The 57,671-nt window shown below is 69.6% G+C and carries 47 protein-coding genes and 1 pseudogene (1 of these 48 running past the window's edge); 15 read left to right on the forward strand and 33 right to left on the reverse strand.

Annotation, left to right across the window (positions count from 1 at the left end; all coding sequences use genetic code 11):
- From ACIOHP_RS34515 to ACIOHP_RS34525, 3 genes and pseudogenes are all read right to left on the reverse strand, one after another.
- Positions 1-128, reverse strand: a pseudogene (locus tag ACIOHP_RS34515) (serine hydroxymethyltransferase); the annotation flags it as partial.
- A 46-nt stretch (positions 129-174) separates the two neighbouring features.
- The gene (locus ACIOHP_RS34520; RefSeq protein ID WP_401893578.1) at positions 175-1,353 is read right to left on the reverse strand and encodes an NAD(P)/FAD-dependent oxidoreductase; all 1,179 of its coding nucleotides are present in this window, start codon (positions 1,351-1,353) and stop codon (positions 175-177) included.
- Between the two features lie 104 nt (positions 1,354-1,457).
- On the reverse strand, positions 1,458-2,591 hold the full coding sequence (locus ACIOHP_RS34525) for an aromatic ring-hydroxylating dioxygenase subunit alpha (protein WP_401893579.1): 1,134 nt from the start codon (positions 2,589-2,591) through the stop codon (positions 1,458-1,460).
- A gap of 249 nt (positions 2,592-2,840) precedes the next feature.
- Between ACIOHP_RS34525 and purU (ACIOHP_RS34530) the strand changes: the two genes are divergently transcribed.
- Together purU (ACIOHP_RS34530) and ACIOHP_RS34535 are read left to right on the forward strand one after the other, a co-directional pair.
- Positions 2,841-3,713: a formyltetrahydrofolate deformylase gene (purU, locus tag ACIOHP_RS34530; protein WP_401893581.1), complete on the forward strand. Its 873-nt coding sequence runs from the start codon at positions 2,841-2,843 to the stop codon at positions 3,711-3,713.
- Between the two features lie 121 nt (positions 3,714-3,834).
- Complete coding sequence (locus ACIOHP_RS34535) at positions 3,835-4,632, forward strand: IclR family transcriptional regulator (protein WP_401893583.1); 798 nt, start codon at positions 3,835-3,837, stop codon at positions 4,630-4,632.
- Positions 4,633-4,783: 151 nt separating this feature from the next.
- On the opposite strand, the gene ACIOHP_RS34540 is transcribed toward ACIOHP_RS34535, so the two are convergent.
- From ACIOHP_RS34540 to ACIOHP_RS34580, 9 genes are all read right to left on the reverse strand, one after another.
- Positions 4,784-5,386, reverse strand: a complete 603-nt coding sequence (locus ACIOHP_RS34540) for a sarcosine oxidase subunit gamma (protein ID WP_401893584.1) — start codon at positions 5,384-5,386, stop codon at positions 4,784-4,786.
- Positions 5,379-8,618, reverse strand: a complete 3,240-nt coding sequence (locus ACIOHP_RS34545; protein ID WP_401893586.1) for a sarcosine oxidase subunit delta — start codon at positions 8,616-8,618, stop codon at positions 5,379-5,381. The genes ACIOHP_RS34540 and ACIOHP_RS34545 overlap by 8 nt, the downstream gene beginning before the upstream one ends.
- Before the next feature lie 26 nt (positions 8,619-8,644).
- Positions 8,645-9,877, reverse strand: a complete 1,233-nt coding sequence (locus tag ACIOHP_RS34550) for a sarcosine oxidase subunit beta family protein (protein WP_266819105.1) — start codon at positions 9,875-9,877, stop codon at positions 8,645-8,647.
- Between the two features lie 31 nt (positions 9,878-9,908).
- Complete coding sequence (locus ACIOHP_RS34555; RefSeq protein WP_401893588.1) at positions 9,909-10,769, reverse strand: bifunctional methylenetetrahydrofolate dehydrogenase/methenyltetrahydrofolate cyclohydrolase; 861 nt, start codon at positions 10,767-10,769, stop codon at positions 9,909-9,911.
- Positions 10,770-10,805: 36 nt separating this feature from the next.
- Positions 10,806-13,244 (reverse strand): FAD-dependent oxidoreductase, encoded by a 2,439-nt coding sequence (locus tag ACIOHP_RS34560; RefSeq protein ID WP_401893590.1) that lies wholly within the window; start codon positions 13,242-13,244, stop codon positions 10,806-10,808.
- A gap of 225 nt (positions 13,245-13,469) precedes the next feature.
- Positions 13,470-14,429 (reverse strand): ABC transporter substrate-binding protein, encoded by a 960-nt coding sequence (locus ACIOHP_RS34565; protein ID WP_361555146.1) that lies wholly within the window; start codon positions 14,427-14,429, stop codon positions 13,470-13,472.
- Between the two features lie 13 nt (positions 14,430-14,442).
- Complete coding sequence (locus ACIOHP_RS34570; RefSeq protein ID WP_401893592.1) at positions 14,443-16,443, reverse strand: ABC transporter permease; 2,001 nt, start codon at positions 16,441-16,443, stop codon at positions 14,443-14,445.
- Positions 16,443-17,528, reverse strand: coding sequence for a glycine betaine/L-proline ABC transporter ATP-binding protein (locus ACIOHP_RS34575; RefSeq protein ID WP_361555152.1), 1,086 nt, complete (start codon positions 17,526-17,528; stop codon positions 16,443-16,445). Before ACIOHP_RS34575 ends, ACIOHP_RS34570 begins: the two co-directional genes overlap by 1 nt.
- A 20-nt stretch (positions 17,529-17,548) precedes the next feature.
- Positions 17,549-19,018 carry an aldehyde dehydrogenase family protein gene (locus ACIOHP_RS34580; RefSeq protein WP_361492658.1) on the reverse strand — a complete coding sequence of 490 codons (1,470 nt, stop codon included), beginning with the start codon at positions 19,016-19,018 and terminating at the stop codon, positions 17,549-17,551.
- A 218-nt stretch (positions 19,019-19,236) separates the two neighbouring features.
- On the opposite strand from ACIOHP_RS34580, the gene purU (ACIOHP_RS34585) reads away from it, so the two are divergent.
- On the forward strand, positions 19,237-20,109 hold the full coding sequence (gene purU / locus ACIOHP_RS34585; protein ID WP_307022340.1) for a formyltetrahydrofolate deformylase: 873 nt from the start codon (positions 19,237-19,239) through the stop codon (positions 20,107-20,109).
- A 60-nt stretch (positions 20,110-20,169) separates the two neighbouring features.
- Here the strand turns inward: purU (ACIOHP_RS34585) and ACIOHP_RS34590 are convergent, their stop codons facing one another.
- On the reverse strand, positions 20,170-21,006 hold the full coding sequence (locus ACIOHP_RS34590; protein ID WP_401893595.1) for a 5,10-methylenetetrahydrofolate reductase: 837 nt from the start codon (positions 21,004-21,006) through the stop codon (positions 20,170-20,172).
- Positions 21,007-21,009: 3 nt separating this feature from the next.
- The gene (gene betA, locus ACIOHP_RS34595; protein WP_401893596.1) at positions 21,010-22,680 is read right to left on the reverse strand and encodes a choline dehydrogenase; all 1,671 of its coding nucleotides are present in this window, start codon (positions 22,678-22,680) and stop codon (positions 21,010-21,012) included.
- A gap of 200 nt (positions 22,681-22,880) precedes the next feature.
- Between betA and ACIOHP_RS34600 the strand changes: the two genes are divergently transcribed.
- Positions 22,881-23,627: an IclR family transcriptional regulator gene (locus ACIOHP_RS34600; RefSeq protein WP_401893598.1), complete on the forward strand. Its 747-nt coding sequence runs from the start codon at positions 22,881-22,883 to the stop codon at positions 23,625-23,627.
- Here ACIOHP_RS34600 and ACIOHP_RS34605 read toward each other — a convergent pair.
- The 7 genes from ACIOHP_RS34605 to ACIOHP_RS34635 form a co-directional block, all read right to left on the reverse strand.
- Entirely contained in the window at positions 23,615-24,757 is a 1,143-nt protein-coding gene (locus ACIOHP_RS34605) for an aromatic ring-hydroxylating dioxygenase subunit alpha (RefSeq protein ID WP_401893600.1), read from the reverse strand. The two genes, ACIOHP_RS34600 and ACIOHP_RS34605, sit on opposite strands and share 13 nt — an antisense overlap.
- A 130-nt stretch (positions 24,758-24,887) precedes the next feature.
- Positions 24,888-26,051 (reverse strand): NAD(P)/FAD-dependent oxidoreductase, encoded by a 1,164-nt coding sequence (locus ACIOHP_RS34610; RefSeq protein WP_401893601.1) that lies wholly within the window; start codon positions 26,049-26,051, stop codon positions 24,888-24,890.
- A complete protein-coding gene (locus ACIOHP_RS34615; RefSeq protein WP_307022349.1) occupies positions 26,048-26,410 on the reverse strand; it encodes a bifunctional 3-phenylpropionate/cinnamic acid dioxygenase ferredoxin subunit in 363 nt (120 codons plus the stop codon). Before ACIOHP_RS34615 ends, ACIOHP_RS34610 begins: the two co-directional genes overlap by 4 nt.
- A 226-nt stretch (positions 26,411-26,636) precedes the next feature.
- Positions 26,637-27,266, reverse strand: a complete 630-nt coding sequence (locus tag ACIOHP_RS34620; protein ID WP_401893603.1) for an MBL fold metallo-hydrolase — start codon at positions 27,264-27,266, stop codon at positions 26,637-26,639.
- Positions 27,266-28,351, reverse strand: a complete 1,086-nt coding sequence (locus ACIOHP_RS34625; protein ID WP_361492672.1) for an S-(hydroxymethyl)mycothiol dehydrogenase — start codon at positions 28,349-28,351, stop codon at positions 27,266-27,268. The genes ACIOHP_RS34620 and ACIOHP_RS34625 overlap by 1 nt, the downstream gene beginning before the upstream one ends.
- A gap of 325 nt (positions 28,352-28,676) precedes the next feature.
- Positions 28,677-29,477: a CAP domain-containing protein gene (locus ACIOHP_RS34630; protein WP_401893606.1), complete on the reverse strand. Its 801-nt coding sequence runs from the start codon at positions 29,475-29,477 to the stop codon at positions 28,677-28,679.
- 454 nt (positions 29,478-29,931) lie between these two features.
- A complete protein-coding gene (locus ACIOHP_RS34635) occupies positions 29,932-30,369 on the reverse strand; it encodes a VOC family protein (RefSeq protein ID WP_361555391.1) in 438 nt (145 codons plus the stop codon).
- Between the two features lie 233 nt (positions 30,370-30,602).
- On the opposite strand from ACIOHP_RS34635, the gene ACIOHP_RS34640 reads away from it, so the two are divergent.
- Both ACIOHP_RS34640 and ACIOHP_RS34645 read left to right on the forward strand, forming a co-directional pair.
- Entirely contained in the window at positions 30,603-31,025 is a 423-nt protein-coding gene (locus ACIOHP_RS34640) for a hypothetical protein (protein ID WP_401893607.1), read from the forward strand.
- A gap of 61 nt (positions 31,026-31,086) precedes the next feature.
- On the forward strand, positions 31,087-31,461 hold the full coding sequence (locus ACIOHP_RS34645) for a hypothetical protein (protein ID WP_361492678.1): 375 nt from the start codon (positions 31,087-31,089) through the stop codon (positions 31,459-31,461).
- A gap of 45 nt (positions 31,462-31,506) precedes the next feature.
- Here ACIOHP_RS34645 and ACIOHP_RS34650 read toward each other — a convergent pair whose 3' ends face one another.
- Entirely contained in the window at positions 31,507-32,490 is a 984-nt protein-coding gene (locus tag ACIOHP_RS34650; RefSeq protein ID WP_401893608.1) for a helix-turn-helix transcriptional regulator, read from the reverse strand.
- Between the two features lie 161 nt (positions 32,491-32,651).
- On the opposite strand from ACIOHP_RS34650, the gene ACIOHP_RS34655 reads away from it, so the two are divergent.
- Complete coding sequence (locus ACIOHP_RS34655) at positions 32,652-33,074, forward strand: VOC family protein (RefSeq protein WP_401893609.1); 423 nt, start codon at positions 32,652-32,654, stop codon at positions 33,072-33,074.
- A 51-nt stretch (positions 33,075-33,125) separates the two neighbouring features.
- On the opposite strand, the gene ACIOHP_RS34660 is transcribed toward ACIOHP_RS34655, so the two are convergent.
- A complete protein-coding gene (locus tag ACIOHP_RS34660) occupies positions 33,126-33,989 on the reverse strand; it encodes an endonuclease/exonuclease/phosphatase family protein (protein ID WP_401893887.1) in 864 nt (287 codons plus the stop codon).
- 153 nt (positions 33,990-34,142) lie between these two features.
- Here ACIOHP_RS34660 and ACIOHP_RS34665 point away from each other — a divergent pair, with 153 nt between their 5' ends.
- Positions 34,143-34,907, forward strand: coding sequence for a class I SAM-dependent methyltransferase (locus ACIOHP_RS34665; RefSeq protein ID WP_401893610.1), 765 nt, complete (start codon positions 34,143-34,145; stop codon positions 34,905-34,907).
- A 51-nt stretch (positions 34,908-34,958) separates the two neighbouring features.
- Here the strand turns inward: ACIOHP_RS34665 and ACIOHP_RS34670 are convergent, their stop codons facing one another.
- The 5 genes from ACIOHP_RS34670 to ACIOHP_RS34690 form a co-directional block, all read right to left on the reverse strand.
- On the reverse strand, positions 34,959-35,885 hold the full coding sequence (locus ACIOHP_RS34670) for a hypothetical protein (RefSeq protein WP_401893611.1): 927 nt from the start codon (positions 35,883-35,885) through the stop codon (positions 34,959-34,961).
- Between the two features lie 956 nt (positions 35,886-36,841).
- Positions 36,842-38,068: a glycoside hydrolase family 88 protein gene (locus tag ACIOHP_RS34675; RefSeq protein ID WP_401893612.1), complete on the reverse strand. Its 1,227-nt coding sequence runs from the start codon at positions 38,066-38,068 to the stop codon at positions 36,842-36,844.
- A gap of 28 nt (positions 38,069-38,096) precedes the next feature.
- On the reverse strand, positions 38,097-39,998 hold the full coding sequence (locus ACIOHP_RS34680) for a glycoside hydrolase family 97 catalytic domain-containing protein (protein ID WP_401893614.1): 1,902 nt from the start codon (positions 39,996-39,998) through the stop codon (positions 38,097-38,099).
- Positions 39,999-40,050: 52 nt separating this feature from the next.
- Complete coding sequence (locus tag ACIOHP_RS34685; RefSeq protein WP_401893616.1) at positions 40,051-42,396, reverse strand: glycosyl hydrolase family 95 catalytic domain-containing protein; 2,346 nt, start codon at positions 42,394-42,396, stop codon at positions 40,051-40,053.
- Between the two features lie 220 nt (positions 42,397-42,616).
- A complete protein-coding gene (locus tag ACIOHP_RS34690) occupies positions 42,617-43,231 on the reverse strand; it encodes a dihydrofolate reductase family protein (protein WP_401893618.1) in 615 nt (204 codons plus the stop codon).
- A gap of 143 nt (positions 43,232-43,374) precedes the next feature.
- Between ACIOHP_RS34690 and ACIOHP_RS34695 the strand changes: the two genes are divergently transcribed.
- The 3 genes from ACIOHP_RS34695 (at position 43,375) to ACIOHP_RS34705 (ending at position 45,484) form a co-directional block, all read left to right on the forward strand.
- The gene (locus ACIOHP_RS34695) at positions 43,375-43,890 is read left to right on the forward strand and encodes a GIY-YIG nuclease family protein (RefSeq protein ID WP_401893620.1); all 516 of its coding nucleotides are present in this window, start codon (positions 43,375-43,377) and stop codon (positions 43,888-43,890) included.
- Between the two features lie 72 nt (positions 43,891-43,962).
- On the forward strand, positions 43,963-44,565 hold the full coding sequence (locus tag ACIOHP_RS34700; RefSeq protein ID WP_401893621.1) for an isochorismatase family protein: 603 nt from the start codon (positions 43,963-43,965) through the stop codon (positions 44,563-44,565).
- A gap of 10 nt (positions 44,566-44,575) precedes the next feature.
- Entirely contained in the window at positions 44,576-45,484 is a 909-nt protein-coding gene (locus ACIOHP_RS34705; protein ID WP_401893623.1) for a GlxA family transcriptional regulator, read from the forward strand.
- Between the two features lie 42 nt (positions 45,485-45,526).
- Here the strand turns inward: ACIOHP_RS34705 and ACIOHP_RS34710 are convergent, their stop codons facing one another.
- Positions 45,527-46,732, reverse strand: coding sequence for an erythromycin esterase family protein (locus ACIOHP_RS34710; protein ID WP_401893625.1), 1,206 nt, complete (start codon positions 46,730-46,732; stop codon positions 45,527-45,529).
- Between the two features lie 58 nt (positions 46,733-46,790).
- On the opposite strand from ACIOHP_RS34710, the gene ACIOHP_RS34715 reads away from it, so the two are divergent.
- Together ACIOHP_RS34715 and ACIOHP_RS34720 are read left to right on the forward strand one after the other, a co-directional pair.
- On the forward strand, positions 46,791-47,516 hold the full coding sequence (locus tag ACIOHP_RS34715; protein ID WP_401893626.1) for a TioE family transcriptional regulator: 726 nt from the start codon (positions 46,791-46,793) through the stop codon (positions 47,514-47,516).
- Between the two features lie 87 nt (positions 47,517-47,603).
- Entirely contained in the window at positions 47,604-48,098 is a 495-nt protein-coding gene (locus ACIOHP_RS34720) for a PaaI family thioesterase (protein WP_401893627.1), read from the forward strand.
- On the opposite strand, the gene ACIOHP_RS34725 is transcribed toward ACIOHP_RS34720, so the two are convergent.
- The 4 genes from ACIOHP_RS34725 to ACIOHP_RS34740 form a co-directional block, all read right to left on the reverse strand.
- Positions 48,095-48,937: an alpha/beta fold hydrolase gene (locus ACIOHP_RS34725; RefSeq protein ID WP_401893629.1), complete on the reverse strand. Its 843-nt coding sequence runs from the start codon at positions 48,935-48,937 to the stop codon at positions 48,095-48,097. The two genes, ACIOHP_RS34720 and ACIOHP_RS34725, sit on opposite strands and share 4 nt — an antisense overlap.
- A gap of 214 nt (positions 48,938-49,151) precedes the next feature.
- Complete coding sequence (locus ACIOHP_RS34730; RefSeq protein WP_401893631.1) at positions 49,152-49,571, reverse strand: hypothetical protein; 420 nt, start codon at positions 49,569-49,571, stop codon at positions 49,152-49,154.
- Between the two features lie 26 nt (positions 49,572-49,597).
- On the reverse strand, positions 49,598-49,903 hold the full coding sequence (locus tag ACIOHP_RS34735; RefSeq protein ID WP_401893633.1) for a hypothetical protein: 306 nt from the start codon (positions 49,901-49,903) through the stop codon (positions 49,598-49,600).
- Positions 49,900-51,261, reverse strand: a complete 1,362-nt coding sequence (locus ACIOHP_RS34740) for a hypothetical protein (RefSeq protein WP_401893634.1) — start codon at positions 51,259-51,261, stop codon at positions 49,900-49,902. Before ACIOHP_RS34740 ends, ACIOHP_RS34735 begins: the two co-directional genes overlap by 4 nt.
- A 441-nt stretch (positions 51,262-51,702) precedes the next feature.
- Here ACIOHP_RS34740 and ACIOHP_RS34745 point away from each other — a divergent pair, with 441 nt between their 5' ends.
- On the forward strand, positions 51,703-53,904 hold the full coding sequence (locus ACIOHP_RS34745; protein ID WP_401893636.1) for a nitrate- and nitrite sensing domain-containing protein: 2,202 nt from the start codon (positions 51,703-51,705) through the stop codon (positions 53,902-53,904).
- A gap of 266 nt (positions 53,905-54,170) precedes the next feature.
- Positions 54,171-57,671, forward strand: the 5' portion of a protein-coding gene (locus tag ACIOHP_RS34750) for a family 43 glycosylhydrolase (RefSeq protein WP_401893638.1). Its footprint extends 1,710 nt past the window's final position; only the first 3,501 of its 5,211 coding nucleotides appear in the window; its start codon is at positions 54,171-54,173; its stop codon lies off the right edge, out of view.

Consider the following 57,671-nt stretch of genomic DNA (forward strand, 5'->3'; position numbering starts at 1 on the left):
ACCGCGACCGGCGCGAAGTTCTCGGAGGCGATCATCTCCAGGGTGGACTGCTGACGGTTCAGCTCGGCATCGACCGCCGCGGCGATCTCCGGGTCCACCTCGTGCAGGGGCTGGTTGAAGAGGGTCATGGACGTCTCCTTGAGTGTGGGCGCTGTGAGCGGCACAGGCGTCGGCTCAGAGCGCGACCGCGGCGGCGGGGACGAGAGTGCGGCGGAGCCGGTTGAAGAACTTGGGCTGGTTGAGGGAGAGCACCGCGACGGGGGTGCTCTCGCGCCGGTAGACGGCCGTGAAGGAACGGCTGTCGACATCGCCTTCGACGATTTCCGGCTCGGCTCCGGGGCCGACGTGTCCGGCGAGCTGGATACGCACCTGGTACTGGTCGGACCAGAAGTACGGCGCGGTGAGCGGCGCCGGGGCCGACTCCCCGCGGAGCAGTGTCCGAGCGGCGGTTCTCGCCTGCTCGGTGGCGTTGCTCCAGTGCTCGATGCGGGCGTGGCGCCCGGTGAACGGGCTGGGACAGCGGGCGACATCGCCCACGGCGACCACGCCCGGGACACTGGTCGCACAGCCGGCGTCGCACACCACACCGTCGTCCACCCGCACGCCGGATCCGGCGAGCCAGTCGGTGGCGGGCCTGACACCCACGCCCACCACGACGATGTCGGCGGGCAGCACTCGCCCGTCCGCCAGCCGCACGCCGGTCACCCGGTTCGCGCCGACGAGTCCCGCCACTCCGGTTCCCCTCAGCAGGCGGACCCCGTGATCGGTGTGGAGCGAGGAGCACACCAGCCCCATCTGACGCCCCAGTTGGCGTTCCAGCGGTACGTCGAGCGCCTCCACAACGGTGACGTCGAGCCCGAGTCCGCGGGCGGTGGAGGCCACCTCGGCGCCGATGAAGCCGGCGCCGATGACGACGAGCCGGGGCAGGCCGTCCAGCAGTTCGGCGCGCAGGGCCTGGGCGTCGTCCAGGGTGCGCAGGGTGTGGACACCGGCCAGGCCGTCCGTACCGGGGAGCATCCGGGCACTGGCGCCGGTCGCGACGACGACACCGCCGGTGCGTACGTGCCGTCCCCCGGTCAGGGTGACGGTCCTTGCCACCGGGTCCAGCCGCACCGCGCGCTCGCCGAGGAGCCACTGCACGTCCAACGCCTCGTACTCATCGGCGTCACCGAGCGCGAGGGCGTCGGCGTCGAGGTCCCCCTTGAGGAAGTCCTTCGACAGCGGCGGGCGGTCGTAGGGAGTGTGGCGCTCCTCCCCGACGACGACGATCTCACCGTCGTAGCCCTCCGCGCGCAGCGCACGGACCGTGCTCAGACCCGCCAGCGACGCTCCGACGACGGTGATGCTCCTCATGCGGGCTCCAGACGGAGAGTTGTCTCACATGGCACAACGATACTCGTTATGCGCAACATGGTTTCTGTGCGGAACGGGGATTGTCAAGGAAGGAGTCGCCCATATCAGTCGACGGGCGGCGCGTCGACCCGGTCCTGCACCCAGGCGTGGAACTCGCCGATGTGGTGCTCGCTGGGGACCAGGACGCCACCCTTCGCGTAGACCCGCGAGCTCATGCCCGGCTGGGTCCGTTCACAGGCCTCGAAGTCCTGCTGGTTCACGCGGTGGAACAACTCCACCGACCGCGCCACGTCCTTGCCGCTCTCGACGACGTGCGGGAGGTAGAGCCAGTCGCACTCGACGATCGTGCGATCGACGGACAGCGGGTACATCCGGTGGAAGATCACATGGTCGGGGACGAGGTTGATGAACACCTGCGGCCTGACGGTGATCGCGTAGTAGCGGCGGTCCTGCTCCTCGGCCACGCCGGGGATCCGGTCCAGGCCCTCGGAGCCGTCGACCGTGAAGCCCTGGACCTCCTCGCCGAACTCCGCGCCGTGGCCCACGTAGTACTGGGCGGCGTATCCGTCCGCGAACTCCGGGAGCACCTCGGTGAGTTCGGGGTGGATGGTCGCGCAGTGGTAGCACTCCATGAAGTTCTCGATGATGAGCTTCCAGTTGGCCTTCACGTCGTAGGTGATACGGCGGCCCAGTCGGAGGTTGTCGATGTCGTAGCGGTCGATCGACTCCACGTCGCCGAGGCGGGAGACGACCTCGCCGACGACGTCCTCCTCGAAGGACGGCGGGGTGTCGGCCAGGCACACCCACACATATCCGAGCCATTCCCGGACATGGATGTTGACCAGGCCGTACTCGGTCCGGTCGATGTCCGGCATCGAGGTCAGGTTCGGTGCGGCGATCAGCTTGCCGTCGAGGCCATACGTCCAGGCGTGGTACGGACATTGGAAGGCTCGCTTGACCTCGCCGGCCTCCTCCGTGCACAGCTTGGCTCCGCGGTGCCGGCAGACATTCAGGAAGGCCTTGACCGAGCCGTCCCGGGAACGCGTGATCAGCACGCTCTCCCGCCCGACCTGATAGGTGCGGAAGCTCCCGGGCTTGGCCAGTTCCGAGGCTCGGGTCACGCAGAACCACATGGCCTCGAAGATCCGCTCCTGCTCCAGGGCGAAGATCCCGGGGTCGGTGTAGTGCTCCCCCGACAGGGTGGCGATCAGGCTCAGGGGGAGGCCCTCTTGGGTCACTGCCGGTCTCCTCATCAAGGGGCGGCCGAGTCGAGGCCGAACGAGCTTCATGTTGCGTATAAAGCAACCACAACCGTCATATGAAACGGACGCCCAAACTGTCCCGCCGCCGACACCCACTGTCAAGAGGTCGGCGGTTCGGCCCCTCTCCCGCACGCCACCCCTTGACCGGCACGGCACCCGCGTTGGAGCATGTTGCGTATAGCTCTACTTGTTGCGTAATACGCAGCTAGACATTCGGAGGATGGCATGTCCCCTCGACCGCAGCCCGGCCGCGAGTTCGTCCTCACCCTGTCCTGTCCCGACCAGGCCGGACTCGTCCACGCCGTGACCACGTTCCTCGTGAGTCACTCCGGCAACATCCTGGAGAGCCAGCAGTTCGACGACCGGCTGCAGAACCGCTTCTTCATGCGGGTGCACTTCGATGTCTCGGATCCCGAGGTCTCGTTGGAGGAGCTGCGCACGGGGTTCGGTCCGGTGAGCCAGGCGTACGGGATCAGCTGGCGGCTGCAGGACGCCTCCACACCGACGCGCACCCTGATCATGGTGTCGAAGTTCGGCCACTGCCTCAACGACCTGCTCTTCCGCAGATCCACGGGCGCTCTCAACATCGAGATCCCGGCGATCGTCTCCAACCACCGCGAGTTCGAGCCGCTGGCGCGCACCTACGGCATCCCCTTCCACCACATCCCGGTGACGAAGGAGACCAAGGCGGAGGCCGAGGCGCGACTGCTGGGTCTCGTCGACGAACTGGACGTCGACCTCGTGGTCCTCGCCCGCTACATGCAGATCCTCTCCGACGACCTGTGCAAGCAGCTCGACGGACGGGCGATCAACATCCACCACTCGTTCCTGCCGAGCTTCAAGGGGGCCCGCCCGTACGTCCAGGCGCACCAGCGCGGCGTGAAGCTCGTCGGGGCGACGGCGCACTACGTCACGCCCGACCTGGACGAGGGCCCGATCATCGAGCAGGACGTCGTCCGCGTGGACCACTCGCGCACGCCCGACGAACTGGTCGCCATCGGCCGCGACGTCGAGGCCCAGGCGCTCTCCCGCGCGGTGAAGTGGCACAGCGAGAACCGTGTGCTGATCAACGGCCACTGCACGGTCGTCCTGCGCTGACGGGCGACGGACAGCACCGGGTCCGCAGCGCTCAACAGCCCGCTGACCGGCCGACATCGGGCGCACCGTCGAATTCCACGGCACCGGTCCGTCGACGGGAACCCATGATTATAGTTGCGCCATGAGCAACCAAACGGCAGACGGCGAGACAGCCGGGCCCGCGGTGAGCGGGGTGCAGTCCGTCGACCGTGCCATCAGCGTCCTGGAGATCCTCGCCCTGCGCGGCGAGGCGGGCGTCAGCGAGGTCGCCGCGCAGATCGACGTCCACAAGTCGACCGCCTTCCGCCTGCTCGGGGCGTTGGAGGCGCGCGGTCTGGTCGAGCAGACGGCCGAGCGGGGCAAGTACCGGCTCGGTTTCGGCATCGTGCGGCTGGCCGGCGCCGTCACGGGCCGTCTCGACGTCACGCAGCAGGGCCGGCCGGTGTGCGAGCGGCTCAGCGAAGAGGTCGGCGAGACCGTCAACATCGCGGTCCTGCAGGAGCATTACGCGGTCAACCTGTACCAGGTACGCGGCCCGGGCGCCGTCGGCACCCACAACTGGGTCGGGCAGCTCACCCCGGTGCACGCCACGTCGAGCGGCAAGATCCTGCTGGCCCACCTGCCGGCGAAGGAGCGCGCCGACGTGCTCGCGGCGTCCGGGCTGCAGAAGCTGACGCCGCGCACCCTGACCACCGAGGCGGCCCTGGAGAAGGACCTCGCCGTGGCCCGTGAGCGCGGCTACGCGGTGACCCTGGAGGAACTCGAGATCGGACTGCACGCCGTGGCGGCCCCGATCCGGACCCATGACGGCGAGGTCGTCGCCGCCCTCAGCGCCTCCGGACCCGCGTACCGCTTCACCGAGGAGCGCATCGACGAGCTCCTACCCGCACTCCTCCAGGGCGCGCGGGAGATCAGCCACCGGATGGGCTACCTCGGCTGACCCTCGCCCGGGCCGAGGGACCGTGCTGACGACGTCGTCTCCGCACTCCAGCGGGCTGTCACCCGGTACCGCGTCGAGCGTCGCGGCGACTCGTGCAGGCACCAGGCCCAGCTCGGCCCGCCCGTCGGGCGGGCAGGAGCCCAGCCTTCGCTCAGACGTACTCCGTCGCCGCGTCCAGCAGCCAGTCGGTCAGATAGCCGGCGAAGGACGAACGCACCAGGACCCAGAAACCGGCCCGGGAATCGGCCCGGGCGACCACGATGACCTGTGTACGGCCCAGGGTGGTCTGGGCGCAGCGCCCGGAGCCGAAGCTCCGCGGATGCAGGTCCAGTGCGCAGCCGTGCGCCAGCAGATCGTGGGCGCGGGGGCCCGCCACGAGCAGCGTGGTGCGCTGTGCGGAGACGTCGGTGACGGAGACGTGTTCGTCTCCCGCGGCCGTGCGGATCCGGTTCTCCAGCTCCCGCTCGCTTCCGGGCGGGCCCACCAGCAGCCATTCGTCCGGGCCGAGCCAGAGCACGGTCAACTCCCCCGCCCGGACAACGGTGTTCGGCTGAAGGGGCAGTTGCAGGTCCAGCGCGAGCCCGACGGCTTCCGCCGCCGTCCCCTTGGCGTCCAGGCGCACATTGAGCTGGGCCAGGAAGGGGAGTTCGGCCAGCCGGACCGCGCCCCCGGAGATGCGGGTGGCGGCGGCCAGTCGGCCCGCGACCTGTGCCAGGGGGCTGCGGGGCGGGGCGGTCAGTGCGGTGTCAGCCATCACGGCGGGCTCCCTCGGGGTCGTAGAGGACGGGGCTTGCGACGGTCACCGGGACCAGCCGGTCGCCCACGGGGGCGTAGAGCCGCTCACCGATGCGCTCGCGGCCGCCCTTGACCAGGGCGAGCGCGAAGGTCCGGCCCAGCGCCGCGCTGCGGTAGCTGGAGGTGACGTGGCCGAGCATCGGGACGGGCGGCGCCGGAAGGACGCTGTCGGCGACCAGGTGGGTGCCTTCGGGGAGGAAGGTGCCGGGGTCCTCGGGGAGGAGGCCGACCAGGTGCTTGCGGTCGGCGCGGACGGTGTCGGCGCGGGCGAAGGAGCGCTTGCCGATGAAGTCGGGCTTCTTCTTCGACACGGCCCAACTCATGCCCAGGTCCTGGGGGGTGACCGTGCCGTCGGTGTCCTGGCCGATGATGGGATAGCCCTTCTCGGCGCGCAGGACGTGCATGGTCTCGGTGCCGTACGGGGTGATGCCGTACGGCCTGCCGGCCTCGTACAGGGCCTCCCACAGGGCGCGGGCCTGCCACGGTGACACGTTGATCTCGTAGGCCAGTTCGCCGGAGAAGCTGATCCGGCAGACCCTGGCGTCGATGCCCGCGACGGTCGTCCCGCGCCAGGCCATGAACGGGAAGTCGTCGTTGCCGACGGCGAGTTCGGGCGCGAGCGAGCCGAGGACGTCGCGGGAGCGCGGGCCGACCAGGGCGACGGTGGCCCACTGCTCGGTCACGGACGTGCAGTGGACCTTCAGTTCGGGCCACTCGGTCTGCAGCCACTCCTCCATCCAGTCCAGTACGGCGGCGGCGTTGCCGGTCGTGGTGGTGACCAGGAAGCGGTCCTGGGCCACGCGGATGACGGTGCCGTCGTCGAAGACCATGCCGTCCGGGCGGCACATCACGCCGTAGCGGATCATGCCGACCTTCAGGGTGCTGATCATGTTGGTGTAGAGCAGGTCGAGGAAGACACCGGCGTCCGGGCCCTGGACGTCGATCTTGCCGAGGGTGGAGGCGTCCATGAAGCCGACGCTCTCGCGGGTGGCGGCGCACTCGCGCAGCACGGCGGTCTCCATGTCCTCGCCGCTCCACGGGTAGTACCAAGGGCGCTTCCACTGGCCGACGTTCTCGAACAGGGCGCCGTGGTCGACGTGCCACTCGTGGATGGCGGTCGTGCGGACCGGGTCGCTCAGGACGCCACGGTCACGGCCTGCGAGCGCCGCGAAGGAGACCGGTGTGTACGGCGGCCGGAACGTGGTCGTGCCGAGTGCCGAGATGTCCACGCCGAGGAGTTCGGAGACCACGCCGCTGGACAGGACGCCGGACGTCTTGCCCTGGTCGTTGGCGGTGCCGGAGGTGGTGTAGCGCTTGGTGTGCTCGACCGAGCGCATACCGGCGCCTGCCGCCCGGGCCAGGTCCTCGACGGTGACGTCGCGTTGGAGGTCCACGAAGCGGTGGGGGCCGGAGGTGCCGGGGACGACGTACACGTGCATCGGGGGCGTCGGCCGCGGCTGCGCGGCGACGGCCGGGAGGCGGGGTGGCTGCGGGGTGTAGCCCTCGGACTCGATCGCGCGAGCACCGGCGGCGCTGCCGTGGGCCAGGACCTCGGCCGTGGCCAGGACACCGTTCGCGCTGCCCACGACCTCGACCGCCTGTCGGCATGCCTCGGGCACGAAGGAGCCGAGCGTCTCGTCGTAGCGGAGCTTTCCGCCCGCCTGGCTGTAGAGGTGCGCGACCGGGTTCCAGCCACCGGAGACCAGCAGCAGGTCGGCGGCGAACTCCCGCTGTCCCACGGAGTCTCCGTACGGGGCGACGGTCACCGCGGTCAGGCGGGGGGAGCCCTCCGTGCCGGTGACCGCGTGGCCGGTCAGCACCTCGATGCCGGCCCGGCGGGCGCGCTGTGCCCACTCCCCCGGCTCGGGGCGGGTGTCGACTATGGCGGTGATGTCCACGCCCGCTGTCCTCAGGTCCAACGCGGCCGCGTACGCGCTGTCGTTGGTGGTGAGGACGACCGCCCGGCGGCCGGGGAGAGCGCCGTGGCGGTTGACGTGGGTGCGGGCCGAGGAGGCCAGCATCACTCCGGGGCGGTCGTTGTCCGGGAAGGCCAGTGAGCGCTCGTGGGCGCCGGTGGCGAGGATGACGCGGCGGGCGCGGATGCGCCAGACGCGTTCACGGGAGACGTTGTCGGGGGCTGCCGCGCCGAGGTGATTGGTGCGGCGTTCCACGGCGAGGAGGTGGTTGTCGTCGTAGTAGCCGAAGACGGTGGTACGGCGCAGGACGCGGACCTCGGGGGCGGCGTCGAGGAGGCCGGCGACCTCTGACACCCAGTCGAGGTGTTCGCCGGTGCCCAGGAGGCTGCCGCCCGGCTCCGGCTGGTCGTCGGCGAGGATGACGCGGGCGCCGCTCCTCGCCGCCGCCGCGGCTGCCGCGAGGCCGGCCGGGCCGGCGCCGACGACCAGGAGGTCGCAGTGGGCGTGTACGGCGTCGTAGCGGGCGGGGTCCGGGTCCGTGGCGAGGCGGCCCTGGCCGGGGAGGCTGGTCGCGACCAGGCCGTCGTAGAGCTCGACGGTGGTGGCGGGGAGCATCGGCTCGGGGAAGGGGGCCTCGATCTGGATGACCGCGTTGGGTTCTTCGACGCCGGCCGAGAAAATGCCTCTCGGGCGGCCGAGCTTGATGCTGGTGCCGGCCTGGATGACGCCGTTGGCGAGGAGGGCGGAGGCGAGGGTGTCGCCCCTGTAGCCCTGGTATTCGGTGCCGTCGAAGGTGAAGGTGAGGGGGGTGTCGCGGTGGATCCGGCCGCGGGTGGAGTGGCGGAAGACGGATTCGCCCCCGCCGCCCTGACCCGTTCCCGTCCCCAGGGGCTCCGCCCCTTCGACCCCGCCAGGGGGCTCTGCCCCCTGGACCCCCGTCGGCCCTGAAAGGGCCTCGTCCTCAAACGCCGGACGGGCTGGGTGCACTGGGCGGGGCTCAACAGGCGCCGGGCGTTCCTCTCCCGACCTGTACACCGTCAGGATCTCGTTCGTCGACGTGTCCCGTATCGCGTTGAACCACTTGCGGCAGCCCGCCGCGTGGCTCCAGCGTTCGGCGAAGGGGCCCTTGGTGTTGTCGCGGAAGAAGAGGTAGCGGGCCCACTCCTCGTCGGTGAGGGTCGACGGGGTCTCCGGGTACGGGACGTGCGCCTGGCCGCCGTAGTGGAACTCGGCCTCGTCGCGGGGCCCGCACCACGGGCAGGGGATGAGCAGCATGGATCGGCTCCCAGTATCCAGTGGTCCTAGTGGGCCACCGCGGCCGCGCCGTGCTCGTCGACGAGCGCGCCGGTGGTGAAACGGTCGAGCGAGAAGGGGGCGTTCAAGGGATGCGGTGTGTCGTGGGCGATCGTGTGGGCGTAGACCCAGCCGACGCCCGGGGTGGCCTTGAAACCGCCCGTGCCCCAGCCGCAGTTGAGGTAGAGGTTGTCGACCGGGCTGAGGCCGATGATGGGTGAGGCGTCGGGGCTGACGTCGACGATGCCGCCCCAGGTGCGCAGGACGTGGGCGCGGGCGAAGACCGGGAAGAGTTCCAGGGCGGCCGCCATCTGTTCCTCGATGATGTGGAACGCGCCGCGCTGGGTGTAGGAGTTGTACGCGTCGATGCCCGCGCCCATGACCAGCTCGCCCTTGTGGGCCTGGCTGACGTAGACGTGGACCGCGTTGGACATGACCACCGTGGGGTGGACGGGTTCCAGCAGTTCCGACACCAGCGCCTGCAACGGGTGGCTCTGGACGGGGAGTTCGATGCCGGCCATCGCCGCGAGGACCGAGGTGTGGCCGGCCGAGCACAGGGCGACCTTGCCCGCGGCGATCGGGCCCAGGTTGGTCTGGACTCCGACGACTCGGCCGCCGACCACGTCCAGGCCGGTGACCTCGCAGTTCTGGATGATGTCGATCCCCGCCGCGTCCGCCGAGCGGGCCAGGCCCCAGGCCACGTGGTCGTGCTTGGCGATGCCCGCCCGGGGCTGGTAGGTGGCGCCCAGGACCGGGTAGCGCACGTCCGGGGAGATGTTGACGATCGGGCAGACTTCCTTGACGCCGTCCGCGTCGAGCCATTCCGCGTCCACGCCGTTCAGGCGGTTCGCCTCCACTCGGCGCACGCTGTCGCGGACGTCCTGGAGGCTGTGGGCGAGGTTCAGCACACCGCGCTGGGAGAAGAGGATCGGGTAGTCCAGCTCCTCCGCCAGGCCCTCCCACAGCTTGAGCGCGTGCTCGTAGATGCCGGCGCTCTCGTCCCACAGGTAGTTGGAGCGGATGATCGTGGTGTTGCGGGCCATGTTGCCGCCCGCCAGCCATCCCTTCTCCAGTACGGCGACGTTGGTGATGCCGTGGTTCTTCGCCAGGTAGTGGGCGGTGGCCAGGCCGTGGCCGCCGCCGCCGACGACGATCACGTCGTAGGAGCGCTTGGGCTCGGGGTTGCGCCAGAGGAAGTCCGGGTGCTCCGGGAGTTCGGCGCCGGGGGTGCGGGGGCTCATCGGACGGCTCCGTCCTCGGGAAGGGACAGGTTCATACGGTGCTCGCGTTCCTCTCGGCGGCCTCGACGACGTTGGCCAGCAGCATCGCCCTCGTCATGGGGCCGACCCCGCCGGGCATGGGTGCGACCCATCCGGCGATCTCGGCCGCGTCCGGGTGGATGTCGCCGACCAGGCCGCTGTCGGTGCGGGTGATGCCGACGTCCAGGACCGCCGCGCCGGGGCGCAGCATGTCCTTGGTGATCAGCCCGGGTGAGCCGGCTGCCGCGATGACGATGTCCGCCTCGCGTACGTGCCAGGCCAGGCCCTTGGTTCCGGTGTGGCACAGGGTCACGGTGGCGTTCTCGGAGCGGCGGGTGAGCAGCAGACCGATCGGGCGGCCGACCGTGACGCCCCGGCCGATCACGCACACCCGGGCTCCGGCCAGCGGGATGTCGTAGCGGCGGAGGAGTTCGACGATGCCGCGCGGGGTGCAGGGCAGCGGGGCCTCCACGCCCAGGACGAGTCGGCCGAGGTTGACGGGGTGCAGGCCGTCGGCGTCCTTGGCCGGGTCCATGCGTTCCAGTACGGCGTTGGCGTCCAGGTGCTTCGGGAGCGGGAGTTGGACGATGTAGCCGGTGCAGGCCGGGTCGGCGTTGAGTTCGTCGATGACGTCCTCGACCTGCTTCTGGGTGGCGTCGGCGGGCAGTTCGCGGCGGAAGGAGGCGATGCCGACCTGTGCGCAGTCGCGGTGCTTGCCGGCGACGTAGGCGTGGCTGCCCGGGTCGTCGCCGACGAGGACGGTGCCGAGGCCCGGCGGGCGCTCGCCGCCGGCGGTCAACTTGGCGACGCGCTCGGCGAGTTCGCGACGGATGTCGGCGGCGGTGGCCTTGCCGTCGAGCAGCTGTGCAGTCACCGGCTGTGCTCCTTCTGTCGAAGCCGACGTGGCAGGTCAGCCACGGAGGCGGGACATGGTGGGGTCGAACAGGGGCTCCTCGGCGACGACGGCCTCGACGCGCTGGTCGAAGTAGCCGATGTGCACGGTGGTGCCCGGGGCGGCGAGTTCTGCGGGCAGCCAGGCGTAGGCGATGCCCTTGCCGATCGTGTAGCCGTAGGAGGCGCTGGTGACGTAGCCGACCGCGCGGTCCCCGTCGTACACCGGCTCCTTGCCGAGGACGACCGCCTGCGGGTCGTCGACGGTGAGGCAGGTCAGCCTGCGGCCCACGTTCTCCTTGCGGCGCTCCAGGGCCTCCTTGCCGGTGAAGTCGCCCTTGTCGAGCTTGACGGCGAAGCCGACGCCGGCCTCGTAAGCGTCGTGCTCGTAGGTCATGTCGGTGCCGAAGGAGCGGTAGCCCTTCTCCAGGCGGAGGCTGTTGAAGGCGCCGCGGCCGGCGATGATCCCGCCGAGGGGCCTCGCGGCCTGCCAGAGGGTGTCCCAGAGCTTCTCGCCCTGGTCGGCGGTGGTGTAGAGCTCCCAGCCGAGTTCGCCGACGTAGGACAGGCGCATCGCGGTGACGGGAACGCTGCCGATGTAGGCGCGCTTGGCGCGGAAGTACTTCAGGCCGTCGTTGGTGAAGTCCTCGTCCGTCAGGGGCTGGAGGACCTTGCGGGCGAGTGGGCCCCACAGGCCGATGCAGCAGGTGCCGGGGGTGATGTCGCGGACCTGGACGGTGCCGTCGGCGGGGAGCCGGCGGGTGAGCCAGTCGAGGTCGAGGTTGCCGTTGGCGCCGATCTGGAAGAGGTCGCGGGCGAGGCGGGCGACGGTGATGTCGCTGCGGATGCCGCCGTCGTGGTCCAGCACCAGGGTGTACGTCACCGAGCCGACGGACTTGGCGACCTTGCCGGTGACCAGCCGCTCCAGGAAGTCCGCGGCACCGGGGCCCGCGACCTCCAGGCGCTTGAGGGCCGTCATGTCGTACATCGCGACGGTCTCGCGGGTCACCTGGGCTTCGGCGCCGACGATGGGCGACCAGTACCGGGCGGCCCAGTCGTTGGGCGTGGGGATGGAACGGCCCTCGACCAGGCCCGCGTTGGCCTCGTACCACTGGGGCCGCTCCCAGCCGTTCGCCTCCAGGAAGAAGGCGCCGTGCTCCTCCTGGCGGGCGTAGAAGGGGCTCTTGCGGATCGGGCGCGGGTGGCCGGAGGGCTGGAGGGGGTGGAGGATGTCGTAGACCTCGACGAAGTTCTGGCAGTCTCGGGCCAGGACGTACTCCGGGGAGAGCTGGTGCGGCTCGAAGCGGTTGACGTCGCACTCGTGCAGGTCGAAGGACGAGCAGTGGCCGTCGACCAGCCATTCGGCCATGGCCCGGCCGACGCCCGCGGAGTGGGTGACCCAGACCGCCTCGGCGACCCAGAAGCCCTTGACGTCCTGCGACTCGCCGAGCAGCGGGAAGTTGTCGGTGGTGAAGGAGAAGAGGCCGTTGATGCCCTCCTCGACCTTGGCGTCCTTCGTCGCGGGGAGCAGGGACTGGGTCTCGGTCCAGGCCGGCTCGAAGTCCTCCTCGGTGAACTTCAGGACGGACGGCATCGTGTCGGCCTCGTCGACGGAGAGGATGTCGTCGGCCGTGATGGGCATCGGGCGGTGGCCGTAGTAGCCGATGCCGATGGCGTCGAAGCGGTCGCGGTAGTAGAGGTCGGCGTCCTGGTGGCGCAGGATCGGGCGGACCGCCTCCTCGGTCTGGCCGGCGAGCGCCGGTACCGGGCCGGTCCAGGCGAGCTGGTGGGCGAGCGGGGTCAGCGGGAGGTTCATGCCGGCCATGCGGGCGATCTTCGGGCCCCAGATGCCGGCGCAGCACACGACGATGTCGGCGGGGATCTCGCCCTGGTCGGTGAGGACGCCGGTGACGCGGCCGTCGCTCTGCGGTACGTCGAGGACCTCGTGGCGGGCCAGGAAGCGGACGCCTCGTTCGGTGGCCCGGCGGATCTGCGCCTCGACGGCGAGGACAGCCTTGGCGAGGCCGTCCGTCGGGACCAGCAGGCCGCCCAGGACCTTGTCCCGGTTGACCAGGGGGTGCTGTTCGACGCACTCGTCGGCGCTCAGCAGCCTGCTCTCGACGCCCCAGGCGGTGATCCAGCCGTGCCGGCGCCGCAGTTCCACCAGGCGCTCGGGGGTGGTCGCGACCTCGAGGCCGCCGACCTGGAGGAAGCAGGGCTTGCCGTCCACGTCGAGGGAACAGAACTTCTCGACGGTGTAGCGGGCCAGCTCGGTCATGGTCTTGGAGGAGTTCGTCTGGAAGACCAGCCCCGGAGCGTGCGACGAGGAACCTCCGGTGGCGGGCAGCGGGCCCTGGTCGACCACGGTCACCTCGGTCCAGCCGCGCGCGGAGATCTCGTCCGCGAGGGCCGCTCCCACGACGCCCGCTCCGATGATGACCACTCGGGGTCCCGCCATCGCCGCACCTCCGGATTGTTGACCAGCCGAGCCGATCGAGTTGCTGTCTGCGCAACGTGATTCAGGTTGCGCAACTCAATGTGCCTTCCGTGCAGGTGGGTGTCAAGGGGGCCGGGACCTCGGAAAACAGGGCGTGACACGGCAATGCCCGGTGGACGGTGCGCGCGGGGTGCGCACCGTCCACCGGGCAGGTCCGACCGGTCTTCGACTCCTGGTCCGCCGGGGTTACTTGAGCCAGGCGTCCACCTTGTCGCGGTTGGCCTCGACCCACTTCTTGGCGGCCGCCTCGGGGGTCATCTTGTCGACCGCGATGTACTTCGCCACGAGGTTCTGGTCGTCGTTGGTCCAGTTGAAGTTCTTCACCAGGTCATAGGCGGGGCTGCCGGACTTGGCGAACTTCGCACTGACGATCTTGTCCAGGTCGTATACGGGGTAGTCGCAGGCGACCTTCTCCGCGTCGGCGTCGCAGCCGTCCTTGTACGCGGGCAGAGCGACCTTCTTCAGCGGCACCTCGGACAGGAACCACTGCGGCTCGTAGAAGTAGCCGATCACCCATTCCTTGTTCTTCTCCGCCTTGCGGAAGGCCTGGATGAGCGCGGTCTCGCTGCCCGCGTACACCACCTTGAAGTCCAGCTTCAGGTTCTTCACCAGCGCCTCGTCGTTGGTGACGAACGACGGGTCACCGTCGAGGAGCTGGCCCTTGCCGCCCGACTCGGAGGTCTTGAACTTCGACGCGTACTTGTTGAGGTTCTTGGAGTCGAGGATGTCGGGGTGCGCCTTGGCCAGCCACGGCGGCACGTACCAGCCGATGATGCCCTTGTTGCCGGTCGAGCCGGCCTCCACGGCGGTCTTCTGGTCGGTGATGTACTTCTTCTTCAGGTCGGGATGGCCCCAGTTCTCCACGACGGCGTCGACCTCGCCCGTCCCGAATCCCTGCCAGGCGATCTCTTCCTTCAGGTCCTTGGAGTTGACCTTGCAACCGAGGTCGTTCTGCGCGACGTAGGCGATGACGGCCGCGTCCGCCTCGTAGCCGACCCACGGGTTGACCGCGAGGTTGAAGGTGCCGCACTTGCCCGACTCACCGGCCGCCGCGGAGTCGTCGCCGACCTTCGCGCCGCCGCAGGCCGTGAGGGTGAGACCGAGTATCGCCACGCCGGCCGCGCCGGCCCGCCAATGTCTTGCCATGGTGTGGTGCTCCTTATGCGGAGGTGCGGCGAGCCGCTGCCTGAGTGATCCGGTCGAACATGACACCGAGAAGGACGATGGCGAGCCCCGCGGCGAGCCCCTTCCCGTACAACTGTCCCTGCGAGAATCCGGCCACGACGTCGTAGCCGAGGGCGCCCGCGCCCACCAGGCCGCCCACCACGACCATCGACAGCACATAGATCAGGCCCTGGTTGGTCGCGAGGGTCAGGGCGCTGCGTGCCATCGGCAGCTGGACCTTGGTGATGATCTGCCAGGTGTTGCACCCGGCAGAGGTGGCCGCCTCCACGGTGGTGGCGGGCACGTTCCGCACCCCGTCCGCGATGATCTTCATGGCGACGGGGGCGGCGTAGACGACGGCAGCGACGATCGCGGTGAAGCGGGTCGCGCCGAACAATGCGAGGAACGGGACGAGATAGACGAACGGCGGCATGACCTGTGCCGCGTCCAGCGTGGGCCGCAGCAGCCGGTCCGCCAGGGCACTGCGTCCCATCCAGACGCCGAAGCAGATGCCGAGGAGCATCACGAGCACCGTGGCGACCGCGGTCGACGCGAGGGTCGTCATGCTGTCCGACCACACTCCGGTGCCGACGAGCAGCCCCACGCACACCGCCGTGGTGATGCCGGCCCGCCATCCGCCGAGGACCACGCCGATCCCGATCAGGGCGGCTCCGACGAGCCACCACGGGGAGTCGGTGAGCAGCGACTGGAACGGGTTGAGCAGACCGTTGGTGATGGCGTCGCGGAACGCGTTGGTCAGACCCGACAGGTTGTCCTGCGCCCAAGTGGTCACGTTGTCCGCGCCGCTGCGGATGGCAGTGCCCGTGTCTCCCTCGCCGGGGAACTCCGCCGCCCACAGATAGGTGTGCGAGAGATAGATCAGGACCGCCGTGACCACCGCGCCCACGCCCAGCAGCGGGCGCCGCCAGGCCAGGAAGCGGTTCTTCGAGCGCCGCGCCGCCTCCGCGCGGGTGCTCGCCGCGGTGGTGACGCGGTCCAGCACGATCGCCAGGACGACGATGGCCAGGCCCGCGTTGAAGGCGGTGCCGACATCCAGCGACTGGAGTGCCTGCAGGACGGTCTTGCCGAGGCCGGGCGCGTCGATCAGGGCGGCGATGGTCACCATGGCCAGGGCGGCCATGATGGTCTGGTTCACACCCATCACCACGGTCCGCTTGGACATCGGCAGCAGCACCTTCGCCAGGGACTGCCGCCGGGTGGCGCCGAGCGAGTCGGCCGCCTCGACCGTGGTGTGCGGCACGGAGCGGATGCCGTGCGCGGTGATGCGGATCGTCGGCGGCGCCGCGTAGATCAGCGTGGCGATCGTGGCCGAGGCCGGGCCGATCTGGAAGAACAGGGTCAGCGGGGCCAGGTAGACGAAGGTCGGCATCGTCTGCATGAGGTCCAGGAAGGGCGTCACGATCCGGTTGAACCGGTCGGACAGCCCTGCCCACACGCCCAGCGGGATCGCGAAGAGCAGCGCCACGAGGACCGCGGAGACCGTGAGCGCCAGGGTGTCCATGCTCTCCTGCCACAGGCCCTGCAGGCCCAGGAAGGTGAAGCCGGCCACCGCGAGGAGCGCGACCCGCCAGTTGCCGACCGCCCACGAGCCGAAGCCCACGATGCCGACGACACCGAGCCAGCCGATCTGCGGAACGGGGCGGTCGCCGGTCGGCTGGGAGATCAGCTCCTGTACGAAGGTCACCACGTTGTCGATGACCAGGCGGATCTCGTTGAAGAAGTACAAGAAGAGCGGGTTGGAGTTGCGGTTCGCGCCGATGGAGTCGTTGACGTCGTTGAACCACCGGTGCAGATCGGTCAGGTCGGCCGCTGCCAGCGTGAGGGTCTGCTTGCCGCGCAGCACGGCGAAGAGCACCAGCCAGACGACGAGAATCGCCGCGATCACCATGGACCGGCTGACCCTGCGCACCGGTTTGACGGGCGTCGGCTCCTCCGCGGCCCCGGTCTTCTCCGGTTTCTCCATGACGACGGTCATTACGCGCCGCCTTCCTGCCCGGCGACCACCGCGAGGATCTCCTCGTCGCCGACGATGCCGAGCAGCTTGCCGTTCTCCACGACCTTGACCGGCTTGTCGGCCGCGAGCACCGCCCGGGTGGCCTCCTTGACCACGACGTCCGGGCCCAGTTCGGGTCCGTCCAGTTCGTCGCCGTCCGCCGGCGGGCGCATGATCCACCGCAGGGTGAGCACGTCGCCGCGCGGTACGTCCTTCACGAACTCGCGTACGTAGTCGTCGGCGGGGGCGCCGACGAGTTCGTCGCCGGTGCCGCACTGGACCATCTTGCCGTCGCGCATGATGAGAATGCGGTCGCCCAGCTTGAGGGCCTCGGAGAGGTCGTGGGTGATGAACACCATCGTCTTGCCGACCTCGTGGTGCAGCCGGATGACCTCGTTCTGCATGTCACGGCGGATCAGCGGGTCGAGCGCGGAGAACGGCTCGTCGAAGAAGAGGACGTCGGGGTCGCCCGCCAACGCCCGGGCCAGGCCCACGCGTTGCTGCATACCGCCGGAGAGCTGGTCGGGGTAGGAGTTCTCGTAGCCCGAGAGGCCGACGAGCTCGACGACCTCCAGGGCCCGCTTGTTCCGCTCGGCCCTGCTCATGCCGCGGATCTCCAGGCCGAACGCCACGTTGTCGACGACGCGACGATGGGGCAGCAGACCGAAGTGCTGGAAGACCATGGAGAACTTGCGGCGCCGCAGATCGCGCAGCCGCCTGTCGTCGGCCTTGCGGATGTCCTCGCCCTCGAAGACGATCTCACCGGCGGTGGGTTCGATCAGCCGGGTGAGACATCGCACCAGTGTCGACTTGCCGGAACCCGACAGCCCCATGACGACGAACACCTCACCGGGCGAGACGTCGAAGTGGACGTCGCGTACGGCGGCGGTGCACCCGGTGCGGTCCATGAGCTCACGGCGGGTCAGGCCGCGCAGCTCCTCGGAGTCCGGCACCTGGTCCGCCTTCGGCCCGAACACCTTCCACAGCCGGCGCACGGATATGACCGGGGTGGAGCCCGAGTCCTGGGGCGTGCCGCGCCGCGGTGGCACCTCGGTCTGTGTGGTCACGTTCGACCTTCTTTCGGCGTTCAGCCGCTGAACCAGCGCTGCGGCCGGGGTTGGATGTTCTGCCAGATGTGCTTGGGCTCTCGGTACTCGTTCAGGCCGGTCGGTCCCAGCTCCCGGCCCACGCCCGAGTGCCCGAAGCCACCCCATTCCGCTTGCGGCACATAGGGGTGGTAGTCGTTGATCCACACCGTGCCGTGCCGCAGCCGCCGGGCGACCCGCTGGGCCTTGCCGGCGTCCTGTGTCCACACGGCTCCGGCGAGTCCGTACTCGGTGTCGTTGGCGATGCGTACGGCGTCGTCCTCGTCGGTGAACCGCTCCACGGTGAGCACGGGTCCGAAGGACTCCTCGTGCACCACCCGCATGTCCTGCCGGCACTCGTCGAGGACGGTCGGCGGGTAGTAGTGGCCGTCCGCGAGGGCCGGGTCGTCGGGGCGCGCACCGCCGCAGCGCAGCACGGCGCCCTCGGCGAGGCCCGCGGCGACGTACGCCTCGACCTTCTCCAGGTGCTGTGCGGAGATCAGCGCGCCGGTCTCCGCGTCGGGGTCGAAGGGCCCGCCGAGGCGGATCAGACGGGCGCGGCGCACGACCTCGTCGACGAAGGCGTCGTGCAGGGAGTCCTCGACGATCAGCCGGGCGCCCGCCGAGCAGACCTGGCCGGAGTGCAGGAAGACGGCGGTGAGGGCGAAGTCGACGGCCGTCTCGAAGTCGGCGTCGGCGAAGACCACGTTGGGGTTCTTGCCGCCGAGTTCCAGCGCCACCTTCTTCACGCCCGCCGCGGCCGTCGCCATGATGCGCTTGCCGGTCTCCAGGCCTCCGGTGAAGGAGACCATGTCGACGGCCGGGTGCTCGGAGAGCGGTGCGCCCACCTCGGGGCCGGTGCCCAGGACGAGATTGGCGGCGCCGGCCGGGATACCGGCCTCCTCGAGCGCCTTCATCAGCAAAATCGAGGTGGAGGGGGTGAGTTCGCTGGGCTTGAGGACGATCGTGTTGCCGGCCAGCAGAGCCGGGGCGACCTTCCAACTGGCTTGCAGCAAAGGGTAGTTCCACGGAGTGATCAGACCACACACGCCGACCGGCTCGTACACGACACGACTGACGGCGTCGTCGCGGCCGGTGTCGATCGCGCGCCCGGCGTCGGTGCCGCCGAGCCCGCCGTAGTAGCGGAAGCAGGAGACGACGTCGGCGATGTCGTACTCGCTCTCCACCAGCCGCTTGCCGGTGTCCAGCGACTCGGCGCGGGCGAATTCCTTGGCGTCGCGCTCGAGGATGTCGGCGGTACGCAGCAGCAGCGCGCCGCGCTCGCGTTCGGGGGTGCCGGGCCAGGGGCCTTCGTCGAAGGCGCGGCGGGCGGCGGCGATCGCCGCTTCGGTGTCGGGGCGCGTCCCTTCCGAGACGGTCGCCGCGAGGGAGCCGTCAGCGGGACATCGGATCTCCCGGTGCCCGCCGGCCACCGGATCCCGCCATTCGCCAGCCACATACAGGTCTGCCACGCGCCGAGCCTTTCAACGGAAATTCGTTGCGCATCATGCACCCAATTGCTTGTGGTGGAACACAGTGGCGAATGTCCGGACAGACGTCAAGAGGTTCACCGATGCCGTTCTCACCTTGAGACCACTTGCCCGACCACCCTTGACCGCGGGCCGCAGCGAGCCGACCATGTTGCGTATCGCTCACCTTGTTGTGCAATACGCACCAACGGAGGCCGCACATGTCCCCTCGCCCACAACCAGGCCGTGAGTACGTCCTCACCCTTTCGTGTCCCGACAGCGCCGGGCTGGTCCACGCCGTGAGCGGCTTTCTCGTCAGGAACTCCGGAAACATCCTGGAAAGCCAGCAGTTCGACAACCGACTTCAGGGCCGGTTCTTCATGAGGGTCCACTTCGACGTTTCCGATCCGAACGCCGATCTGGAACATCTGCGTTACCGGTTCGGTCCGGTCGCCCAGGCCTACGGGATCACCTGGACGTTGAGCGATGCCTCGACACCGACCCGGACGCTGATCATGGTGTCCAAATTCGGCCACTGCCTCAACGACCTGCTGTTCCGCAAGCGCACCGGCTCCCTCAACATCGAGATCCCCGCGATCGTCTCCAATCACCGGGACTTCGAGGGACTCGCGGAGACCTACGGCATCCCCTTCCACCACGTCCCGGTCACCCGGGACACCAAGGACCAGGCCGAGGCGCGTCTACTGGAGCTGGTGCGCGACCTGGACATCGACCTGGTCGTGCTGGCCCGCTACATGCAGATCCTCTCCGACGACCTGTGCAAGCAGCTCGAGGGCCGCGCCATCAACATCCACCACTCCTTCCTCCCCAGTTTCAAGGGGGCCCGACCCTACGACCAGGCCTACCAGCGCGGAGTGAAGCTGGTCGGCGCGACGGCGCACTATGTGACCCCGGACCTGGACGAGGGCCAGATCATCGAGCAGGACGTGATCCGGGTGGACCACTCCCTCGACCCCGGCGACCTGGTCACGGTCGGACGCGACGTGGAGGCACAGGTCCTCGCACACGCCGTGAAGTGGCACAGCGAGAGCCGGGTCATGGTGGACGACAACCGCACGGTGGTCTTCCGCTGAGCGGCAGCGACCAAGGGGCGGGGCCGGATCGCGGCCCCGCCCCTTTCGTATGCGATCCGGTCAGCCGTCCAGCCGGTCCCGCAGCTCGCGACGCCACCGCTCCGTCTCGGCGATCTGGTTGAACGTGAACAGGTGCAGCCCGGCCACGCCCGCCGAGGGCGCGGTGAGGGCCTGTTCGGCCCGGGTCAGCAGCCGTTCGGGCGCGTACCCGCCGGGTGCCGCGAACCGCACGAACCACGAGGGGTGCTTCGTCAGGAAGCGCGTCGACTCCCCCACGCCGATCTTCGTCGCCATGGCCAGCAGCTTGGCCCGCTGCACGGGCCCGGCGACGCCCACGTGCACCGGCAGGGTCACGTCGCGCCGCCGCAGCCGGACGATCCACTCCCCCAGGACCCGCGGATCGAAGCAGAGGTTGCTCACGACGTAGGTGGCGTGCTCGCGCTTGTCCCACATCGACTGGATGGTGATGTCGTCGTGGATGAGGGGATGGCTCTCGGGATAGCCGGTGACGCCGACCCGTGCGAAGGGGCTGCCCAGCTCGCCCAGTGCGCGCAGCGCCGGCAGCGCGCCCTCGTAGGCGCCGGCGGGCGGATCGGCGTCCCCCGCCGGGACGAAGACGTCGTCGACGCCGGACTCACGCAGCCGGTCGGCCACCTCTTTCAGATGGACCTCGTCGCGCAGCAGCCGCGCGGGCACGTGCGGGACCACCCGGTGGCCGTGCGCCGCGAGCCGCTCGGTCAGGGCGAGCGTCGGTTCCAGGCCCTTGACCGGCGACGCCGTCACGGTGACGACGACGTCGCGCGGGACATGGGCGAGGACCTTGTCCTCGGTCGCCCCGGCGGGCAGCACCTCGTAGCGGACGCTGTCCAGCAGCGCCCGTAGCCCTGTGGCGGCCAACGTCTATCCCGCCTGCTTCTGGGCGTCGCGGTGGCGGTAGAACGCGGCCTTCGAGGGCGCGAGCGGTTCTTTGCCGAGGATGAGGTCGGCGGCCTTCTCCGCGACCATCATCACGGGGGCGTAGATGTTGCCGTTGGTGACGTACGGCATCACCGACGCGTCGACGACCCGCAGACCCTCCACGCCGTGCACGCGCATGCTGGTGGGGTCGACGACGGACATCTCGTCGGTGCCCATCTTGCAGGTGCAGGACGGGTGCAGCGCCGTCTCGCCGTCCTTGGCGACCCAGGCGAGGATCTCCTCGTCGCTCTCCACCGACGGTCCGGGCGAGACCTCCCCGTCGTTGAAGGGGGCGAGCGCGGGCTGGTTGAGCAGCTTGCGGGCCACCCGGATCGCCTCGACCCATTCGCGGCGGTCCTGCTCGGTGGAGAGGTAGTTGAAGCGCAGGGCCGGGTGTTCGCGCGGGTCCTTGCTCTTGATCTTCACCGAGCCGATGGCGTCGGAGTACATGGGCCCGACGTGCACCTGGTAGCCGTGGCCGCCCGCGGGCACGGAGCCGTCGTAGCGGACCGCGATCGGCAGGAAGTGGAACATCAGGTTGGGGTATTCCACGTCCTCGTTGCTGCGGGCGAAGCCGCCGGCCTCGAAGTGGTTGGTGGCGGCCGGGCCCTTGCGGAAGAGCCACTGCAGGCCGATGAAGGGGGCGCGCCACTTCGCCAGGTAGGGCTGCATGGAGACGGGCTGTTTGCAGGCGTACTGGATGTACACCTCCAGGTGGTCCTGCATGTTCTCGCCGACCCCGGGGAGGTCGTGGACGACGTCGATGCCGAGGGCGCGCAGTTCCTCGGCGTTGCCGATGCCGGAGAGCTGAAGCAGCTGCGGGGAGTTGATGGCGCCGCCGCACAGGATGACTTCCCCGGCGCGGACCTGCTGGGGGGCGCCCTTGCCGCGCTGGTACTCGACACCGACGGCCTTCTTGCCCTCGAAGAGGACGCGGGTGACCAGGGCGCGGGTCCTGACGGTGAGGTTGGGGCGCTTGCGCACCGGCTTGAGGTACGCCTTGGAGGCCGACAGCCGGCGTCCGCGGTGGACGTTGCGGTCGAACTTGGCGAAGCCTTCCTGCCGGTAGCCGTTGACGTCGTCCGTGGGGGCGTAGCCGGCCTCCTCGGTGGCCTTCTGGAAGGCGGTGAAGAGGGGGTTGGTGGCGGGGCCGCGTTCGAGGACGAGGGGGCCGTCGTGGCCACGGAACTCGTCGTCCGGGTCGGCGGCGAGACAGTTCTCCATCCGCCGGAAGTACGGCAGGCAGTGCGCGTAGTCCCAGGTCTCCATGCCGGGGTCGGCCGCCCAGCGTTCGTAGTCCAGGGGGTTGCCGCGCTGGAAGATCATGCCGTTGATGCTGCTGGAGCCGCCCAGGACCTTGCCGCGGGCGTGGTAGACGCGGCGGCCGCCCATGTGGGGCTCGGGCTCGGACTCGTACTTCCAGTCGTAGAACCGGCTGCCGATGGGATACGTCAGCGCCGCGGGCATCTGGATGAAGACGTCCCACGGGTAGTCGGAGCGGCCGGCCTCCAGTACCAGTACCCGGTTCGCCGGGTCCGCGGAGAGCCTGTTCGCCAGTGCGCTGCCGGCCGATCCGCCGCCGACGATGACGAAGTCGTATTGCAGGGGAGCCATGGTGCCTCGTCTCGCTCGCGCCGTAGATATGCGAGGCATGCTAGCGCCGTAGCGTTATACGCACCAGGTTGCGAACGGCGCAACTTCGGGGACCTTGTTTCGGCGCCGTTACTTGCAGTCGTGTTGTTTACTACGCGTATAGTTTCACTGTGAGCAACTACAGCACTGACACAGAAACGTCGAATTCACAAGCCGGCGGCGTGCAGTCCGTGGACCGCGCCATCAGCGTCCTGGAGATCCTCGCTCAGCGTGGCGAGGCGGGCGTCAGTGAGGTGGCGGGCGAGATCGACGTCCACAAGTCCACCGCGTTCCGCCTGCTCGGCGCCCTGGAGGCGCGCGGTCTGGTGGAGCAGGCGGGCGAGCGGGGCAAGTACCGTCTCGGCTTCGGCATCGTGCGGCTGGCCGGCGCGGTGACCGGGCGCATCGACATCACCCAGCAGGGCCGCCCGGTTTGCGAGCGTCTCGCGGAGGAGATCGGCGAGACCGTCAACATCGCGGTCATGCAGGAGCACTACGCGATCAACCTGTACCAGGTGCGCGGTCCGGGGGCCATCACCGCGCACAACTGGGTCGGCCAGCTGACCCCGCTGCACGCCACGTCCAGCGGCAAGATCCTGCTGGCCCACATGCCGGCCAAGGAGCGCGCGGCGCTGCTGAGCGAGACCGGCATGAAGAAGGTCACCGCGCGGACCATCACCGCGAAGACGAAGCTCGAGAAGAACCTCGCCGACGCCCGCGAGCGCGGCTACGCCTTCACCCTCGAGGAGCTGGAGATCGGCCTGCACGCCATGGCCGCCCCGGTCCGCAACCGCGACGGCGAGGTCATCGCCGCACTCAGCGCCTCCGGGCCCGCGTACCGCTTCACCGAGGAGCGTCTGCACGAGCTCTCCCCGGTGCTCCTCAAGGGCGCCGAGGAGATCAGCCACCGCATGGGTTACCTGGGCTGAGGCACCCCAGGGGCGCCCAGACGCTCGTTCACCCAGTCGTGGAAGGCACCGATGTGGTGCTCACTGGGTACCAGTACGCCTCCCTTGGCGTACATCCGGGAGCTCATCCCGGGCTGTGTGCGTTCGCACGCGTCGAAGTCCTGCCGGTTGACCCGGTCGAAGAGCTCCACGGACCGGCTGACGTCCTTGCCGCTCTCGACGACGTGCGGGAGGTAGAGCCAGTCGCACTCGACGATCGTGCGGTCGACGGACAGCGGGTACATCCGGTGGAAGATCACATGGTCGGGGACGAGGTTGATGAACACCTGCGGCCTGACGGTGATCGCGTAGTAGCGGCGGTCCTGCTCCTCGGCCACCCCCGGAATGCGGTCCAGGCCCTCCGAGCCGTCGACCGTGAAGCCCTGGACCTCCTCGCCGAACTCCGCGCCGTGGCCCACGTAGTACTGCGCCGCGTAACCGTCCGCGAACTCCGGCAGCACCTCGGTGAGTTCGGGGTGGATGGTCGCGCAGTGGTAGCACTCCATGAAGTTCTCGATGATGAGCTTCCAGTTGGCCTTCACGTCATAGACGATGCGCTTGCCGACCGACAGGTTGTCGATGTCGTAGCGCTCGATCGACTCCACGTCGCCCAGACGGGAGACGACCTCGCCGATGACGTCCTCCTCGAAGGACGGCGGGTTCTCCGCCAGGCACACCCACACATAGCCCAGCCATTCCCGCACGGCCACGCTCACCAGGCCGTACTCGGTACGGCCGACGTCGGGCATCTTGGTGAGGTTGGGCGCCGCGACGAGCTTGCCGTCGAGGCCGTAGGTCCAGGCGTGGTACGGACATTGGAAGGCCCGCTTGACCTCGCCGGACTCCTCCGTGCAGAGCTTGGCGCCACGGTGCCGGCAGACGTTGAAGTAGGCGCGGACGGAGTGGTCACGCGCCCGGGTGACAAGGATGCTCTCGCGGCCGACGTCGACGGTGCGGAAGGCGCCGGGCCTGGCCAGTTCGGAGGCGCGCGCGACACAGAACCACATGGTCTCGAATATGCGCTCCTGCTCCTGCGCGAAGATCTGCGGATCCGTGTAGGAGGAGCCGGGGAGGGTGGCGATCAGGCTGTCCGGCAGACCGGTCGAGGTCACAGGGCACTCCTCGGGAAACGTCAGGGAGGGGTCATTCACGCGCCGGGAAGAGCGACTCCGGACGGTGTTCTGTATGGAGCAACGCTGCGTGCCATATGCAACCGCAGCATGGGATGCCTGAGAGGCGGTGTCAAGAGCCCGCGGCGGCGAGCTGCTTGCGCCAGCGCGTGAACAGCCGCGGCTGGTTCATACCGAGCACGGCGACCGGATCTCCGGCGCGCCGGTAGACGGCCAGTACGTCACGGTCGTCCGCGGTGCCCGCCTCGACCGTCACGCTGTCGGCACCCGCCGCGTGCCCGACGAACTGGATCTTCACGCCGTACTGGTCGGACCAGAAGTACGGCGGCCGGGGCACACCCGGCTCCAGCGCGCCGCCCGCCAGCAGCGTGGCGATCGCGGCGTCGGGCCGCTCCCGGGCGCCGGTCCAGTGCTCGACACGGCGATGGAAGCCCGCGCGCGGGTCGTACCAGTTGGCGCAGTCACCTACCGCGACCACCCCGGCCAGGGTGGTGCGGCCGTCGGCGCCGCACTTGACGCCGTTGTCGAGTTCGACGCCCGATCCCGCCAGCCAGTCGACGCACGGACGCGCGCCCACACCGACGACGACGATGTCGGCCGGGACGCTGCGGCCGTCCTCGAGCAGGACGGCGTCGACCCGGCTCTCCCCGCTCAGCCCCTTGACCCCCACGCCGCACAGCAGCCGTACGCCGTGGTCGGTGTGGAGGGCGGAGACGACGGCGCCCATGATCTCCCCGAGCGGCGCGGCGAGCGGCGTCGGAGCCACCTCGACGACGGTCACGTCCAGACCGAGGGCGTACGCCGTGGAGGCGACCTCGGCGCCGATGAAGCCGCCGCCGATCACCACCAGCCGTCCGCCGCGGGCCAGTTCGTCCCGCAGGGCGCGGGCGTCGTCCAGGGTGCGCAGGGTGTGCACTCCCGCCAGCCCCTCGGAGCCGGGGAGGGTGCGGGCCGCGGCGCCGGTCGCGATGACGATGCCGTCGGCGCGCACCTCACGTCCGTCGGCGAGCCGGACCGCGCGGTCCGTACGGTCGAGTCCGACCGCGCGGGTACCGAGCAGCCACTCCGCCCGCAGGTCCTCGTCACCGGCCTCCAGGGAGAGTTCGGTCTCGCCGAGGGTGCCGGCCAGGAACTCCTTGGAGAGCGGGGGCCGGTCGTAGGGCCGGTGGAGCTCGTCCCCGATGACCACGAGCCGCCCGTCGTAGCCCTGCTTGCGCAGTGAGCGCGCCGCCGACAGACCGGCCAGCGAGGCGCCGACCACGGCGACGGTCCTCACGCGGGACCCCCGGCGAGCCGGGCGGATATGCAGGGCGGGAGGTTGGGCGCCGCCGTGGACACCCGGACGTAGACCATGCCGTCCTCGACGAAGACCTCGTGCGTCCGGACCGGCAGCTTGGCCGGCGGGGCGTCGACCGCGCCGGTCCTCAGGTCGAACTTCGAGGCGTGCAGCGGGCATTCCACCTCGCAGCCCTCCAGCCAGCCGTCGGCGAGCGAGGCGTCCTGGTGGGTGCAGGTGTCGTCGATGGCGTAGAGCTCGCCGTCGTCGGTGTGGAACACCGAGACCGGCGGATCTGTGTCGAGCCGGTGGGCCTCACCTCGCGGGAGATCCGCGAGACGGCACGCGGGAATCATCATGACACCTCGGTGCGTATAGCGAAACGGATTGCGGTAAGCGCAACATCAGTCTGGGGTCGGCCAGAAACCTTGTCAAGGCATTCAGAGAGCACTGTGAGCCGTTCATCTTGTTGCGTAGAGCAGAACCAAGTTCACATAGAACAACAGCAGCCCGCCGTATCGGCTCGCGACAATCGCGAGCCGATACGGCGGGTCCATACGGGTATATAGGGGACGTCCGCGGGCGTCAGAAACCGCGGTCGATCCACTCCTGCAGATGCGGAGCCTCGGCGGCGACGGTGGTCGTGTCCCCGTGTCCGGTGTATACAACGGTCTCGCCGGGAAGCGTGAGCAGCCGGTCCCGGATCGAATCGACGATGGTCGGGAAGTGGCTGTACGACCGTCCCGTCGCCCCGGGTCCGCCGGCGAACAGCGTGTCGCCGCTGAACAGCGCCGTCAGGGCGGGGGCGTGGAGGCAGACCGCACCCGGGGCGTGCCCGGGGGTGTGCAGCACGGTCAGTTCGACGCCGGCCACCGCGAGCACCCAGCCGTCGGCCAGTTCACCGTCGGGCGAGCGGTCGGGGTGGGTCTGCTTCCACAGTGGCAGGTCGTCCGGGTGGAGCAGGATCGGGGCGCCGGTGCGCTGCGCGAGTGCGGGCGCCGCGTCGATGTGGTCGTTGTGGGCGTGGGTGCAGACGATCGCCCGCAGGGTGCGTCCGCCGACGGCCGCCGCGATGGCCTCGGCGTCGTGCGCGGCGTCGATGACGATCACCTCGTCGTCGTCGCCGACGATCCACACGTTGTTGTCGACGTCCCAGGTGCCGCCGTCCAGCGAGAACGTTCCCGAGGTGACGAGGTGTTCGATGCGGGCCGCCATCAGAACACCACCACCGAGCGCAGGACGTCGCCGCCGTGCATCCGCTCGAAGGCCTTCTCGACCTCGTCGAGGGCGATGGTCTCCGTGACGAAGGCGTCCAGGTTCAGGCGGCCCTGCAGATAGAGGTCGACGAGCATCGGGAAGTCCCGGGAGGGCAGGCAGTCGCCGTACCAGGAGGACTTCAGCGAACCGCCGCGGCCGAAGACGTCCAGGAGGGGGAGTTCGAGCTTCATCTCCGGCGTGGGCACGCCGACGAGCACAACCGTTCCGGCGAGGTCGCGGGCATAGAAGGCCTGCTGGTACGTCTCGGGGCGGCCGACCGCCTCGATGACGACGTCGGCGCCGAAGCCGCCGGTCAGCTCACGGATCGCCTCGACCGCGTCGGCGTTCCTGGAGTTGACGGTGTGGGTCGCACCCAGCTTCTTGGCGGTCTCCAGCTTGTTGTCGTCGATGTCGACGGCGATGATCCGCGATGCGCCCGCGAGGCTTGACCCCACGACCGCCGCGTCCCCGACGCCCCCGCAGCCGATCACCGCGACCGTGTCACCGCGACCGACGTTGCCCGTGTTGATGGCGGCGCCGATGCCCGCCATCACCCCGCACCCCAGCAGACCCACGGCGGCCGCCGACGCGGCGGGGTCGACCTTCGTGCACTGCCCCGCCGCCACCAGCGTCTTCTCCGCGAAGGCGCCGATACCCAGCGCCGGCGACAGCTCGGTGCCGTCGAGCAAGGTCATCTTCTGCTTCGCGTTGTGGGTGTCGAAGCAGTACCACGGCCGGCCGCGCAGACACGCCCGACACTGACCGCACACCGCGCGCCAGTTGAGGATCACGAAGTCACCGGGGGCGACATCGGTGACGCCCTCCCCCACCGCCTCCACCACTCCCGCCGCCTCATGGCCGAGCAGGAAGGGGAAGTCGTCGTTGATGCCGCCCTCGCGATAGTGCAGATCGGTGTGGCAGACCCCGCAGGCCTCGACCTTCACCAGCGCCTCGCCCGGCCCCGGGTCGGGCACGATGATCGTCTCCAGGCTGACGGGGGCGCCCTTGCCCCGCGCGACGACAGCACGCACCTGGTGCGTCATGGCCACTCCTCGGCTGGTCGAGACTCGAATCAGATGTTGCTCATTACGGCACGCATCTCATGTGTCGCAACACAGCATCATGCAGCGTCGAGCGGCGGTCAAGGCACACGACGGCGCGGTTCCGACGGCTGCACGGCTCCACTGTCGAGGGCGCGAACGCCGAGGATGGTGAGGGTTCCGCAGTCCGGAGAGTGTGTCGTCACCCTTGCCGCCGCCGACGAGCAGCCTGACCGCGGCAACCGCGCCGGTCAGCATGCGAGTGACGCGTCCCCGCCACCCGAGCCGGGCTGTCGGCCCCCGGGGACCAGCTGATTTCCGCTTGCGGCTACGCGGCGGAGCCGAAGTCCTGCGTCCAGTAGTAGCCCGGCTGGGCCAGACCGATACCGATCTCCTTGAAGCCGCAGTTGAGGATGTTGGCCCGGTGACCGGAGCTGTTCATCCAGCCGTCCATGACGCTCTCGGGGGTGTTGTACCCGTAGGCGACGTTCTCGCCCGCCGACCTGAACTTGTACCCGACGCGGGCGAGCCGGTCGGTCATGGACGACCCGTCGGAACCGGTGTGGGACATGTTCTGGTGATCGGCCATGTCCTGACTGTGGTCCTGAGCGGCCTCGGTGACTTTGGCGTTCTCGGTCAGCGGCGCACAACCGGCCTTTGCGCGCTCGGCGTTGACGAGGACCAGCACACGCTCGGCGGGTCCGGGAGCGGCACTGCTGACGGACGGGCCAGGGGCGCCGCTGGAGCTGGTGGCCTGCGGAGAGGCCGAAGGCGAGGTGGACTCGTCGGGCGGGTCGGAGGCAGGCGCGACGGACGGACTGCCGGCCACCGAGGGCGAAGCGCTCGGGGTGGCGCTGAAGGGAGAGGCGCTGGGGGTGCCGGACGCAGCAGCTGTGGCGGAGGTGCCCGAGGCGGTCGCGGACGCGACCGGTGACGCCGAGGGCGTCGGGTCGGCCACGGGATCGGACTTGCCCCCTCCCCACCAGGGGAACGAGACGACACGCCAGCCTCCCAGCCCGCCACCGCTTGCCTGGGCGACCGAAGGAATGCCCACGGCGCCGACAACCACCACGGCGGCCGCGGCACCGGCTATTTTCCGGCGTTTTGATTTCTGACGGTGCTTGCTCATACCTGGCCTCATTCGGTGATACGGAATTCTGCGTCAAAAAACGGCACCCCGCATCGAAAGCGGGTGCATACAGCGGCTCGCCTCGGCCCTGGCGAGCCCGGTCATTATGGGGATCGCCCGGCACGCCGGGCAACGAACACCGCCGCCGCTGCCGGGCGTTGGCGCAATGAGCCCTCGGCAGACGAGGGACCGCCGTTCGCATGCCTCCCGCAAAGCCCGACCAGCCCGAAAGGGCTCCTCCGCAACCGCGATCACCGACGCAACGAGCAGCCGAATGAGCCGTTCACGGCGACAAACTCCCGTTTCGGCTTCAAAAGAGCACAGTTATTACCTTCGGTAACCCGTCAATCGATGCCATCGAGCGCAATTCAGGCGTGACACACATCACGTTAATTCGATGTGTGAGACCGACGGCAACCTGGCGGCGCCCAGTGGCGACTAGGGGGCACCCAGGTCAGTTCTTCTTCAGCTCCTCGGCGAGCATCACAAGGATGCCGCTGGGCCCGCGGAGGTAGGTGAGCTTGTAGATGTCCTGATAGGTCGCCACACCGCGAAGCGGACGGCATCCGTGCTTCGCGGCTGCCTCAAGGGCTTTGTCGATGTCGTCGACCGAGAAGGCGACGCGATGCATGCCGATCTCGTTGGGAAGCGTGGGCTCCGTCTCGATCGCATCGGGGTGGATGTACTCGAAGAGCTCGAGGCGGCCTTGGCCGTCCGGCGTCTGGAGCATCGCGATGTTGGCGTGATTGCCGTCAAGGCCGACGGCGGTGTCGGTCCATTCACCACTGACCGTGTCACGGCCGACGACCTTCAGGCCGAGGTCGGTGAAAAAGGCGATCGTCGCTTCGAGGTCGCGAACGGCGATGCCGACGTTCTCAAGTTTGATGCCCATGCGCCGCATGCTACCGAGCAGGGCCGAAGACCACTCCGCGACCGCCGCCGTAAGAGGGCGGGACCGGCCGCGTCGCTCTGTCCTCTCGGCCTCGCTGCGGGTCCCTGACATCTGTCAGGGACCGTCGGGACCGGCTGCCCTCTACGGTGCTGGGCGCACCACCTCTGTCAGTCCGCCACGGCCCGATCCCGCGGAGGCCCCTCCGCTCGACACCCACAGGAGCAACGCGACCCATGCGTTCCCCACGCCCCCTCCTCGCTGCGGTCGGCACCACGACCCTGGTGCTGGCCTCCGTCCTCGCCTCCGGCACGGCCCAGGCGGCGTCGTCCGCCACGTCCGCCGTCGCCCCGACGATCTCACCGGCCGCCCCCTCGCAGCTGGTGCCCTCCGGCAGCCACATCACCTGCGACACAGGGAACTTCTGTGCCGGCGTGTGGGAACCCACGGTCGACCAGTGGCGGGTCTTCTTCCTGTACGACTGCGACCGCTATTACCTGTCGAACTGGCATGGCACGGGCGAGGTCATGAACAGCCAGACCGACGACGCCCAGGCAACGAGCTACGGCCAGAACGGCGACGTGATCCAGACCTTCCCGGTCAGCACGGACGCACCCGACGTGGACTGGGAACCGGTCTGGTCGATCCGCAACTGCTGACCGACAACTGCTGACCAGCAACTACAAGGAGGTACGCGCGATTTTCAGCAGACTCATGAGGATGGCGGTCTCGGCCATCGCGGTGGCGGGGTCGCTCATGGCCGTCTCCACCGGGCCCGCGTCCGCGGCTCACAACGACTACGGATGCCCCTACGGAGCCGTGTGCCTCTACAACAACGCCAACCCGAACTCGGGTATCCAAAGCGGCGGTGTCTACTGGGCCTACGGTCCGCACAACCTCAGCAACCAGTACGGCGAGCACTACGTGATGAACAACCAGTACGACGACGCCTGGGTGGAGCTGTGCACCGGGTACAACGGAACTGGCAGAGGAACCACCATCATCTCCGCGGGATGGGGGTTTCCTCAAAACCTGAGCCCGATCAATTCCCTTGTGCTGGGCACCGGCAACAACTACCCCTGCTCTCCTCCGTGATCCGGACGTAGCCCGGACGCCCGGCCTGCCGCACGCGAGACACGGTCACTCCGACCCTGCCGCGCGTGCGGCGCGGGCGTAACGGGCGGCGAGGTCCGCGCACGCCGTGGCCAGTTGAGGTGGGCCGATGACTTCGAAGTCGGTGTCGAAGCGGCCGATGGCGGCGGCGAGTCCGGTCCATGACCAGGAGCCGAGGGTGAGTCGGCAGTGGTGAGGGCCGAGTTCCTCGACGAGTCCGTCCTGGGCGAACGGCGCGATCTCGGCGGCGGGGAGGTGGAGGACGACCTCGCCCTGGCAGGGCCAGTCGGTGGTGGCGCCGTCGTTGCCGCGGAACCGGCCGGTGATGAAGGCGGAGACGCTGCCGCCGGGGAGTTCGCGCGGGGTGAAGCGGGGGCCGGTGGGTGTGCGGGGCCGGACACGGTCGACACGGAACGTACGCCAGTCCTCGCGGTCCAGGTCCCAGGCCACGAGGTACCAGCGATGGAGCCGGGTGACCAGGTGGTGGGGTTCCACGCGGCGAGGAGCGTCGACTGACGTGCTCGCGCCGGGGGTGTAGTCGAAGCGCAGTTCCTCGCGGGCGTGGATGGCGCGGCTGAGGTCCACCAGGACCTGCGTGTCGACCTGCGGAGCGTCGCGGGCCGCGGGTGGTGGGACGGCGGTGATGCGCAGCAGGTCGATGCGGTGGCGCAGCCGGGATGGCATCACCTGACGGAGCGTGGCCAGGGCGCGGGTCGCGTCCTCGGCGACCGTGGTGCCGGTGGCCGAGGTCTGCAGCGCGACGGCCAGCGCAACGGCCTGGCCGTCGTCGAACAGCATGGGCGGCATGTGGGAGCCGGCGTCCAGGCGGTATCCGCCGGCCGGTCCTTTGACGGTCGTGATCCGGTAGCCGAGTTCGCGCAGCCGGTCGATGTCACGGCGCACGGTGCGCGAGGTGATGTCGAGACGCCCGGCGAGATCCTCGCCGGACCAGTCACGGTGCGTTTGCAGCAGCGAGAGCAGCACGAGCAGTCGGGAGGATGTCTTGTGCATGAGATCCATCCTGCCCGCGGTACAGGACACATCCTGTCCGCTACCTCCACCAGGGTGACATCCAAGCCGTTCAGGAGACATCGCTCCTGAACACGGCAGCCGCCGCCTGCGCCTTGGACCGTTGGGCGGCGCCTTCGTCGCCTTGAGGCAAGGAGCAGATCATGTCCGTCACGACCACCACACACCTGAACTTCCGTGGCACCGCGCGAGAGGCGCTGGACTTCTACCGGTCCGTCTTCGGCGGACGCACCGTCGCGGTGACCTACAAGGACGCGGGCGCCGTGCAGAACGAGAGCGAGGCGGACTGGGTGATGTGGGGCGAGGTGGCCGACGCCGACGGCTTCCACGTCATGGCCTACGACGTGCCCTCGCAGCTGCCCTGGAACCAGGGTGAGAACCCGTTCTTCGTCTCCGTACGCGGTGACGACAACGACGAGATCAGTGCCCTGTGGGGCAGGCTCGCCGAGGGCTCGACCATCGTCCGCCCGCTGGAGCCGGCGCAGTGGGCACCGCTGTACGGCATGCTCACCGACCGCTTCGGCGTCACCTGGGTCCTGGACGTCGCCGCCCCGTACACCGGCTGAGCCGACCGACCCCGTCCGGCCCGCCTCGGCCACCTGGGCGGGCCGGACGCCTTACGACAGGTTCAGGTCGGAGTGCAGCACGTAATGGTCGGAGTACGAGCTGGGTTCCACACGGTGCCTGAGCGGGGTGATGCCTCGCAGGAAGACGTAGTCGAACTTGCTCTGCCACTCGGTGGTCGGCTTGCAGACCCCGACCGAGGCGGGACGGCACTGCGGGTCGGTATCCGTGGCCAGCGCCCAAATCGGGGACAGCTCGGGAGCGTCCGGCACGGCGTTGAAGTCGCCGAGGACGATGGCGCGGTCATGGCGGGCGATCTCCTTGGCGAGTACGCCCGCCTGCTCCGCCCGGACCTCTTCCTGCCGGCGTTCGGCGAAGTGCGTGTTGAAGACCCGCACGGACTGGCCGCCCACCTTGGTGGTGACGGCCATGTAGCCGCGGTCCTCGGATCCGCCGTCGGGGTACTCCACGTTGACGCGGTCGGTCATCGGTGCCGCCGACAGCAGCGCCTGCCCGTAGCCGCCCGGATTCCACGGCGCTCCCCCGCAACGGCCCCAGTTCTGCAGAACCGACCCGTACTCGACGTGGTAGACCAGCCCGAAAAGACTCTCCAGATAGTCGCGGATCTTCTTCACGTCAGGCGCGCACGCCTCCTGCACGGCGATGACCTGCGGCGCGTACTCGGCGATCTCCGCCGCCCGGTCGACATTGCTCTCCTCGCACGGGTTGCACAGATTCCACGTCATGACCCGGTTGGGAACGACCTTCTTGACCGCGCCGGTGGGCTCCGACCTGCCGGAGAGAGCACCGCCCAGTGCACCGGAGCCGACGAGCGCCATGCACGCGACGATCACCGCGCCCGCGAACAACCCCGCGCGCCTACCGAACACCACGGCCTCCCCAATATCGACACACAGGGCATCCGACGTCCTGTACTACGTATGTACGAGGTTATGGGACCCGGTTGCCGACCACGCATTCACGACTGATCTCCTGGTTGTCATCAGCCGCAGTCCGGCGAGGTCACAATTCCGTTGCCGGGCATTGGCCGTCTTCGGTCCAATGCTTCCATGACTTATGACGGCCCCACGGACCATCTGGAGCAGAACCGACGGTACTGGGATGACCAGGCGGCCGCATGGCACGGCCCGCTCGCCCGTGATCACTGGGCGCAGGTGGAACCACGCTGGGGATTGTGGGGGACCCCGGAGTCACAGGTCTCCGTGCTTCCCTCCGACATCGCCGGGATGCGCACCATCGAGTTGGGCTGCGGTACCGCCTACGTGTCCGCCTGGCTGGCCGGAGCGGGTGCCCATCCGGTCGGGATCGACCTCTCCGAGCAGCAGCTCAGCACTGCTCGGGCCATGCAGGCCGAGTTCGGCATCGACTTTCCCCTTGTCCTGGGCAATGCCGAGGAGGTGCCTTACGAGGACGGCTCGTTCGACCTGGCGATCAGCGAATACGGCGCCTCGCTGTGGTGCGACCCCTATCGCTGGATCCCGGAGGCAGCCCGGCTCCTCGCTCCCGGAGGCCGACTGGTGTTCATGCGCTACTCACCGCTGTTCGCGCTGTGTACGGGGCCCGAGGGAGCGGCGGGCACCACGCTGTCCCGCCCGCAATTCGGTCTGACCCGATGGAACGGAGGGGATCATGTGCAGTTCGTCCTGCCGCACGGCGAGACACTTCGTCTGCTCCGGTCCTGCGGGTTCGTCGTCGAGGACCTGATAGAGATTCAGGCACCCCGGCCTGCGCAGCGGGACTACTCGGAAGTGTCCGCCGACTGGGCCCGGCAATGGCCCAGCGAAGAGATCTGGAAAGCCCGGCTGGCGGACTGACGGCGCGGTGGGCGGTCCCCGTCGCGGGCGTCGGCCCGGCCGAAAGCGCCGTCACACGGTTCGTTTGGCCCCGTAGTAGCCGTGGCTCATCCGGAACCTCATGGCGTCCGTGCCGTCGGCCCGGATGTGCTCGCTCAGCATCGACCTCAGCGGTTTGGGCAGCCCCCTCCCGTGCGCCTCGGTCCACTTGGTGGAGCCGAAGAGTTCGGCCGCCCCGTCGAGCCGGTCGGGGCTCGACGGCCGCGTGGCCGCCGCGGCGAGGACGAGGGCGGGATCCTCGCCCAGGAGCTGCTCCTGCACGGCCAGGTCGTACCACTGAAGGCCGCCGGTGGACTCTCTGGAGGGAATTCCGGCCCAGGCCAGGAGGACACGGATCCGCTCGATCCCGTCGGGGTAGCGCTGTCGGCTGAGCGCGGCGAGCCGGGCCTTGGCCTCTTGCAGTCGGCGCGACCAGGCCATGTGGTCGCGCCCCGGCGGCTGTGCCACGTCCGCGGCCGCGTCGGACAGCCCGGCGGGCGCGGCGCGGACCCAGCGCGTCCGACGCCGGTCGGCTTCGGCGTCCTGCGCGGCCAGCTCCGACCGGACCTCCCGCGATCGGGTCAGACCTCGCTCCGCGAGCCATTCGGTGAGTGCCGGTCCGTCGCGCAGGTCGGCGTCGCAGTCGCCGAGACCGCGGAGACCGGACTGATGGTGCAGCACCCAGCAGGCGATCAGCTCGCCGTGCACGTCGTACACCATGATCGTCGGCCAGCCCATGCACCGGCACCGGTCGCCCGTGCCGCCGTTCACAATCGCCAACAGCCGGGCCAGACCGTCGATCTCGGCGCCGCTGACCACGGTCCGTGCCACGTCGGCGCGGTCGACCGCGGCACGCGGTCCCTCGACGATCACGACGTGCCCGGCACGGTTCAGCACCTCCCGCAGCCGAGCTGTCGTCGGGGCGCCCTCGGTCATGCCCGCCGTTCCCTCGTAGATCACGCCCGCGAGGATATCGACAGCTTCTCGACACCTCGCCCGCTCAGATCCCCGGCGTCAGGCCCCGTGGCGGCCGTACGAACATCACGGGCCGTTGCTCACCGGTGCCAGAGCCGCCAGTCCGCCCGCGAGCAGCATCAGCACGAGCAGCCACGCGCGCAGGCGCCCGTTCAGTTTCTCCATCACTCCGCCCCTCTTCTGCGGACCGCGCCCCGGCTCGGGAACAGCTCGGCCCCTCCTCGTGCTCCAGCCCAGCCCCTCGACACCTCGACACCTCAGCTGCCCGGCCTCAGGCCCCGTGACGGCCGTACGAACATCACGGACCGTGGCTCACCGGTGCCAGAGCCGCCAGTCCCCCCGCGAGCAGCATCAGCACGAGCAGCCACGCGCGCAGACGTTCATTCAGTTTCTCCATCACTCCGCCCCTCTTCTGCGGGCCGCGCCCCGGCTCGGGAACAGCTCGGCCCCTCCTCGTGCTCCAGCCCAGCCCCTCGACACCTCAGCTGCCCGGCCTCAGGCCCCGTGACGGCGGTACGAACATCACGGACCGTGGCTCACCGGTGCCAGAGCCGCCAGTCCCCCCGCGAGCAGCATCAGCACGAGCAGCCACGCGCGCAGACGTCCATTCAGTTTCTCCATCACTCCGCCCCTCTTCTGCGGGCCGCGCCCCGGCTCGGGAGCAACTCGGACCCTCCTCGTGCTCCAGCCCAGCCCCTCGACACCTCGACCGCTCAGCTGCCCGGCCTCAGGCCCCGTGGCGACCGGGCGGACATCACCCGCCGTGGCTCACCGGGGCCAGAGCCGCCAGTCCGCCCGCGAGCAGCATCAGCACGAGCAGCCACGCGCGCAGGCGCCCGTTCAGGTTCCGCATCACTCCGGCCCCCTTCTGCCGACCGCCCCCGGTGCAGGGAGCGGACTCGGACTCGTCTCCCCGTGCTTCAGCCAACCTAGCGCCGTGCTCAGAGCGTGGACAGGTCGATGGCTCGGTCGATGTCCCGCGGCCGCAGTACGCGCAGAATGCCTTCGAGGAGGTAGTAGTCGGCGTAGGGAAGGGAGATCTCGATCCCGTCCTCGGCGGGCCGGTTGCGGGTGCAGCGGGCCACGACCGCGTCGGCGCGGGTCGACTTCTTCGTCAGGCCGGTCTGGGACAGGGCGGTGAGCAGGCGTAGCGCCGCGTCGCGGTAGGACGGTGTGCCGGTGGCCGTGGAGAGGTCGAGGAGTCCGCAGGCCATGATCGCGCCGGCCGAGGCGTCCTTGATGTCGTGGGGCTGTTGGGGTGATCGGTAGTCCCACACCGGGATGTGGTCCGGGGTCAGCGCGGCCAGTGCGTAGTCGGCGAGTCTGCGGGCGGTGGACAGGAAGTCGGGGTCTCCGGTCCGGCGGTACATCGTGGTGAAGCCGTAGAGGCCCCAGGCCTGTCCGCGTGACCAGCAGGACGTGGGGCTGTAGCCCTGCACGGTGTTCGGGCCGATCGGGGTGCCGGTGTTCGGGTCGAAGTCGTAGACGTGCGGGGTCGATCCGTCCGCGCGCGGGAAGAACCGTCGCGTGGTCTTCGCGTGTTCCACGGCGATGTCCAGGTACTTCCGGTCGCCGGTCTGCCGGCTCGCGAAGGCCAGCAGGTCCAGGTTCATCATCGTGTCGATGATGACCCGGCCCGCGTTCTTCTGATCGGTCAGTGCGCCCCATGCCCGGATGAAGTGGCCGCGCGGGTTGTACCGCTGGATCAGTGAATCGGCCGCCTGCACAGCACCGGTGCGCCAGGCGTCGTCGCCGGTCAGGCGCCAGGCGGTGACCCAGGAGGGGTAGAAGAGGAAACCGAGGTCGTGGGTACCGGTGTCGTACTGGCGAGGGGCCAGCTTCCGCGCGGATGCGAGTGCCCAGGTGCGGAAGTCGTCGTCATTGCTGTGCAGCCATGCCATCCACAGGGTTCCGGGCCAGAACCCGCCCACCCAGTCGCCGTTCTGGGAATAGACCCATTTCTCGAATCTGGTTCCGACCGGGAACGCGGTCACGTTCGGCGCGACGGTGCGTAGTTTCTCGACCGCGTAGTCGGCCGCCGAGCGCAGTGCGTGCAGGGTCGGTTCCGGTAACCGGCTTTCGGTCGTGGCCGCGGGTGGCGTCGAGGTGGCGAACGAGGCTGCGGCACCGGCCGCTGTCGTCAGCACGGTACGCCGGGAAACGCTCATCTCTGTCCCTCCAGCGGGGAGTCGTGGGCTAGCGGTGACAGGTGGAGATGCCCGGCCTCCACCGGCAGGCGATGCCGGCGAAGCCGCCGTTGTCGGTGACGTCGATGTCGAGCGTGTCGCCGCCGCGCAGGATCTGACGGTCCTGGACGAGTCCATCGGTGCCGTCGCGGATCGTCTCGACCAGCCATCGTCCGGGGCCGATCGTGAGCGGTACTTCGGCGGTGCGGGCGGTCCCGGAGTACACCCCGCCCAGGAACCAGCGGTCGCCGTCGCGGCGGGCGAGAACGGCCTCCTGGCCGGGGTGCCCGGCGAGCAGTCGGGTGTCGTCCCAGGCGGCGGGGAGCTGGTCGTAGAAGTCACGGGCGAGGGGTCGTTCGTCGTAGGACTGGGGTGTGCCGGCGTACATCTGCAGGCCCGACTCGTAGACGACGGCGAGTCCGGTCTCGGCCGCGTCGGAGTTGGGGCGCAGGCCTACGCGTTGGAAGGCGCCGGGGGTGAAGTCCATGGAACCGATGATGTTGCGGGTGAAGGGCAGGGTGGTCAGGTGCGCGGCGGTGTTGGTGCGCTTCTCCTCGCCCGCGACGCCTTCCAGGGTCATGACCTGGGGCCAGGTGCGTTGCATGCCCTTGGGGATCGTGGAGCCGTGGAAGTCGACCATGAGGTGGTGGGCGGCGGTCTCCGCGAGGATGGCGTCGTACCACCGGAGCATGGACTGCGCCTCGGAGTTCATGAAATCGATCTTGACTCCCTTGACGCCCCAGCGCTCCAGCGTGGGCAGCCACTGGGCGCGTTCCTCGGGGGTGTCGAGGTCGCGTTGATGGATCCAGACGATGATGCCGACGCCCTTGGCCCGTGCGTGGTCGACGAGTTCGGGCATCCAGCTGTTGGTCTGCCAGTTCGGGTCGGTGGTGTCCCACGCGTCGGACTTGAAGTACCAGCCCGCGTCGACGGCCTCGTAGGGCCAGCCGCGTTCGGCGGCGTAGTCGACGTAGGCCTTCTGCGCGGTGAGGCTCTGGCCGGCCGCGCGGCCGCCTGCGAGCCAGGTCCACAGGACGGTGCCGGGGCGGATCCAGCCGGGGTCGGTCACCTTGGAGGCGGGTGCCAGGTCGTCGGTGAAGGTGGAGCGGGTGACGGTGGCGAGGTCGCCGGTGACCATGGCACGCCAGGGGGTGGCGAGCGGGCCGGTGGTCCGGACCCGGTCGTCGGCGAGCTTGATCCGGTAGGTTCCGGTGCCTTGGTCGTGGGCGAGGCGGGCGCCCGAGTAGGTGCCGGTGAGGTCGGACTCGGCGAGGAGTGTGTAGCCGCCGTCCGTGGCGAACAGGGCCTGGGGCGAGTAGTCGTCGGTGGGGGCCGTCGCCGCGGTGTACTGGGCGAACTGGCCTTCGTTGTCGACCCGGTAGGTGCTGAGCCACGCGGTCGCGTCCTGCGGAAGGCGGAACGCGGAGGTCTCGGCGAGGACGTCACCGAGGCCGGCGGGCAGGACGTACCGATAGGCGACGCCGTCGGCGGAGGCGCGGACGACGAGGTCGAGCCGGGCACCCGTGGGTGTGGCGAACGACAGGCGCGTTTCGTTCATGACGGCCCGGCGTTCCAGTCGTTTGCCGGACTTGGTCCGGTACCGCTCGTCCACCAGGCGGTCCTTGCGGTGCAGGAAGCTCAAGTCCTTGGAGAGGTCGGCGTGTTCGGTGACGATGCCGACGGGTGACGGCTCGATGACGGTACGGCGGTCGCGGGTCACGGAGAGGCTGACCGTGCCGGTCATGTCGTCCAGGGATATCCGCGCGTGGGGTGCGTGCGAAGCGTCCCGCCCGGGGCCGGACACGGTCCAGGTGTGCTCGCGTTGGTCGGCTCGCGCGGGAACGGTGGTGAGAAGGGTGGCCACCAGGCCGACACACAGCGCGGCAGCCGCGGTCCTGATCGGAACCGCCATGAGAATCCTCCCTGTTGACGAGGTGAGGCGGGGTGAGGTGGGCGCTGTGCGGCTACGGCAGTCCCCAGGCCGGTCCCGGTTCGCTGATGGCGACGGGCGCGATGACGAGGTCGGGGCGGCGGCCGGCGTGGACGAGGATCTCGCGGCCCTTGGGCAGGTCGATGGCGAGGGTCCCGTCGCCCAGGTCCTCGGTGTGGGCCGGGGTGCCGTCGTCGAGGAGCACGGTGAGGGTTCCGGCGAGGCCGTGGCGGAGCTTGAGCGGCTCGCCCGCCAGGCTCTTGATCCGGATGAACCGAGTGGTTCCGGCCTTGCGAACCGCGCTGACCAGAAAGGCGCCTTGGGCGCGGAAGTCGTGCAGGGTGAGGTCCTGCCAGGTGGACGGGACGGCGGGGAAGACGCGGATGACGCCGCCCCAGCTCTGGCAGAACATGTCGTGCAGGGACTGCGAGGCGGACAGGGGCGTCTCGATCACCGGACCGGCCTCGGTGTAGTGCGTGTTGGGCCGGCAGGGGTAGCGGGTGCCGGTGTCGAAGAACTTGCGCAGGTAGGCGATCGCGGTGTCGCCGTCGCCGGTCATCGCGTAGATCGACGCGGCGCCGGTGTAACTGTAGCCGCGGTGGGCTCCGGCCAGCGCGTGCCAGCGGACCACCGACTTCGCGATGAGGTCCCGGTGTTCGGGCCGGTCCCAGTTGACGAGGTACAGCGGGTAGACCATCAGCAGGTGCGAGTAGTGGCGGTGGGACTGGGCGTACGGGGTGTCGGCACCGATCATGAAGCCGTTGCCGTCGACCGGGTACGGCGTGAGCCGGGCCAGCACCTCCTGCCAGCGCGGTGTCAACTCGTCGTCGAGGCCGAGCAGTTCGGCGGACTCGATGAGCGTCTGGCAGCCCCAGCGGATGAGCGCCAGGTCGTAGTTGGTGTCCTGCGGCGGCACCACGGGGTATTCGGGCGAGAGGGTGCTCGGCAGATGGAGCTTGCCGTCGCTGCCCGGGGTGAGGAAGTGCAGGTAGTAGTTGATGGCCCGGCGCAGTACCGGGTAGATCGTGTCGCGCAGCAGCGAGGTGTCCATGGTGTGCCGGTACGACAGCCAGACGTTGTGCAGCGCCCAGGTCAGATCGCCGGTCTCGGCGCCGGTGCCGGGCATGCCCACACCGCGGTTGGCGTACATGTCGGAGCTGCGGCCGACGCCGGAGCTGTCGGAGCGGTAGGCGGCGGGCACGTTGGCGATGAGCTGTTCCTGGTTCTGCCGCAGGGTGGTGGCGAGCGCGTCGAGTTCCAGGTGGTTGGAGCCGTGGATGAGCCAGTACTCCAGTTGGACGTTGAGGTTCCACCAGACCGCGGGCCACGGTGTCGGCTCCAGCCATGGACCGGAGGTGGCCATGACGGGGCCGCCCGCGCGGCTGGCGGAGGCGACTTTGTAGAGCTGGATCCAGTGGAAGCTCTCCAACCGCTGATCGGGGAACGAGACGAAGCTCTTCCGGTAGAACGCGCGCCACCAGCGGATGTGCCGTCGTCTGAGGACGTCGTAGGACGCGGCGCGCCGGAGGTTGCGCAGGGAGTCGGCCCCGGCGGCGGTGTCGGAGGGGAAGCTGTGGCCGACGCTGAGCAGAAGGTCGTTTCCGGTGCGGCGGTAGGAGGTCGCGGTCTGGCCGCCGCCGGTGAGGGGCTGGAGTGTCTGTTCGGTGCCGTCGGTGGTGGTCCGGGTGGTCCAGGGCGGGTTGGGGGTGTAGCCGGCGGGCGGGGCCTCCTGGATCTTCCGGGGGCTGATGGCCTCTTCGGGGTGGAACGTCCAGGTGGGCTCTTCGTCGCCGTCGGACGTCACCCGGACGGCGAGGACCTCGTCGTGGATGAGGGCGGCGAGGGTGAGGGTGCCTGCGGTGGTGGTGATCGTGCCGGTGAGTTCGGCGTTCCACAGGCTCAGTCGCCAGTCGACGGCGGTGATGGTGCCGACCGGTTCGAGGGTGAGCCGGCCGACCGGCAGGCGGGCGGTGCCCCAGCCGCTGCCGAACTCGGGCCGGTGGTCCTGGACGCGGCCGTGCTGGACGGTGAAGCGGATGTGCTGGGTGTTCGGCTCCTGGTAGACCATGGTGCCGAGCAGGCCGTCGCCGAGGAAGGGGCCCTCGTGCCAGAGGGTGGGCAGCCTGCTCCAGAGCAGGTCCTGACCGCGCAGGAACCCTTCCCAGGCGCGGTCGGTGGTCATGGTGTCGCGGAGTTTCCAGGGGCGGCGTTCCTGCTCGGCGGCCAGGCCGTCATCGCCCGACCGCTCTGTCGGTAGGGACCGTTGGGGCTGTTCGGCGTGGGCCGTCCCGGGCAGGGCCGCGGCTGCCGCGCCGCCCAGGGCCGTGCCGAGTACGGCTCTGCGGGGCATGGGTGAGGTCTTCCCCGACTGCGAGGTCATCGTCGTCCTCCGGGTCTGAGGGGATCATCGATACATCGGGTGTATCGGGGAACGTAGGCATGCGTCATGCAACTGTCAAGAACCTTTACAGTGACGAAATTCGGCCATAGCTGATGCAGACAGAGGGGGATGAGCTTCAGGGTGCGCTTGAGCTGCCCCGATACGCCACCAACTCATCCGATGTATCGCAGCCCCTAGGCCCGTACTCGGCTGTGCCAGGTCACTTCACGAAGCGGTACTTCAGATGGGTCGCGAGCGGGGTGTCGACGACCCGGGCCACCTCAAGGTTCCGTCGGCCCGACTCCAGCCCGCCGAAGAGCCGCAGACCGTCGCCCAGGAGCGCCGGCACCACGTGCAGTTGGAGCTCGTCGACGAGTCCCGCCTCGAGGTACTGCCGCACCGTACTCGCGCCGCCCGCGATGTCGACGTTCCTGTCCCCGGCGGCGGCCTTCGCCTGCCGGAGGGCGCTGTGGATGCCGTCGCCGACGAACGTGAACGTGGTGCCGCCCTCCTTGACCAGGGTCGGCCGGGGCCGGTGGGTCAGTACGAACACCGGGGTCCTGAAGGGCGGGTTGTCGCCCCAGAACTCCTCACCGGTGTCGTACATCATCCGCCCCATGACCACGGCTCCGGTGGCATCGAACCACTCACCCATCAGCTCGGAATCCCGGTTCTCCTCCCCACCGTCCATCCCCTGGCGCTCCCGCCAGCTCGCCAGGTTGTGGATCCACTCGAAGAGCGGCTCGGCGCCGTCACCTCCCGGGTTGTCGAGAGTGACGTGGGGCCCGGCGATGTAGCCGTCGAGGGACATGGCCAGATCAGCGGTAACGGTCACGATGGGGTGCTCCTCGGGTCCTGGGGTGGTGCCTTCACTCTCACGTCGATCAGGAAGCGGCGCATTCGACATCGCGGGCGGGCCGCGCTGTCAGACCCTCGTGCCACCGTGGAGGCAGGACGAGGGGAAGGAGGGGCCCCGTCATGGCCGATGCCGACGCACAGTTCCTGCGCGGCCTGTTCGACGAGGAAGGCAGCCTGCACACCGCGGGTCGCACCGCCCTGTATCGGTTGTACGGGCCCGAAGGCCTGCTCTACGTCGGGATCACGATCTGCCCGCTCACCCGGATACGCACCCACCTGCGCGAACAGCCCTGGAGATCACTCGTCATCGCCGTCCGGATCGACTATCCCGAGGACCCGGAAGCAGCCGAACGCCAGGCAGTCCGCGCCGAGCACCCCCGGTACAACGTCGTCTTCAACGCGCCCGCCCCTCCCCCACCCGCCGACCCCGCCTCACGCCTCAGAACCCAACTCGCCGTGGAACAGCGGCGGCTGGCGGAACTCGAGGCCACCGTCCCCGAGTCCTCCAGCCACCTGCGCCTGCTCACCCGCGCCATCACCACGAAGAGAACGAGAATCGCGAAACTCGCCGAGGACATCAAAGAAGCGGCGGGTGCGACCGCTCCTGTCCCACCGGAGTCCCGAAGGCGGCACTGATGACCGGATCGGTCCGCTGCCGGACCCGATGCGGCCTGTCGTCGGCCCACCCGCACGGATCAGGCTTGGTGCATGACCCGAGCACTGATCGTCATCGACGTCCAGGAGTCCTTCCGCGCCCGGCCGCTGTGGGAGACCATCTCCGACCCGAAGATCGCCGACAAGGTGAACCGCCTGGTCCGGCTCGCCCGCCGCGCCGGGGACCAGGTGGTGTGGGTGCTGCACTCCGAGCCCGGCACCGGCGGCGTCTTCGACCCGGCCCTGGGCCATGTGCGGCTACTGGAGGAAGTCGAGCCGCCGACGGACGGCGAGCCCCTGGTCCACAAGACCTCGCACAACGCCTTCACCACCACCAACCTGCAGCAACTCCTCACCGAGCGCGGCATCCGCGAGCTCACCCTGTGCGGCATCCGCACCGAACAGTGCGTGGAGACCACCGCCCGCGTCGCGAGCGACCTCGGATACCAGGTCACCTTCGTCGTCGACGCGACCGCCACCAACCCCATCCCGCACCGCGACGCCCCCGAGGACCAGAGCGTCGCCGCACTGCTCGCCGACCCCCGCACCCTGTCCGCCGAGGAGGTCATCCGCCGTACCGAATACGCCCTCGCCGGACGCTTCGCCACCATTGCCACGGTCGACGAGCTGGAAGCCGCGGCCGCCCTTCCTGCATGATGACCGAATCGTGAGCCACGTCGTCTTCTTCCTGGTGCCCGGAGTCCATCTGCTGGACCTGGCCGGCCCCGCGCAGGTCTTCTCCACGGCCGCCGATTTCGGGCACCCCTACACCCTGACCTATGTCGCCGAGCAGCCACAGGTCCCCACCGCCCAGGGGCTGCCGCTGGTGGCCGGCCTCCATTGGCCCGAGCTCGGCCCCCAGGACCTGATCGTGGTGCCCGGCTGGCGTGCCGTCACCCTCGCCGACTCGCCCGCCATCGGCGAGGCCTCCCTCCAGGTCCTGCGAGACCACCACGCCAAGGGCGGAACGGTGGCCAGCGTCTGCGCCGGGGCGGAGGCGCTCGGGCGGGCCGGACTGCTCAAGGGCCGGCGCTGCACCACCCATCACGACGTGCAGGACGAACTGGCCGTACGCCACCCCGGCGCGCTGGTCGTCCGCGACGTCCTGTTCACCTCCGACGACCGCGTGATCACCTCGGCCGGCATCGCCAGCGGCATCGACCTGGCCCTGCATCTGATCGCCGGCCGGCACGGCCCCGCCGTCGCCGCCCAGGTCGCCCGGGACATGGTCGTCTACGCCCGCCGCAACGGCCATGAGCCGCAGTCCAGCGCGATGTTCCGGCACCGTTCCCATCTCGACGACACCGTGCACCACGCCCAGGACCTCATCGACACCCGTTTCGACGAGCCACTGCCGCTCCCCACCCTGGCCACGGCCGTCGGCGTCAGCGAACGCACCCTCACCCGTCTTTTCACCCGCGCCACCGGCCTCACCCCTCTCCGCTACCAGCAGACCCTCCGCCTGGAACGCGCCCAGCACCTCATCAGCCACGGCGCCACCGTCGACGCGGCCGCCCGCTCGGTCGGCTTCACGGACCCACGCATGCTGCGACGCCTTCGCGCGCGTACGGACTGACGTCGAGGCGCCCGCCGGAGCCCCGGCGGCGTGACGCGGGAGTCAGGTCCGGGGGACGTCCTTGATGAACACGATCCCGTCCGTCGAGGTCAGGTGCGCCGGGTCGAACGAGGCGTAGCCGTAGTACGGGGACACCCGGTGAGTGGGCCGGGTGTCGGCGAGGGTGGTGGCCAGGCGGGCGGCGTCGATGACGCAGCGGTCCTCGGGGAGCGCGTACAGGAGTCCTTCGACGGTGTCCGGCGGCGGGGTGTCCACGCCCTGGTGCCGGATCGTACCGAGGGCCGTGGCCAGGAAGGCGTACTCCTCGCCCAGGCGGGAGCTCACGATCGCGCCGGCACTCCACCACTCCAGCAGGGGGTGGTCCCACATACGCATCGAGCTCTTCTCCCGCTGGAGATGGGCGTTGTGGGCGAAGACCAGCACCGGGGTGCGCTCGGCTAGGGCAAGCAGGTTGTCGGCCATCATCGAGTCCCGCAGGCCCAGCAGTCGGGTCATGCGGCCCGGTGAGGTGTCGGCCATCCAGAAGTGGTACCGCAGTAGGCCGGTGGCGGTACGCCCGTACAGGCGCGCCCGGTCCCAGTCGTCCCGTGAGGTCGCCTGGATCAGGTGCGGGGTGTGCGCGTCGAGCACTGCCACGAGGTCGTCGGCGAGCAGCCGCAGTCGACCGGCTTCGTCCGACTGCCCCACGGACCGGGCCGGGTCCGTCATCGCGGCGGGGTCGGTCCATGGATCGTCGACGCCGAGCAGGCGGTCGAGTGTTTCCGCGGTGCACGGGAGCTGGTCCGCGTCGATCTCGGCAGACAGGTAGGCGTGCAGTGCGGTGAGGGCCTGCCGGGGGCTTTCCGCACCGGTGATCTCCAGCGGGCCGTCGAAGCCGCCGAAGCGCAGCCGCTCGGACGCGGGCCGGCCGTCGTTGTGGGCGCGCATCCAGCGCACGAGTTCGCGGTTGGCCGCGGAGGCGCCGAAGCCGTGGCTGAACCCGTGCTCCATGACCTCGTCGAGGGTGCCCCTGCCCGTGGTGACGTACTCGTCCACGACCAGACCCCTCAGGCAGTCGCTCTCGATCGCGATCGTCCGGTAACCCTCCTCTTCGACGAGCTGCTGGAAGACGTCGTTGCGCAGGCCGAGCAGAACGTCCTCGCCATGGGTGGGCTCCCCCAGGGCGAGCAGCCGCGGCCGGCCCGGGAGCAGCCCCATGACGGCGGCGGCATCGACGGCATGGACGGTGTCCTTGATGTCAGTAGCCATGCCTTCAACGCTATCGTTGAACCTTCGGTTGAAACTTTTGCTCGATATCAGCGGGATCATGGGACGAAACCTTCAAAGTCACGAGCGACTGAGGCCGGTAGACCTGGCCCGCGGGCACGGTCTGTCCACACAGGCGGTCAGGAACTACGAGGAGGCGGGCATCCTTCCGCCCGCCGGTCGCACACCGCACGGCTACCGCACCTACACCCCGCTGCACGCGCGGGCTCTGAAGGCGTTCCTCGCCCTGGTGCCCGGGCACGGCCACCAGACGGCGACAGCGATCATGCGCGCTGTGAACGAGGACGCGACCGAGGAGGCGATGCGCCTCATCGACGAGAGCCACGCCCAGCTCCTCGACGACCGGCGCACCCTCCAGGCCGTGGAGCGCGCCTTGCGCGACCTGGACCCCGCGCCCGAGCCCCACGCAGCGGTCCGGTCCGCCGGTGGGTTCATCGGGGTGCTGGCGGGCCAGCTCGGTATCCGGCCCGCGACGCTGCGCAAATGGGAGCGCGCCGGCCTGGTACGCCCGCGCCGCGATCCACGGACCGGGTATCGCGTCTACGACGAGGCCGACGTACGGGACGCCCGGCTCGCCCACCAACTCCGGCGCGGTGGCTACCTGCTGGAGCAGATCGCCCCGCTGATCGCCCAGGTACGGGCGGCCGGCGGGCCGGAGCCGCTGGAGGCCACCCTGCGCGACTGGCACGGCAGGCTGTCCGCCCGCGGGCGGGCGATGCTGACCGGGGCCGCGGAGCTGGAGGCGTACCTGCGCGACCGCGGATAGCGTCCGTCCCCTTGGCTCCGGCCTTTGACAGTCCAGGAGTGCCGGGCTAGCTTCAGTCGACGAAGTCAGCAGGGAGGGCACCGGAACATGGGACGCATACGCACCTACGAGTGGGACGACCCCGCGATCACCGCCGCCGCCGTGGGGCGCTCCTCAGGCCTGGAGTTCCTGCGTGAGGTGCGGGCCGGCCGCCTGCCCGCGGCTCCCGTCGCGGCGACCCTCGACTTCACCCTCGACGAGGTGGACGAGGGCAGGGCCGTGTTCTCGTTCACCCCGGGCGAGGAGCACTACAACCCGATCGGCAGCGTGCACGGCGGCGTCTACGCCACCCTGCTCGACTCGGCGGCAGGGTGTGCCGTGCAGTCCACGCTCCCGGTCGGCATGGGGTACACCTCGCTCGATCTGACCGTGAAGTTCCTCAAGCGGATCACCGCCGACACAGGCCGGGTCCGGGCCATCGGTACGGTCGTCAGCCGAGGCCGGCAGACCGCGCTCGCCGAGGCCAGGTTGATCGACACCGAGGAGCGCCTGCTGGCCCACGCCACGAGCAGCTGCATGCTCTTCCCGGTGGCCGCCGACTAACCTGCCTGGCCGTGTTGCCGGAGGAAGGCCGCGAGAGCAGCCGTGAGTTCGGCAGGCGTGTCTTCCTGGACCAGATGTCCCGCACCGGCGAGCCGTTCGAGACGTGCGCCGGGGATACGGGCGGCGAGCTCGCGTCCCTTCTCCGGGGGGATCCAGGTGTCGTCCTCGCCCCAGCAGATCAGCGTGGGGATCGTGATGTCGGCGTACCGGTCCTGGATCTCGTCGGTGTGACGTTGGGTCGCCTGGGCGATCTGCCGGTAGAAGGCCGCCTGGCCGGGGTCGCCGAGCCAGGGCCGGACCAGTCGGTCGAGGACGGCCGGGTGCAGGCCGGGGCTGCTGGCCGAGCTCACGTATTCGCGTACCAGGGCCCGGTGCAGTGCGGGCGGCAGTTGTTCGAAGACCGCCGGGTGTTCGCCGACGAGCCGGAAGAACGGTGACCCCCATGGGGCCAGTGCGACCGGGTCGACCAGGGCGAGCGCACGGTAGCGGGCTCCGTGCAGCAGATGCGCTCGCAGACTGACGGCACCGCCGAAGTCATGGGCGACCACGAGGGGTTCGTCAAGACCCCAGTGTGCGAGGAGTTCGGCGAAGACCCTGCCCTGCGCGGCCAGGGAGACGTCCTGGCCGGTGGACTTCTCCGAGGCGCCGTAGCCGGGCATGTCCCACACGAACACCTGATGGTCGCGGGCCAGCGCGCGGGCCACGGAGCGCCAGACGTACGACGAGAACGGCGTGCCGTGCAGCAGCACCACCGGGTCCCGGCCGTCAGGGCCGAGGCTGCCCCACCTCACCTCCCCCGACGTGCTGCGGAACGTCTCGGCCAACTCCCAGTCACTCACGAGTGCTGCTCCTCTCCCACAGCACGCTCAAGGGCGGAGCCGTCGGATGTATTCCGCCGGGTCGGACAGATGTCGCCGTGCGATCCGCCGGGTGCCAAAAAACGCTGCCGCGGTGACTCAGGTGCAGGCGGTTGTGGGGCTGGTCGGCGGTGTGCCGGCGACCGCAAACGGTGCGCGGAGGCTCCCGGCCGGCCGCGCTGGTGCGGTCCCGGTGTCAGGCGGTCCGTGGTGGTGCGCCGGCGGGGTCCTGGAGGTGCTGGAAGAACTCCTCCAGCAGGGCGACGAGGCCTTCGACGGCACGGGTGTGCTGGTCCTGCGACCACGGAGAGTCCGGCCGGCCCTCGGGGAAGACCTGGACGACCTGCGCCGCCCAGACGAGGTTCTCGCCCGCCCCGTACGTGGCCGCGAGCCACTCCCGAAGACCGTCCAGCAGCACCCCGCCGCCGGCGTGGTCGTAGCCGTCGAGGTACGCCGTCACTCCCTCGTAGGTGATGCGGCCGACGTACATCCCCATGTGATCCCGGAAGCTCTCCCAGAACCTCTGGTGCGAGTCGACCGGTCGGTGTCTGAACCGGCGCCAGGCGGCCGGGATGTGGGAGAGGTCGGTGCCGATGCCCCAGGTGGAGTACGACACCACCTCCGTGCCGACGCCGAGTGCCGTCAGGGAATGCCGGTGCGGGCGGCCGGGTCGACGGGGCCGGACTTCCTGACCCAGACGTACGTTTCCGGCGGATCGCCTTCGTGATGGGTGACCACGAAGTCCGTGCCGGCCAGGGTGAAGAACGCGGCGCGCACGGCGCCGTGTTCGTCCCAGGACTCCTCGATCGTCAGGCTCAGTCGCCGCGCCACCTCGTCGAGTTCCAGGGAGAGCAGGGCCATGGAGACCAGCGGACCGGTCGTGGCCTGGAACATGGAGCACTGCACCGCCGGTTCGGTCGCGGAGTGGCTCGTGGCGTCCGGGATCACAGGTCGGCCTCCGTGAGGATGCGGTTCATACGGGCGGGACGCAGTGCCGGGTTGGCGGCGGCGTCGTCGGCCACGTTCGGGTCGGGGTCCGACAGCAGTCGGTCCAGCAAGGCGTCGGTGATGTTGGGGTGACGGGCGACCCCGCGGCGCAGGAAGGGCTCCTCGGCCGCGGCGAGTTCCTGGAGCGCCGGCACGGGCAGTTCGGGGTCCTGGAGGGCGACGTAACGCACGTTCGGGATCGGTTCGTCGACGAACGTGCGCAGCGTGTGGCGGGGGAAGTTGGGGTGCTCGACGAGCAGGGGGCGGTGGTGGAAGACGTCGCCGTGGGCGCGTACCAGCCGTTCCAGGACGTCCGGTGGTGCGTCCGGTCGGCGGGCGGCGGTGCGGCGGACCGACAACTCCGGGTCGTGGTCCAGCCGGCGCCATGCGTCCTCGGGCAGGTCGCGGCTGCCGGCGAGTACGCGCCGGAATATCGTGTGCGGGCTGTCCAGATAGCTCAGCCGCTCGTCGAGGGGCGCTTCGCGCATCCAGGCCGGTTCGGCGGAGTTCCAGCTCAATGCCACCTTGGCGTCGATGTCGCCGTCCGCGCGCCGGGCTTCCACGAGCGCGTACAGCCGCTCGCGCGTGGCGTTGTCGACATGGCGGCTCTGCGCCACCGCGACCCGCACCAACGGGTCTTCGACGTCCAGGAGTTGGGCCGCCATGTCGGCGGTGAGATGGGGATTGGCGGCCACGGCCCGCTGGATGTCCTCGTCGCCGCTGCCCATGAGCTCGGTGAACTGGTCCCAGGTGAGCGGGACGTACCACGCCACGTTGGCCCGCACCGCGGGGTCGGCGAGACAGCGGTCCCGCCACTCGGCCGGCACGCCCGGTTGCCTGTGCTGGGTGGCCGCCGCGCGCACCTCTGGATCCGGGTCGGCGAGCAGTGCCGTCTGCACCTCGGCCGGCCGGTCGTACCAGGACCCCGCGACCGCGGCGCGCAGCTTGGGGTCGGGTGCCGCGACCAGCGCTGTGCGGGGCCGGCCGTAGACCTCCTCCAGATCGGCGAGAACGGCCGTCGACCCGCGCTCCACCAGATGGCGGATGAAGTCCGCCCGGGCGTCGCGGATCGCCGGATCGGGGTGCGTGGCGATCTTGCGGCGCATGGCCGGGGAGATCCGTTCCGCGCGAAGGCCGGCGAAGACGTCACCGTCGTCGTGCGCCAGCAGCGCCTCGACCACGGCATCCGGCAGCGGCTCCCGACGCCGTGCCATCCCGTGCCGGCCGGCCCGGTGTGCCGCGATCCGCACGAGGACGTCCTCGGGGGCTGCCGGATTCCGGGCCAGCCCGGACAGGCACGGATGGCGCAGGTTCGTCATGCCCTCAACATATTCGGCGCACGCGACCTCTTGTCCGTCGCCCTCGCGGGTAACGCTGTCGCAGCGCGGCGGGGGTGTCCGCGGCGGCCCGGAGCGACGTTTCCCTCGCCCCGCGCCGACATCACCGGTCCAGGCGCACTCCCGACCGGTCACCGGGGGATCGGCGCTGTCATGGTCTGAACACGGAGCGCTTCATATCCGTAACGGTTCAAAGGAGCAGTGATCGGGCCCCGCACACATGCAGCCAGGAAACGGCCCGACATGTTCAGCCGGGCACGGTCGCGGGCCACCCGTCGTCGAGAGGTCGGTAGTCGAGTGAGCAAAGCAAGGCGAGCAGCGCCCCGCAAGGCAGCTGCGGGAGCCCCCGCGGCTCAGCCGACTCCACCGCCTCAGCAGCCCGGTCAGCCTGAGCAGCCGAAAGCGACCGGGCGCAGAAAGGGCATGTCCTTCACCCACAACTGGCGGGTGGCGCGGCGGCTGCGGGCCATCCTGCTGATCCCGGTCGTGGTCACGCTCGTGCTCGGGGGATTCCGGGTGACGCGCGCCGTGGACACCTGGCAGAGCGCCGACGACGCGGTCCGGGTCGCGGAGTTGGTGCAGGCGGCGAACAAGTACGCCAGTGACGCGATCAACGAGCGTGATCTGTCGGTCGTCCCGTTGCTGCGGGGCGACACCGACTCGAGTGTCGTCGCCAAGGCACGCAAGATCACCGATCAGGACAGGGCCGCCTTCGACAAGACGGTCGATCGGATGCCCCGAACCGAGCGCCTGCTGAGAAGGGTCGAGGTCGTCCAGAGCGGCGGCAAGCAACTCGCCGGCATCCGGGACGCGGCGTTCACGTCCGCGCTGCCCGGGGTGCAGACCGAGGAGAAGTACCACCTGATCCAGCACCCGCTGATGGAACTCTCCAACGAGCTCGGCTTCGGCAGCAACAACCAGGCCAGCTTCGGCCGGGCCTTGTACGCCATCTCGCTCACGCAGGCGGCCGAGTCCCTGACCCGGGCCATCGGCACGCACATCCTGGCCGAGGACCGCAGCAAGCTCAAGAAGGGTGAACTCGCCACCCAGCTCGCCTCGTTCCGCTCCTACGCCTATCTCCAGCGGGTCGCGCTGGTGGAGTTCGACGGCGCCGCCACGAGCCAGGACACCGCGCGGCTGAAGAAGGCGCTGGCAGCCGCGAAGACCAAGGGCGAGCAGCAGGTCACCCAGGCCGCGGCGCGTGCCGACGCGGCCGGGGAGGACTACGTCGCTCCGCCCGCCATGACGACGATGATCAGTGAGATCGCGTCGGGGAAGTCGGCCGGGGACCTCGCGGAGCAGGGCATCACCACCGAGTCCTTCTTCGCCGCCTCCACCCTCTCCTTCGACGCGTACCGCCAGGTCGAGGTCTATCTCAGCGACACCGCGCTCGCCAACGCGAAGGACATCGCCGACAGCGCGCGCCGGGACGCCATCGTGCTGTCGGCCGTGGTCCTCGGCGCCGTGCTCGCCGCGTTCCTGATCGCCGCCGGGGTGGCCCGCTCGATGAGCCGCCGGATGAGTGTCCTGCGCGGCTCGGCGTTCCAGATCGCCGAGCAGCGGCTGCCGGCCCTGCTCTCCCAGCTCAACCGCTCCACTCCCGGCCGGGTCGACACCCGGGTGGCGCCGATCCCGATCACCTCGACCGACGAGATCGGCGAGGTCGCCCGGGCCTTCGACCAGGTGCACCGTGAGGCGGTGCGGCTGGCCGCCGAGCAGGCGGCGCTGCGGGGCAACATCAACGCGATCTTCACCAACCTGTCGCGGCGCAGCCAGTCGCTCGTCGAGGGTCAACTGGCCCTGATCACCGACCTGGAGAACAACGAGGCCGACCCGGACCAGCTCGACAACCTCTTCCGCCTGGACCATTTGGCCACCCGTATGCGCCGCAACGGCGAGAACCTCCTGGTCCTCGCCGGCGAGGAGTCCAACCACCACGGGATGCCGCAGCTCGCGCTGATCGACGTGCTGCGGGCCGCCGCCTCGGAGGTGGAGCAGTACGAGCGGATCGAGCTCTCCGGCGTCCCGGAGGCCGAGATCCACGGCCGTGCCGTGAGCGACCTCGTACATCTGCTGGCCGAACTCCTGGAGAACGCCACCGCGTTCTCCACACCGCAGATGAAGGTGTACGTCACCGCGGGCCGGCTTCCCGACGGGCGGGTCATGGTGGAGATCCATGACAGCGGCATCGGCCTGACCGCCGAGGACTTCGCCGCCATCAACCACAAGCTCGCCCATCCGCCGACCGTCGACGCCAACATCTCCCGGCAGATGGGTCTGTTCGTGGTCGGCCGGCTCGCCGACCGGCACGGCATCCGTGTCCAGTTGCGGCCCTCGCGACAGCAGTCGGGCACGACGTCACTGATCATGCTGCCGCACACGATCACCTACGCGGCGCCGCACGAGGTCCCCGTCGACCCGGCCGCGGGCTCCCCGTATCCCCTGGAGAACGCACCGCATTACGCGGGTCCCGACGGGAGCATCGTGGAGTCGTTCTCCCAGGGCGGTCAGGGGGCCCACGCGGCCCGGGACCAGTCGGGAACGGATGCGATGAGCCGCTACCTCTACCGTGAGGAGCGTCGCCGCCAGACGGGACATGACGAGCACGAGGACGTTCCCCGCTAGGCAGTCAGCGGGTCCCGGGGTGCGACGCCGCCTGCCCAACAGGGCGCCGCACTCCGGCCGATGGACCCCTCACAGCGCTGTTCGACCTGTCGGACATTGTTCGAAACCTCTTGACGCTGCGCCACACCCCGTTTGACACTCTCGCAACACGACGTCACACAGCCGAAACGCCAGGGTGTCCACCGCCGAGGCCACCCCCGTCGACGGCCTGCTCCGCCACGCCTCTTCCCTCCCCCGTCAGCCATGCCTCAGCAGGGAAACCCCACATGACGTACTTCGCACGTCCGCGCACTCGCGGGAGACGCCGGACGGGCCGATTCGCCGGCCTGACCGTCGCAGCGCTGTTCCTGGGCCTCACCGCCCCCCTCCTCCCCGCGCAGGCGGCCGACACCGCGGACGTCACCGACGGACTGGCTCTCTGGTACAAGCTCGACGCCTCCTCCGGCACCACCGTCACCGACGCCTCCGGCAACGGCCGGGACGGCACGGTCAACGGCACCGCCGGCTGGACGGGCACCGGCCAGGGCCTCGCCTTCAACGGTTCGGACACCTACATCAAGGTGCCGAACGACGTCATGAAGGGCATGGACTCGATCAGCGTCTCCATGGACGTGCTGATGGACGAGTCGCAGAGCACCCCGTACTTCATCTACGGCTTCGGCAACACCGCCAGCGGCGCCGGCAACGGCTACCTCTTCGCCACCGGCAACTCGCTGCGCACCGCCATCGCGTCCGGCAACTGGTCGACGGAGCAGAACACCCGCCCCGCCGACTCGCACAACCTGACCCGCTCGGTGTGGAAGCAGCTCACCTACACCCAGACCGGCAACACGGCCGTGCTGTACGAGGACGGCACGGAGGTCGGCCGCAATACCTCGGTCACCACCACCCCGGGTTCCATCGGCTCGGGCACCACGACCGCCAACTACATAGGCAAGTCGGTCTACACCAGCGACAAGCTCTTCAAGGGCAAGATCCGTGACTTCCGGGTCTACGACCGCGCACTCGCCGGCTCCGAGGTCGAGCAGCTCTCGCTCCCCATCGCCGAACAGGGCGTCGCCGCCGACAAGGCGGCTCTCACCCTGGGCGACACCAGCGCGGTGACCGCCGATCTGACCCTGCCCAAGACCGGCACGGCCGGCGGCTCCTCCATCACCTGGGACAGCGACAACACCGACGTCGTCTCCGACTCCGGCGCGGTGACCCGCCCCGCCTCCGGTCAGCCGGACGGCCACGCCACGCTGACAGCGACCCTGAGGAAGGGCACCGTCAGCGCCACCAAGACCTTCGAGGTCACGGTCCTGCCCGCCGTCGACGACACGACCGCCGTCGAGCAGGCCGCCGAGGCACTGACCGTGCACAACCTCGACGACGTCCGCGGCAACCTCACCTTCCCGGCCGAGGGCGACCTGGGCACCAAGGTCTCCTGGTCCTCCGCGAACACGGACGTCGTCTCCGCCGAGGGCGTGGTCCACCGGCCCGAACACGGCGACGGCACCACGACCGTCGAGCTGACCGCCACCGTCACCAAGGGCGACGCGAAGACGACCCGCGCCTTCACCGCGAAGGTGCCGGAACTGCCCGAGAAGGAAGCCCTCAAGGGCTACATGTTCAGCTACTTCACCGGCGAGGGCACCTCGGACGGCGAGCAGCTCTACGCCGCGCTCAGCAAGGGCAACGACCCGCTGAAGTGGCGGGAGTTGAACGACGGCAAGCCGGTCCTGACCTCCACGCTCGGCGAGAAGGGCCTGCGCGACCCGTTCATCATCCGCTCCCCCGAGGGCGACAAGTTCTACCAGATCGCCACCGACCTGCGGATCTACGGCAACGGCGACTGGGACGCCTCCCAGCGCACCGGCAGCAAGTCCATCATGGTCTGGGAATCCACCGACCTGGTGAACTGGACCAACCAGCGTCTGGTGAAGGTCTCCCCCGACGCGGCCGGCAACACCTGGGCCCCCGAGGCCTACTACGACGAGAAGCTCGGCGAGTACGTCGTCTTCTGGGCCTCCAAGCTGTACGACAACGAGGCCCACTCCGGCGACACGTACAACCGCATGATGTACGCGACGACCCGTGACTTCTACACCTTCAGCGAGCCCAAGGTCTGGGTCGACCGCGGCTACTCGGTCATCGACTCCACGGTCATCCAGCACGACGGCACGTACTTCCGCCTCTCCAAGGACGAGCGGAACAACAGCTCCTCCACGCCCAACAGCAAGTTCATCTTCGAGGAGAAGAGCGACACGCTCCGCAACCTCTCCTGGACCGCCGTCGCCGAGGGCATCGGCAAGGGCGAGATGAGCGCGGCCGAGGGCCCGTTGGTGTTCAAGTCGAACACCGAGGAGAAGTGGTACGCGTTCCTCGACGAGTTCGGCGGACGCGGCTACATCCCCTTCGAGACGACCGACCTGGCCTCCGGCGTCTGGACCCCGTCCACCGGCTACGACCTGCCGTCCAAGCCCCGGCACGGCACGGTGCTCCCGGTCACCCAGGCCGAGTACGACCGGCTCCTCAAGACGTACCAGCCGGACCAGATCATCACGGGCGTCGAGGACGTCAAGGTCGAGACGCGTATCGGTGACGCCCCGGTCCTGCCCGCCACCGTCATCGCCGAGTCCGCGGGCGGGGTGAAGCGTCCCGTCGCCGTCACCTGGGAGGACGTGGCCCCGTCGCAGTACGCGCAGGCCGGCACCTTCACGGTGAAGGGCGACCTGGCGGGTGACTCCGCGATCGGCGTCAGCGCCGAGGTCACGGTCTCCGCCGAGGGCCCGGACGTCCCGGCCGACCTGCTCCTGCACTACGACTTCGACGAGAGCGGCGGCAGCATCGCCCGCGACTCCAGCGGCCACGGCTATCACGGCACCTACGTCCGTACGCCCGACTTCGGCACCGGCGTCGAGGGCGGCTCGTTCAAGATGTCCGGCGGCGACAGCGGCTCCAGCTCGCCGTACGTCAAGATCCCGGGCGGCGTGCTCAAGGACACGACCAGCGTCACCGTCTCCACGTACGTCAAGTGGAAGGGCGGCGACAACTTCCAGTGGCTGTTCGGACTCGGCCCGGACAGCAACAAGTACCTGTTCGCCACCCCGTCCAACGGCGGCGGCAAGCTATTCTCCGCGATCACCAAGGCCACCTGGTCCGGTGAGAAGCAGATGATCGGCGGCTCCCGGCTCACGGCCGGCGAGTGGCAGCACCTCACGGTCACCCTGGACGGCGCGACCGGGACGGCGATCCTCTACGTGGACGGCGCCGAGGCGGCCCGGGTCAACGGGGTCACCGTCAAGCCGTCCGAGCTGTACGACTCGGCGAAGGACTACTCCGGCTACATCGGCAAGTCCCTCTACTCCCCGGACCCATACTTCGGCGGCGAGGTCGACGACTTCCGGATCTACAACCGGGCCCTGACGCCCGCCGAGATCCTGGAGCTCAGCGGCAACACCACCGGGATCGCCGCGGCGACCCACCCGGCGCTCAAGACCGACGCGATCATCACCGACAAGGACAGCAAGATCGTCCTGCCGCTCACCCCGGGCAGTGATGTCACCGCTCTGGCACCGCAGTTCACCCTCGCCCACGGCGCGACCATCAGCCCCGCCTCCGGCACCCTGCGCGACTTCACAAAGCCGGTGACGTACGAGGTCACGGGCTCGGACGGCAAGAAGCGCACCTGGACGGTCTCGGCGGCGATCATGAAGAGCCCGGTCCTGCCGGGTCTCAACGCCGACCCGAACGTGGTCCGCTTCGGCGACACCTTCTACATCTAC

Source organism: Streptomyces sp. NPDC087859, assembly GCF_044742595.1.
Taxonomy (GTDB): domain Bacteria; phylum Actinomycetota; class Actinomycetes; order Streptomycetales; family Streptomycetaceae; genus Streptomyces; species Streptomyces canus_F.

What these genes read in the sequence shown, in the direction of transcription:
- ACIOHP_RS34520 (WP_401893578.1), bottom strand. Translation starts at nt 1,353, where the DNA reads ATGAGGAGCATCACCGTCGTCGGAGCGTCGCTGGCGGGTCTGAGCACG.
- purU (WP_401893581.1), top strand. Translation starts at nt 2,841, where the DNA reads ATGTCCCCTCGACCGCAGCCCGGCCGCGAGTTCGTCCTCACCCTGTCC.
- ACIOHP_RS34535 (WP_401893583.1), top strand. Translation starts at nt 3,835, where the DNA reads ATGAGCAACCAAACGGCAGACGGCGAGACAGCCGGGCCCGCGGTGAGC.
- ACIOHP_RS34540 (WP_401893584.1), bottom strand. Translation starts at nt 5,386, where the DNA reads ATGGCTGACACCGCACTGACCGCCCCGCCCCGCAGCCCCCTGGCACAG.
- ACIOHP_RS34545 (WP_401893586.1), bottom strand. Translation starts at nt 8,618, where the DNA reads ATGCTGCTCATCCCCTGCCCGTGGTGCGGGCCCCGCGACGAGGCCGAG.
- ACIOHP_RS34550 (WP_266819105.1), bottom strand. Translation starts at nt 9,877, where the DNA reads ATGAGCCCCCGCACCCCCGGCGCCGAACTCCCGGAGCACCCGGACTTC.
- ACIOHP_RS34560 (WP_401893590.1), bottom strand. Translation starts at nt 13,244, where the DNA reads ATGGCGGGACCCCGAGTGGTCATCATCGGAGCGGGCGTCGTGGGAGCG.
- ACIOHP_RS34565 (WP_361555146.1), bottom strand. Translation starts at nt 14,429, where the DNA reads ATGGCAAGACATTGGCGGGCCGGCGCGGCCGGCGTGGCGATACTCGGT.
- ACIOHP_RS34570 (WP_401893592.1), bottom strand. Translation starts at nt 16,443, where the DNA reads ATGACCGTCGTCATGGAGAAACCGGAGAAGACCGGGGCCGCGGAGGAG.
- purU (WP_307022340.1), top strand. Translation starts at nt 19,237, where the DNA reads ATGTCCCCTCGCCCACAACCAGGCCGTGAGTACGTCCTCACCCTTTCG.
- betA (WP_401893596.1), bottom strand. Translation starts at nt 22,680, where the DNA reads ATGGCTCCCCTGCAATACGACTTCGTCATCGTCGGCGGCGGATCGGCC.
- ACIOHP_RS34615 (WP_307022349.1), bottom strand. Translation starts at nt 26,410, where the DNA reads ATGATGATTCCCGCGTGCCGTCTCGCGGATCTCCCGCGAGGTGAGGCC.
- ACIOHP_RS34620 (WP_401893603.1), bottom strand. Translation starts at nt 27,266, where the DNA reads ATGGCGGCCCGCATCGAACACCTCGTCACCTCGGGAACGTTCTCGCTG.
- ACIOHP_RS34625 (WP_361492672.1), bottom strand. Translation starts at nt 28,351, where the DNA reads ATGACGCACCAGGTGCGTGCTGTCGTCGCGCGGGGCAAGGGCGCCCCC.
- ACIOHP_RS34630 (WP_401893606.1), bottom strand. Translation starts at nt 29,477, where the DNA reads ATGAGCAAGCACCGTCAGAAATCAAAACGCCGGAAAATAGCCGGTGCC.
- ACIOHP_RS34635 (WP_361555391.1), bottom strand. Translation starts at nt 30,369, where the DNA reads ATGGGCATCAAACTTGAGAACGTCGGCATCGCCGTTCGCGACCTCGAA.
- ACIOHP_RS34640 (WP_401893607.1), top strand. Translation starts at nt 30,603, where the DNA reads ATGCGTTCCCCACGCCCCCTCCTCGCTGCGGTCGGCACCACGACCCTG.
- ACIOHP_RS34645 (WP_361492678.1), top strand. Translation starts at nt 31,087, where the DNA reads ATGGCGGTCTCGGCCATCGCGGTGGCGGGGTCGCTCATGGCCGTCTCC.
- ACIOHP_RS34650 (WP_401893608.1), bottom strand. Translation starts at nt 32,490, where the DNA reads ATGCACAAGACATCCTCCCGACTGCTCGTGCTGCTCTCGCTGCTGCAA.
- ACIOHP_RS34655 (WP_401893609.1), top strand. Translation starts at nt 32,652, where the DNA reads ATGTCCGTCACGACCACCACACACCTGAACTTCCGTGGCACCGCGCGA.
- ACIOHP_RS34665 (WP_401893610.1), top strand. Translation starts at nt 34,143, where the DNA reads ATGACTTATGACGGCCCCACGGACCATCTGGAGCAGAACCGACGGTAC.
- ACIOHP_RS34675 (WP_401893612.1), bottom strand. Translation starts at nt 38,068, where the DNA reads ATGAGCGTTTCCCGGCGTACCGTGCTGACGACAGCGGCCGGTGCCGCA.
- ACIOHP_RS34680 (WP_401893614.1), bottom strand. Translation starts at nt 39,998, where the DNA reads ATGGCGGTTCCGATCAGGACCGCGGCTGCCGCGCTGTGTGTCGGCCTG.
- ACIOHP_RS34685 (WP_401893616.1), bottom strand. Translation starts at nt 42,396, where the DNA reads ATGACCTCGCAGTCGGGGAAGACCTCACCCATGCCCCGCAGAGCCGTA.
- ACIOHP_RS34695 (WP_401893620.1), top strand. Translation starts at nt 43,375, where the DNA reads ATGGCCGATGCCGACGCACAGTTCCTGCGCGGCCTGTTCGACGAGGAA.
- ACIOHP_RS34700 (WP_401893621.1), top strand. Translation starts at nt 43,963, where the DNA reads ATGACCCGAGCACTGATCGTCATCGACGTCCAGGAGTCCTTCCGCGCC.
- ACIOHP_RS34710 (WP_401893625.1), bottom strand. Translation starts at nt 46,732, where the DNA reads ATGGCTACTGACATCAAGGACACCGTCCATGCCGTCGATGCCGCCGCC.
- ACIOHP_RS34715 (WP_401893626.1), top strand. Translation starts at nt 46,791, where the DNA reads ATGGGACGAAACCTTCAAAGTCACGAGCGACTGAGGCCGGTAGACCTG.
- ACIOHP_RS34720 (WP_401893627.1), top strand. Translation starts at nt 47,604, where the DNA reads ATGGGACGCATACGCACCTACGAGTGGGACGACCCCGCGATCACCGCC.
- ACIOHP_RS34740 (WP_401893634.1), bottom strand. Translation starts at nt 51,261, where the DNA reads ATGACGAACCTGCGCCATCCGTGCCTGTCCGGGCTGGCCCGGAATCCG.
- ACIOHP_RS34745 (WP_401893636.1), top strand. Translation starts at nt 51,703, where the DNA reads ATGTCCTTCACCCACAACTGGCGGGTGGCGCGGCGGCTGCGGGCCATC.